The sequence below is a fragment of the Bacillus cereus group sp. TH152-1LC genome (assembly GCF_027710505.1).
Lineage (GTDB): Bacteria > Bacillota > Bacilli > Bacillales > Bacillaceae_G > Bacillus_A > Bacillus_A mobilis.
Map to the genome: position 1 here is coordinate 1 of NZ_JAQFNK010000016.1, position 57,671 is coordinate 57,671.

A 57,671-nucleotide genomic window follows, 5' to 3' on the forward strand; every position below is an offset into this window, starting at 1 on the left:
GAAGAAGAAAAGGCCAAAGCGAAAGTGAAGGCAGCCGCCGTGGCAAAAGCAAAAGCAGCGGCATTAGCGAAGCAAAAAAGAGAAGGAAGCGAAGAAGTAACGGAAGAGGACAAGGAAAAGGCGAAAGCAATTGCAGCAGCGAAGGCGAAAGCGGCTGCGGCTGCAAGGGCGAAGACAAAGGGTGCTGAAGGTAAGAAGGAAGAGGAACCGAAGCAGGAAGAGCCATCCGTGAATCAACCGTATTTAAATCAGTATGTTGAAGTTATTAAGGGGAAAGTAGGAGAGGATACATTAGTAGATTCCTACATTAATAAACTTTCAAAAGATGTGCCAACTCTTGTGGTGGAGCCTTCAAAATATCATGAAGTGATGGAATTATTACGGTTCCACGAGGGACTTGCATTTGATTATATGTCAGAGCTACATGCGACGGATTTTGTGACACATATGGAAGTATATGTTCATTTATTTTCATATGGAAAGAAACAGTCAGTAGCGATAAAGGTGAAGCTGGACAGGGAGGCGCCGCAAGTAGAATCGGTGACAACGTTTTGGAAAGGCGCGGACTGGCCGGAGCGGGAAGCATATGATTTGCTCGGTATTGTATTTAAGGGGCATCCAAATTTATCACGTATTTTAATGCCAGATGACTGGATAGGGCACCCGCTTAGGAAAGATTATGAACCGCATGATGTGGAGGTGTAGCTAATGATCCGTACGGAAGAAATGCTTTTGAATGTAGGACCTCAGCATCCGAGTACGCACGGTGTGTTCAGGCTTGTTATTAAGATTGATGGGGAAATTATTAAAGAAGCTACGCCAGTTATTGGATATCTGCATCGCGGGACCGAAAAGATTGCCGAGAGCTTACAGTATACGCAAATTATCCCTTATACAGATCGAATGGACTATTTATCGGCCATGACGAATAATTACGTCATTTGCCATGCTGTAGAGACGATGATGGGGCTTGAAATACCGGAGCGAGCCGAATACTTGCGAGTACTTGCAATGGAGCTTGGAAGGATTGCGAGTCACCTCGTTTGGTGGGGGACAAATCTTCTTGATATAGGAGCGGTCAGCCCATTTTTGTACGCGTTTCGTGAACGAGAGATGATTATAAATTTATTAAATGAATTATGCGGTGCCCGGCTTACTTTTAATTATATGAGAGTCGGCGGTGTAAAGTGGGATGCGCCGGACGGTTGGATCGAAAAAGTGGAAGAGTTTGTTCCGTATATGAGAGAGCAATTGGCAGGTTATCATGATCTCGTTAGTGGTAATGAGATTTTCTTAAATCGTGTAAAAGGCGTTGGTATATATAGTGCGGAAGAAGCGATTTCGTATTCTTTAAGCGGAGCGAATTTGCGGTGTACGGGAGTAAACTGGGATCTTCGCAAGGATGAACCGTACTCCATTTATGATCGTTTTGATTTCGATATTCCTGTTGGGAGCGTGGGAGATGCTTGGGATCGTTACGTTTGCCGCATGGAGGAAATTGAGGAGTCGTTAAAAATTGTTGAGCAAGCTGTCCAGCAGTTCCCGAAAGACGGAGCTGTGCTGGCGAAAGTGCCGAAAATCATTAAGGCGCCTAAAGGGGAAGCATTTGTACGTATAGAATCGCCGCGAGGAGAGATTGGTTGCTATATTGCTAGTGACGGAAAGAAAGAGCCGTACCGCTTGAAGTTTCGCAGGCCGTCTTTTTACAATTTACAAATTTTACCGAAGTTATTGAAAGGTGAAAACATCGCCAATTTAATTACGATTTTAGGTGGAGTTGATATTGTACTTGGGGAGGTTGATGGCTAATGATTGAAACGCTCTTACAATCACCTTCAAGCTGGACGAATTTCTTCATTTTTTTCGGATTAGCGGTGCTCTTATTATTTGCAGTCCTTGGCTTCGTTACATATGGTATTTTGGCAGAACGGAAAGTGATGGGGTTTATGCAAGGGCGGATTGGACCAAACCAAGTTGGGGGCCGATTCGGTTTACTGCAAACGGTAGCCGATGTTTTGAAACTACTATTGAAGGAAGATAGTATTCCGAAGGCGGCAGATAAACCATTGTTTATATTAGCACCTGTTATTGCGTTTGCACCGGCATTTATGGTGCTTGCAGTCATCCCGTTTACTGATAAATTTCAGTTTGCGGATATTGGCGTAGGCTTACTGTATTACATTGCTGTTTCTGGTATTACGACGATTGGTGTTGTGACCGGAGGATGGGCATCAAATAATAAATATTCCCTTTTAGGAGGGATGCGTGCGGCGGCGCAAATGATTTCTTATGAAATTCCGCTCGTAATGAGTGTAATTGGCGTCGTTTTGTTAGCTGGTAGCCTAAATTTAAATGAAATCGTAGCAGCGCAGGAGAATGTTTGGTACATTTTCGTACAGCCAATCGGTTTCGTCGTCTTCTTAATCGCAGCGGTAGCAGAGTTAAATAGGACGCCGTTCGATTTACCGGAAGCAGAGTCAGAACTTGTTTCTGGATATCATACGGAATACTCAGGATTTCGCTGGGCGTTTTTCATGCTTTCAGAGTACGTTTATTTCTTCGGAATGGCATCTTTAATTACAGTGCTCTTTTTAGGTGGATGGAATCCAGTCATGTTCCTTGGATTTATCCCCGGAGCTGTATGGTTTGCATTGAAATTTAGCAGTGTAGTCTTTCTATTAATTTGGTTCCGCGTTACGTTCCCGCGTATAAGAGGTGACCAGTTAATGGAGTTTGGCTGGAAGGTATTATTGCCAATTGCACTTGCGAATATTTTCTTAACGGCATTGATTAAGGAGTTATTCTTCTAATCTATGAGGGGGGTGCCAGTAAGAGATGAAGGGACTATTTAAAGGATTAAAATATACATTAAGTAATTTGAGTAAGAAGAAGGTGACTTACGATTATCCGAATCAACCGTTACCGTTGCCAGACCGCTTTCGAGGTATTCAAAAGTTTTATCCGGAAAAGTGCATTGTTTGTAACCAGTGCTCTAACATTTGTCCGACAGACTGTATTCAGTTAACGGGGAAAAAACATCCAGATCCTACGAAAAAAGGAAAAATTATCGACACGTACGATATTAATTTTGAAATTTGTATTCTGTGTGATTTATGTACAGAAGTTTGTCCGACAGAGGCGATCGTTATGACAAATAACTTTGAACTCGCGGAATATTCACGTGATGACTTATTTAAAAATTTGCAGTGGCTTGATGAAAACGACGAAAATGTCAGGAAGGAGAATAAAGCATGAATGGCGAGTTTGTAGCATTTTTCATACTATCCTTGTCTGCAATTATCGGCGGTGTTCTTATGTTGAACTTAACGAAAGTTATGCATATGATGCTAGCTCTCGTTCTGACATTTCTTAGTATCGCAGGTTTGTACTTTCTTTTATCGGCCGAATTTATCGGAGTTGCACAAATTTTACTTTACTCGGGTGCGATCACAATTATTATGATTTTTGGCATTATGTTAACGCAACATAACGCAGAAAACGAATCACGTCTTACTCTTCGAAAATGGATTATCTTCTTTGCGGTTGTAGCATTTGGGGCAGTTATGTATTTCGCCGTTAACAATATTGATTTTGCAAATGAAAGCACACAAGGAAGTTTACCTCTCCATGAAAAAAACACACTTCAAATCGGTACACTTCTCTATTCGAAATATATTATTCCATTTGAGTTAACCTCAGTTATTTTACTTGTAGCACTTGTTGGGGCAATTATACTTGCGAAGAAGGATGAGAAAGAGGAGGATTCCAATGAGTAGCGTTCCGGCTTCTGCATATTTAACGCTTGCAATTATTTTGTTTTGCATCGGTTTGTTTGGAGCTTTAACGAAGCGAAATACAGTGATTGTATTAGTTTGTATTGAATTAATGCTTAATGCGGCCAATTTAAATTTAGTAGCATTTAGTAAATTAGGTTTGTTTCCAAATTTAACAGGGCAAATTTTCTCTCTGTTTACGATGGCTGTAGCGGCTGCGGAGGCGGCGGTGGAACTCGCCATTTTAATTGCTTTGTATCGTAATCGTACGACGGTTCATGTAGATGAAATGGATACGCTCAAAGGATAACATTGTGACCGAAAAGGGGGAAGGAAACAATGATCGATTATGCATGGCTCATACCGCTTTTCCCGCTTGTTTCGTTTTTTTTATTACTTATATTCGGGAAGAAAATTAGAGAAGGAAGCAGTGTACTTAGTATTTTTCTCGTCTTTCTCTCCTTTATATTTGCGGTACTTGTATTAATAGAACGGTTTTCGAAAGTAGGAATTAAGCATAAGTGGGTATGGCTTAGAACGGGAGATATTGATATATCATTTGGCTTTGAAGTGACTGCATTAGGGGCTTTAATGCTGTTTATCGTTACACTTGTGAGTTTACTTGTACATGTGTATTCGAAAGGTTATATGAAAGGCGAGGAAAGATTACCAACCTTTTATGCTTATTTAGGACTCTTTACATTTGCGATGCTCGGGCTCGTTATATCACCGAATTTATTACAGCTTTATATATTTTGGGAGTTAGTAGGCCTCGGTTCGTTTTTACTCATCGGTTTTTATTTCTTTAAAGAAGAAGCGAAGGCTGCTGCGAAAAAGGCTTTTATTATGACGCGTATTGGAGATGTCGGTTTATTTATTGGGATGATTTTAATTTTCTGGCATGCGGGCAGCTTTGAATATGACGCAATTTTTAGAGCGATTCATACGGGGGATCTTACCCCTACGATGATTACAATAACAGCGATATTAATTTTTATCGGGGCGATGGGGAAATCAGGTCAGTTCCCGCTTCATACGTGGTTACCGGATGCCATGGAGGGGCCGACGCCTGTTTCGGCACTTATTCATGCAGCGACGATGGTCGCTGCTGGCGTATATTTAGTGGCGACAATGTTTCCGCTATTTTCAGCAAGTGCGGTGGCGATGCAGACAGTGGCAGTTGTTGGAGCCTTCACTGCGATCTTTGCGGCTTCCATTGGTCTTGTACAAACGGATATAAAGAGAGTACTTGCTTATTCTACAGTTAGCCAGCTTGGTTATATGATGCTTGCATTAGGATCTGCTGGTTATGTAGCTGGTGTTTTCCATTTAACGACACACGCCTTTTTTAAAGCACTACTATTTTTGGCGGCAGGAAGTGTCATTCATGCAGTGCATACGCAAAACATTAATAAAATGGGCGGCTTACAGAAGAAGATGAAAGTAACGGGTGCACTATTTTTAATCGGTACTCTTGCAATTAGTGGTGTGCCACTCCTTTCCGGTTTCTTTAGTAAAGATGAAATTTTAGCGGCAGCTTGGATGGACGGCAATTACGTTTTATTCATATTAGCAGTAATTGCAGCATTCTTAACAGCGTTCTATATGTTCCGGCTATACTTCCTTGTCTTTACTGGGGAAGCAAAGACGAAGGAAAATGTGCATGAATCGCCTCGCGTTATGACGTATCCAATGATTGTCCTCGGGGTCCTCGCGGTAGTGGCGGGTTATATGAATACACCATGGTTTGGGACGTTTCTGGGGGATTGGCTTACAAAAGATGTAGCATTTAAAGCGCGCGAAGCACATGGGCCAGTTTGGATTATGATCGTAGCGACGCTCGTTTCATTTGCAGGGATTGCTCTCGCATATTTCATATATGGTAAGAAATCTATTTCTAGGGAGTGGGCTGGTGGTGAGGGAACACCTCTGTATAACCTTTTGAAAGAAAAGTATTATGTGGATGAACTATACAATATGACGGTGCTCCCTATTACGAAGGGAATCGCTCATGTGCTTCGCTTATTTGAGGTGTATGTAGTCGAAGGAATTGCTATTTTAATAGGGGGGCTAGTTAAAGGGATAAGCGGACTCGGTTCTAGACTCCAAAACGGAAATGTACAAGTGTACGGCACTGTAACAGCTGTTTCGCTTGCAGTACTCGTCATTATTTTGCTTTATACGGGAGGGGATTTACGATGAATGATTTGTTATTAACGTTCTTCATTTTTTCCCCGCTTTTAGGAATTCTTTTGCTGGTATTAACACCGAAAAAAGAATCGCGTACAGTGCGAGCACTTGGTTTATTTGGGACGGCGCTTCCATTTGGGATCGCTATCGTCCTCGCTTGTACATATGCTTCTGGAAAGAGTTTGTCGCTATTCGATGAAAAAGTGAAATGGATTAAATTTGGGGATTTTGCAGCGGTGGATAAAAGATGGTTTTCCATTTATTACGAGCTTGGTATTGATGGTTTATCGCTCGTTATGATGGTGCTGACGGCCCTTCTAGCGATGCTTGCAGCAATTGCGGCATTTACTATTAAAAGGAACTTAAAAGCCTTTTATATGCTGCTACTCATACTAGAAATAGGGATGCTCGGCGTCTTCGCTGCTCAAAATTTAATGCTGTTCTTTATTTTCTTTGAAATTACATTGCCGCCAATGTTTTTATTAATTGGGAAGTGGGGGAAATTGTCGAGTGAAAAGGCTGCTTATAGTTATTTAATATATAACGGTATCGGCTCCGCTATTTTACTCATTGTTTTCTCGGTTTTATTTGCGAAAACAGGTACAACAAATATTACAGAGCTTAAAGAAATATTAACGAGTGTAGGTGTTGGGGGAGGAATGACTGTCTCAAGTATCTTACAGTTCGGTTTGTTTCTTGCCATAATGATCGCTTTTGCGATTAAACTACCCGTTTTCCCGTTACATCGCTGGATGGTTAATGTGCATATTGAAGCGCATCCAGCTGTAGTTATGCTTCATGCGGGCGTTTTACTGAAGATTGGAGCATACGGTATGATTCGCTTCGGAAAGGGGTTATTCCCGGAATACTTTCGCGAGTTTGCAACGCTCATTGCGATTTTAGGAGTCATCAATTTATTGTACGGAGCCTTCTTGGCGCTCATCCAAACGGACTTTCGGAAGGTGCTTGCTTACTCTAGTATTTCGCATATGGGTATTGTATTAATGGGCCTTGCGGCGTTAAATGCACCAGGTACACAAGGAGCGCTATTCCAAGTCGTGTCGCACGGTTTAATTGCGGCCTTACTCTTCTTTTTACTTGGTGTTATAGAACAACGCTTTGGAACGTCGGATATTACGGCGCTTGGCGGACTGGCAAAAAGTGTCCCTGTACTTAGCGGATTCTTCTTAGCAGGAGGGATGGCATCGCTTGGATTACCAGGAATGTCTGGATTTGTTAGCGAGTTTCTTGCCTTTCTCGGTTTATTCCAAGGGGAGCCAGTCATTGCTGCAGTCGGTGTACTTGGCATCATTTTAACCGCTGTATACGTATTGAGAGCGACACTTCAAGTAACATTTGGTAAGAAAGAGTGGGAAGCGAAAGTTGATATACACGGATGGGAGTATGTCCCTATATTGCTACTTATCTTCTGCATTATTGCAATTGGAGTAATGCCAGAAATATTAGGGGATCCGCTTCAAAATACATTGAAAACATTGGGGGTGAAGTAGGATGGATATGAATACGTTACTTAGCTTATCATGGCATCTCATGGTGCCAGAATTCATTATTCTCGGAGCAGCCATCCTTCTTTCCATATGTGATTTGTTTTTTAAGTTGAACCATAGATATGTAGCGCTTAGTGCAATCGCAGCAGTTATATTAGCAATCGTGTCATTAATTATGCTATATGGCGAACCAACAGGAGATATTTTAAACGGATCGTTTGTGTTAGATGGGTTTTCAAAAGGATTCAAAACGTTGTTGTTAGGCGGAGCAGCCCTCATCTTATGCACCGCAATGAGCGACGATAAGAAGAATCCCATTGAAGATAAGGGAGAATATTATTACTTGTTTTTAATGGCACTTCTTGGGGCTATGTTTATGGCTTCTAGTGTCGACTTCATTACACTTTTCGTCGGTTTAGAATTGCTTTCACTTTCTTCATATATTTTAGTAGGAATACGAAAAAAGAACCGTGCATCAAACGAGGCGGCCATGAAATATGTCATTAACGGAGGAATTGGAACGGCAATTACCCTCTTTGGAATGAGTTATTTATACGGTATTACAGGATCAACTAATATCGTGGATATGCAAAAAGTATTCGCAGGGGAGCTTGCTGGTGGTATTCAGTTATTGTTAGCTCTCGCATTTCTACTATTACTCGTTGGACTCTCTTTTAAAATTGCGACGGTGCCGTTTCATATGTGGGCGCCAGATGTGTATGAGGGAGCGGCTACGCCTGTTACTGCTTTTCTTGGAACGATTTCTAAAATTGCTGGGTTCTTACTCATTATTCGTCTGTTTCTCATGGTTTTTGCAAGCGTATCGGTGCAAGGAGGAGACATGCAATCTTTATACGGACGTATGAGCATATACATTGCCGTGCTAGCGAGTATTACGATGGTTATTGGAAATGTAGTTGCATTAAAACAATATAACGTAAAGCGTTTATTTGCCTATTCGGGAATCGCACATGCGGGGTATTTACTCGTTCCGCTTGTAGCATTATCACCATTTACGATGGATGGCATGTGGTTTTATATGCTTGCGTATATGCTTATGAATATAGGCGCGTTTGCAATTATCCACGGCTTAATCTTACAAAGCGACAAAGAAAACATTACCATTTTCACCGGATTATATAAAAGGTCGCCATTTATGGCGATAGTGATGACGATTTTTATTTTATCGTTGGCTGGAATACCAGGAACAGCTGGTTTCATCGGGAAAATTAACATCTTTTTAGGTGCACTGCATGTAGAGCCAGCTCATTACGTACTAGCTTCTATTATGATGGGAACGACAGTCATTTCATTCGTATATTATTTCCGTATCTTACAGCAAATGTTTTTCCGGACGGGAGAAATGGAAGAGAAAATTCATTTGCCATTCAATATAAAGGTTGTTATGAGCCTTTGTGCAATTTCGATTGTAATACTAGGGATTATGCCGATGATCGGGTACAATTTCTTTTATGAATATTTTCCATTAATGAAGGATTTCTTCTTCCTAGGGAACGTGGTACAATAGTGAAAATAAAAGGTGTGGAGTTGTTACTCTGCGCTTTTTATTTTGTGTGAACTACAATTGAAAATGCATGTAGGTATACGTTTTTTGAGAGCAAATTACGATGTGAAATGTAAGATGCTTATTTGTATTTGAAAAAGTGTGGCTCCTACTTATTATGGTATCGTTTTTATAGTATTTCGTAAGTAGTAGCTGGGTAAAAAGGGGTCGATTTTTTGGCACATCTTTTAGGGCAACAAGCACTGATTGCCATCGTTTCGCATTTATTGTTTATTACCATTACGTGGTGGGCCTTACAAGGTATTCACATTGAGCGTTTAATGAAACCTGGAAAGGTGATGCAGACGCGAGTATTACTCATCCTAATTACAATTGCAATTGGAACATCTGTAAGTAACTTTTTCCTTGATTATTTAGGCTATTCAAAGAGTTTAACGTATTTAGTAAAGTAAGTGTATAGAACCTCATATCTCCGTTAACAATGGGGATAGGAGGGGATGAAATTGAAGCTTAAAGCCATTCTTATTGTTGTGATAAGTGTTGTTTTATTTTTGGTTGGATATAGAGAAATGAAACCGATCAGCGATGAACAGAAAATGGAGAGCATGATTGCAACTTTAGAGAAAAATAATGCTAAAGTAGAGAAGTGGTCATGGTTAGCGCGAGAAACAAAAACAATTTCTAATATACATACGTTTCAAAAGTTGTTAAACGATGTGAAGGACAAGGCGAATATTCAAAAGTGGGAATTAGAGCAATCTCCAGATGGATATAAAGCTACATCCTATAAAAAGTTTTCTTCTTATGAAGAACGAGTAGTAGTAACATGGAGTAAGGAAAATACTAAAGAAAACACTTTCATTATTTTTGAAGTGAGCGGGGCGAAATGGGACCCGAAGTACATTCAGAAAACAAATAAAATTTTTAGTGAAAAACCTATAATTTACACTTGTGTTCAAGGTGTACTGAATGATAAGATTGAAGGTGTTTTGCAAAATAAAACCAATCAGGTTTTGAAAGATCTTTCAGCAAGAGCGATCGAACAGATAGAAGAAAGAGCATTTGTGTCAGTCTCCGCATACAATAAAAAGTGGGATGACGCTCTTTCAACAAATAGAGAGAAAATAAATGTGCAAATAGCAATACGTTCTACAGACAACAAAGATACAATTGTGGTTGGCACACCGATCATAACTTCTGAGTATTGAGTGAATAGATACTGAAAAAAGGACACGGAGGGGAATAATTTGGAAAAGATCATCGTCCGTGGCGGAAAGCGGTTAAACGGCACAGTGCGTGTTGAGGGCGCAAAAAATGCTGTATTACCTATAATCGCTGCAGCCCTATTAGCGAGTGATGGAAAGAATGTACTATCTGAAGTACCAGTTTTGTCTGATGTATACACAATTAATGAGGTATTACGTCATTTAAATGCTGAAGTCGTATTTGAAAATAACCAAGTAACAATCGATGCTTCTAAAGAACTAAATATCGAAGCACCATTTGAATATGTACGTAAAATGCGTGCATCTGTTCAAGTAATGGGACCATTATTAGCACGTAACGGTCGTGCTCGTATTGCACTTCCTGGTGGATGTGCCATTGGTTCACGTCCAATTGACCAACATTTAAAAGGCTTCGAAGCAATGGGAGCAAAAGTACAGGTTGGTAATGGTTTTGTTGAGGCATACGTTGAGGGAGAACTAAAAGGAGCTAAAATTTATTTAGACTTCCCAAGCGTGGGCGCGACAGAAAACATTATGTCTGCAGCTACATTAGCAAAAGGGACAACAATCCTTGAAAACGCAGCGAAAGAACCAGAAATCGTTGACTTAGCTAACTTCTTAAATGCGATGGGAGCGAAAGTACGCGGAGCTGGAACTGGAACGATTCGTATCGAAGGCGTTGATAAATTATATGGTGGAAACCACTCTATTATTCCTGATCGTATTGAAGCGGGAACATTCATGGTTGCAGCGGCAATTACTGGTGGAGACATCTTAATTGAAAATGCTGTACCTGAACATTTACGCTCAATTACAGCGAAAATGGAAGAAATGGGTGTTAAAATTATTGAAGAAAATGAAGGTGTACGCGTTATCGGCCCAGATAAGTTAAAAGCGGTTGATATTAAAACTATGCCTCACCCAGGTTTCCCAACAGACATGCAATCACAAATGATGGCATTATTACTACAAGCTGATGGAACAAGTATGATTACAGAAACGGTATTCGAAAACCGCTTTATGCACGTTGAAGAATTCCGTCGTATGAATGCTGATATTAAAATCGAAGGTCGTTCTGTTATTATGAACGGTCCAAACAGCTTACAAGGTGCTGAAGTAGGTGCAACTGATTTACGTGCTGCTGCTGCATTAATCTTAGCTGGTTTAGTATCTGAAGGTTACACTCGTGTAACTGAGTTAAAGCATCTTGACCGTGGTTATGTAGATTTCCATAAGAAATTAGCTGCATTAGGTGCAACTATTGAACGTGTAAACGAAAAAGTAGAAGAAGTGAAAGAACAAGAAGTTTCTGATCTTCACGCTTAATTGAAATAGTCTCTACGTCTTTTGACGTAGGGGCTATTTTTTTTTTTGTTATTACTGTTATAGTCAATAAATTCTATACTTATGCACGTACCAGTGAAAATATTTAGAAAATTTTCGTTTTAGCTGGTTCCCCTTAAGTATGTTCTAAAAGAAAGAGTTGTTCCATAAGAATGAATGGAGTAAAGCTTTTTCATATTGGGGGAAATAAGATGAAATTTTCAAAGCCACTTTTCATCACAGTAGCGCTTCTCATAGCGCTCGTTATCATTGTACCTGCTGCTCTTGTTATTCCGTTTGCGAAAGCAAAGGTAGGGGAAGAAGCAGCTTCTAAAACTCCTCCAGCAATAGAAAGTATACCAGCTCCAGGAAAAGTGGATACAGCGGTGCAAGTTGCTGTATATCGTGAGAAACAGAAAAAGGTAGATACATTACCTATGGAGGAGTATGTGACCGGTGTAGTAGCTTCTGAGATGAATGCCAGTTTTGAAATAGAGGCGCTAAAGGCGCAGGCATTAGCAGCGAGAACATTTGTGGTGCAGCGTATGCTAAGTGGAGGAAAGAAAAACAATGCGGACGTGACAGATACGGTGAAAGATCAAGTGTACAAAAGTAAAGAAGAATTGAAGAAACAATGGGGTAATAACTACGAAAATAATTTGAAGAAAATCGAAGAAGCCGTTTCGAAAACCGCAGGACAAGTTTTAACGTATGATGGAAAACCAATCTCAGCATCCTTCTTCTCAACGAGTAATGGCCGGACAGAAAACGCGGCTGATTATTGGGGAAATGATTATCCGTACTTAAAGAGCGTAGATAGTCCGTGGGATCAAGCTTCTCCGAAGTTTACGAGTGAGCAAACATTTACAGTAGCTGACTTCCAAAAGCGTCTCGGTGTGAAAGTGCTAGCAGACGGGAAAATTGGTGATATTAAAGGGCGTACAGAAGGAAAACGTGTAAAAGACGTAGCGTTTCAAGGGAAAACATTAACCGGAAGAGATGTGCGTGACAAATTAGATTTACGCTCTTCTGACTTCACGTGGAAACAAGATGGAGATAAAATCATTGTTACGACGAAAGGCTTTGGCCACGGTGTTGGCATGAGCCAATACGGAGCAAATGGTATGGCAGCGGAAGGAAAAAAATATACAGATATCGTTGCTCATTATTACAAAGGCGTTGAAATAAAGTCGATGAATGATTATGAAGGAAAGCTAATGGTGAAGAAGTAAGGTACAGAATAAACCGTCCCAAGAGGTATGTTGGGACGGTTTTCTTTTGTTAGTAGATAGGTTATCCTTGTCGAATCATTGATAGATATATTAAAAAAATCGTCAATGTTCAGTGGTGACAGAACTCTGTTTAAAGGGCCGATGGATCGCTGGAAGCTATTATAAGGATGGGCGTACAAAGAATTATGAAAGGCGGTTGGCTCCATACAGGAGACATTGTCGCGGTTGATTCGGAAGGATTTATTAAGAGTGCTCATCGTACGAAGGATTTAATTAAAAGTGGAGGCAAATGGATCTCTTCCGTAGATTTAGAAAATGCCTTAATGTCGCACGATAAAGTGTTAGAAGCAGAGTTTCCAAAATGGTGGATGCCAGACGATATTTTATTTGTAAACGAAATTCCGAAAACATCTGTAGGGAAGTTTCTAAAACGAGCGCTGCGTGATCAGCTCAAGACGTATATGGTAGAGCAAAACTAGAGAAGGAGGCTATCCTTTCATTTGGATAGTCTTCTTTTTAGAATGTTCCATAAAATATCAAAATTTTCCATTAATTGTTTGGTATAATAGGATAAAAAGCATTTGGGGGAGACAAAATGGCGTTATTGGAGTTGAGACAATTAGGGAAGACGAACCAGCTACCAGCAGTTGAATTGAAGGTTGAGCAAGGGCAATGTGTTGTTTTGCAATGTAATAACCATACAGCGAAAATATTGCACCGCATTATTATTGGTGAGGAAGAAGCTTCAACTGGCAACGTGTTATTTGAGGGAGAATCGATTGGAAAGAAAAATTATTCTCGCATTGGTTTTTGTTTTTTGAAAGATGAAGCATACGAACGTTTGAAGGTAAAGGAATACTTTAAGTTCTTAATAGGGCTGTATGGATCAAATATGAGTACGGAAGAAGTAGTACAGTATGTCGGCCTCTTAGATAAGTTAAACGTTAAAATAGAAAAACTATCATTTTCAGAGAAACGTCGCCTTCATATCGGGCGAGTTATGATTCATAATCCGGATTTAGTTATTTTGGAAGAACCAGAGCAAAATGTAGATACAGAGAGCACGATTATTATTCGAAAATCAATTATGGCAATGAAAGAGCAAGGAAAAGCGATTTTTATTACGTCATCCTTTCTTTCGGACGCCCTTTCGTTAACAGAAGATGTATACATTTTAAATAACGATGGTGTGAAAAAAATAGAAATCGAACAAGAAGAAGTTGAAGAAGTTGATGAAGAAAAGGTTGTTCAAATGATTCCGCAAATGAAACTTGAAAGAATACCAGCGAAAGTGAACGATAAAATCATTTTACTTGATCCGATGGAAATTCATTTCATTGAAACGCAAAACGGAGTGACACATATTCATGTGCGCGAAGGTGATTTCGTATGTGCATTAACATTAAGTGAACTAGAAGCGAGATTAACAGGATTCGGGTTCTTTAGATGTCATCGCTCGTACCTTGTGAATTTGCAAAGAGTACGAGAAGTCATTACATGGACTCGTAATAGCTTTAGTTTAATTTTGGATGACGAAAGAAAAAGTTCAATTCCGCTTTCAAAAGGACGAATGGATGAATTAAAAGGTGTGATTGGGCTATAAAAATTACTCCAATAAGCTCAAAATATGATTCATTCACCGGTAAGAATACTCCTTTTACCGGTATTTTACTGCGTAACCTCTTTGTTTTTCATATGATTGAGTCAAGAAAAGCGAAACAAACAAAAAGCGCTAAAGCGACTTTCATCTATAAAAGAAAAAAACAAAGGGGATGACGAGATGACATTGGCAATTGAAATGAAAGATGTAATGAAAAGTTTCAACGAAAAAACAGCACTTCGAAATGTAAATATTGAGGTGAAGCAAGGAGAGATTTTTGGATTCCTCGGACCGAGTGGATCTGGAAAAACGACAACAGTAAAGATTTTAACTTCTCAATTGCTGCATAGCGTTGGAACAGTGAGAGTACTAGGTAAAGACATTACAGGACCAAGCAGCATTGATTACAAACGAATTGGTATTTTAACAGACAACAGCGGTTTATATGAGAGACTTAGCATTTATGATAACTTACTATTATTTTGTGACTTATACGATTGTAAAAAAGAACGAATCGATGAAGTACTAGCACAAGTGAATCTATTGGATGATAAAAAAACATTAGTAAAGAAACTATCAAAAGGAATGAAGCAGCGCGTCACATTAGCTAGAGCGATTCTTCATAAACCGGATATCCTCTTCTTAGACGAACCAACATCTGCACTCGATCCAGTTAACGTACAAAACATTCATAAAGTCTTAAAAGATTTAAATAAAGAAGGAACTACAATTTTCTTAACGACGCACAACATGGAAGAAGCAGAGACTCTTTGTAACCGCATTGCTTTTCTATGCGGTGGAGAAATTGTAGCGCTTGATACACCGGAGAACCTTCGCTTACAATACGCGAAAGATCAAATACAAGTCGTATTAAAAGATAAGCAAAAAGAAGTCGTACAAAAAGATGAATTAGGTGCAAAACGTATTTCAGAATGGATGAAAAAAGGCGAATTGCTATCGATTCACTCACATGAACCAACGCTAGGCGATATCTTTATTGAAGTTACTGGGAGGGGATTATAATGACATTTTCAATGAGACGATTTTCAGCTATTTTTCGGAAAGAGGTACAGGATATTAAAGCAAATGCATCTGTACTCGTAATGGCGGTAATGCCACTTGTATTTTCTTTTGTTTATCAACAGATGGATGGACCAAAAGAACAAATAGCTAATATGGTAACTTTAATGGCTTTAACAATGGTAGGAAGTTTTGTTCAAGCAGCTTTAATTGCGGAAGAAAAAGAAAAGCACACGCTACGTGTAATGATGTTATCACCAGCATCATCGTTAGAAGTGCTACTAGGAAAAAGCACATTAACAGCTCTTATCACATTTGTAATTTGTATTAGTAACTTTGCTATTTTAGGTGTAATAAAGGGCAATATGGTTTTAATCGCTCTATTTTTACTTGTTAGTATATTTTTCTTCCTTATGTTAGGTACGGGGATTGGATTAATAGCTAAAACAACGGCGTCAACATCAGTAGTAGGTATGCCGATTCTATTTGTTTTTCTTCTAGCTCCAATGTTAGGGGGATTCATTAAAAGTGAGTTTGTAAAAAAGGCAATCGATTTCCTTCCAACGAAGCATCTTGCGGATGCAATGCCGAAATTGCTGGCTGGAAAAGGATTTTCAACTGTTAGTGGTGATTTAATCAATATTATCATTTGGTGTGTGCTTTCAATTATTCTTTGTATTGTAGTTTACAAAAAGAAACAAATGGACTAAAAACTGAGCTGAAACGCTCAGTTTTTTCTTTTTTCAATCATTTCCTCGGAAATTTTACAATTCTTATACATATTTTTACAGATTTTGTCGAAAAGTAATTAGTTATAGGTTGTATAGGATACGTGAATATTGTTCAAAATGATTGCTGAGGTGATGATGGAATGCGAGGAAGAAATAATAAAAAGTCGCAAAAGGTAGTACATTTATTTCAAAAAAGATGGGTGTTTCCGGCACTATACATTGCATGTGCAGCGGTAATTTTAATGGTTGCGCTATGGTTCCAAGGAGCTAATCCGAAGAAGACTCCGAACCAAGATCAAGCAACACCGTATACACAATCGGAAGATCCAGCAGTACCAGTAACGAAATCTTCAGAAGTAGTGAAAATGCCAGCTGCCGCTAATGCGGAAGTAGTCGTACAGAAGAAATTCTATGAAGATGCAGCAACTGAGGCGGAACAAGAAAAAGCACTTGTCTTTTATAACAACACATATTCCCCAAATAAAGGAATCGACATTGCTGCGAAGAATGGAAAAGAATTTAATGTAGCTGCTGCTTTAAGCGGTACAGTAACAAAAGCTGAAAAAGATTCACTTCTTGGTTATGTTGTAACAGTTGATAGTGGAAATGGTGTAGCAGCTTCTTATCAAAGCTTAGGTAGTGTAAAAGTAGAAAAAGGTGCACGAGTTGCACAAGGTGAAGTATTAGGGAAATCCGGTCTAAGTGCAATGAATAAAGAAGCAGGATCTCACGTTCACTTTGAAGTACGTAAAGACAATGTGGCTGTGAACCCTGAGCGCTATTTAAATAAATCAGTAGCAGAAATTAAAGCTGATGCAGGTGCTGCAAAAGCAACGAATGCTTCTGGTAAAAAAGCTGATGACAAATCTCAAAAAGAAGAAAAGTCAACGAGCACGAAACCAGAAAGTAAAACAGAAGACAAGTCTCAAAAAGAAGAGAAATCAACAAGCGGTTCAACTAGTGACAAAAAAGAAGAACCAAAGAAAGAAGAAAAATCAACAAATGGTTCTACAGAATCATCTAACAGTTCTTCTTCACAAGAATAAAAAAGTGGAAAAATCAGTTCTCACTAGGAGAGCTGATTTTTTTACTTTCATATAAAAATACTCAATTTCGAGAAAAAAGTTGCAATAACAAGGAAAAATGACGAGATTCTCGAATATATATTACAAAAGGGAGGGGATACTGTGTCATTTTTGTTTGTTCTGTCGACTGCTATTATTTTATTGTTTGTTTTATTTACTTTATATTATTACATTGCTGGTAAGAAAGAGGTTCCCCACCATCAGTTATTAGAAGAAGAGTTGGAACGAGAAGAATGACACCTTATATATAAGGTGTCATTTTTTTTCGCCAAAATAGTCACTGTTAACGTATTTCTCACAAAAAAATGTAATTTTTCTTAACTTAGTCCGCAAAAATAGTGAACATGTAGCATATATCAGTAGTGCGGGCAATACAATGGTATAAACCAAAGCAAAGAGAGTGTTTGAGGTGAGAAATCGTGAATCATTTCATTATAAATCCAAGAATGTTTAACGCTTACAAACAGCACTCACACTTACTTCTTAGTCATATGCAGCGAGGCTCATTTCACCCTTCTCACATCCAATTTAGGGAGGCGAGTGGTGTGCACGATTACATCAAAGAGAGAACTATCAAGATTGGTAAGTATATCGTGGAGACAAGAAAGACAGTGCGTGTCATTGCAAAGGAATTTGGGGTATCAAAGAGTACAGTCCATAAAGATTTAACGGAACGTCTACCAGAAATTAATCCAGAGCTCGCAAATGAAGTGAAAGAAATTCTTGATTATCATAAGTCTATTCGTCATTTAAGAGGCGGAGAAGCAACAAAGCAAAAGTATAGAAAAGAAGATGTAGAAAAGCCGGTCCGTCAATAAATATGCGATCGCAAACATTCCGTTTCAATTCGGTAATATTTTTCAGAAGAATTCTTTTTGCGAATATTACGTTTCTGTTAAATTTATGATAAAATCAGAAATTAGGTGTAAAAGAATTCGGGTGTAACCTGATTTTGAATATCGAGGAGGAAATGACGGGAATGTTTGCGCGAGATATCGGAATTGACCTAGGTACGGCTAACGTATTAATCCATGTTAAAGGTAAGGGTATTGTATTAAATGAGCCATCTGTTGTTGCAATTGATCGTAACACAGGTAAAGTATTAGCAGTAGGTGAAGAAGCAAGAAGTATGGTGGGACGTACGCCTGGTAATATTGTAGCAATTCGTCCGCTTAAAGATGGTGTAATCGCAGATTTCGAAATTACAGAAGCAATGTTAAAGTATTTCATTAACAAATTGGACGTAAAGAGCTTCTTTTCAAAACCTCGTATTTTAATTTGCTGTCCAACAAATATCACATCTGTAGAACAAAAAGCAATTCGTGAGGCTGCTGAACGTTCAGGTGGTAAAACAGTATTTTTAGAAGAAGAACCAAAAGTAGCCGCAGTTGGTGCTGGTATGGAAATCTTCCAACCAAGCGGTAACATGGTTGTTGATATTGGTGGAGGTACAACAGATATCGCTGTACTATCTATGGGTGATATTGTTACCTCTTCCTCTATCAAAATGGCTGGCGATAAGTTTGATATGGAGGTCTTAAACTATGTTAAACGTAAGTATAAGCTGTTAATTGGAGAACGTACTTCAGAAAATATTAAAATTAAAGTTGGTACAGTATTCCCAGGTGCACGTAGCGAAGAGCTTGAAATTCGCGGACGTGACATGGTAACTGGTTTACCACGCACAATTACAGTATGCTCTGAAGAAATTACAGAAGCACTAAAAGAAGACGCGGCTATCATTGTACAAGCTGCAAAAGGTGTATTAGAGCGCACACCACCAGAACTATCTGCGGACATCATCGACCGCGGTGTTATTCTAACAGGCGGTGGAGCTTTACTACACGGTATCGACATGCTTCTAGCAGAAGAACTAAAAGTACCAGTATTAATTGCTGAAAACCCAATGCAATGTGTTGCGGTTGGTACAGGTATTATGTTAGAGAATATTGATAAATTACCAAAGCGTGCTTTACGATAAAGTGAAACTTTAATAAGTGGGGGTACCCCCCGCTTATTATTAGTTCACAAATAGTAGGAAGATGAGAAGAACTAAGGTGTTAACCGTAGTTCTTTTTTGTTTTTTTATTCTTTTATTTTTTTATTTTATTTTATTTTGATTTATTGAGAAAATAGAAGAAAAATAAAGAAAAACGAAGGAAATAGGTAAAATATTCATATATATGGTTAAATTTAATATTTCCTTATTTGAAAACGTTTATAATATAATGAGTCGAATACGACATTAAGGCAAATAATGTTTCAATACATATTGCCTTTCCCTAATCTGGGCATACACTCTTTTCTACCTCCGTGTCAGTTGCAAGTATATGCAGCTATTTTAATGGAATGGAGTGTGTGCATTTTTTTATAAATAGGAAATTGCACTTTATAATGACAAACAATAAACAAAATGGGATAATAAACAATATGTCCAAGTGGTAAGACCAATATTACAAAAGGGGCGATTGTTGTATGCTAAATATAGAACAAATTAAAGAAATCATTCCTCACCGCTATCCATTTTTACTTGTTGATAAAATATTAGAAGTAGATGAAGGAAAAAGAGCGGTTGGAATTAAAAATGTATCCGCAAACGAAGAATTCTTTAACGGGCACTTTCCTGACTATGCAGTTATGCCTGGTGTACTTATTGTAGAAGCATTAGCACAAGTTGGAGCAGTTGCGGTATTAAAGAAAGAAGAAAACCGCGGACGACTTGCTTTCTTCGCAGGTATCGACAACTGTCGTTTCAAAAAACAAGTACGTCCAGGTGATCAACTTCGCCTAGAAGTAGAAATGACACGTGTACGCGGTCCAATTGGAAAAGGAAAAGCAATCGCAACAGTAGATGGTGAAGTTGCATGTGAAGCTGAAATTACATTTGCGATTGGTGATAAAAAAGAATAACAGAAATAAAAAATCTCCTTGTGAAAATGCAAGGAGATTTTTTATTTCCACTATATATCGGTGTAATTGTTAAAATGCAAACTAGTCAGAAAATTACTTGTATATGGAAGGGAATCACCATATAATTACTTTATTATTTATTCAAAAATTAGGATAAACGATAAGAGCAGAAAAGAAGTAAAGTCATTGTCATATTGTAAAGGTGTTCATATAAGACAAAGTAGGATGATATTGATTAAGATGAGATGTGGGGAAATTAATGATACAAAATATTAATTAGACGTATGAAATCGAGCATAGAGAGAAAAAGGGGAAATGTCGCATTTCACAAAAGGAGATTATGAGTATGTTCGGAAGAAAGAAAAGAAAATCATTACGACAATTAATTACACATAAAGAGCCAAAATCACGTGTTGCAGAACAATACCGTAACATTCGTACAAATATTGAATTTACATCTGTAGATAATCATGTTCGTTCTATTATTGTTACTTCGGCAGATCCAGGTGATGGAAAAACAACAACAATCGCAAACTTAGCAGTTGTTTTTGGTCAACAAGGAAAGAAAGTCTTATTGATCGGAGCGGATTTGCGTAAGCCGACGATTCAAAACTTATTTGCCATTCACAATTCAAATGGATTAACGAACCTATTATCAGGACAAGCGAAACTAATGCAATGCATTCAAAAAACAGATATAGAGAATGTATACTTAATGGCAGCAGGTCCAATCCCACCAAACCCAGCTGAACTACTAGGTAGCCGGATAATGGATGAGCTATTACTAGAAGCATATAACATGTTTGATATTATTCTAATCGACACACCACCCGTTCTTGCGGTTACCGATGCACAAATACTAGCGAACAAATGCGATGGAATCGTACTTGTCGTACGCAGCGAAAAAACAGAAAAAGATAAAATTGTAAAAGCGAAGCAAATATTAGACAAAGCGTCCGGTAAATTACTTGGTGTCGTCTTAAACGATAAAAAAGAAGAAAAAGAACAATATGGATATTATTAGAAAATAGTATATAGAATAATAAATTTTAAAGCTGATAAATTAATTTATCAGCTTTTTTTGAATTTTTATAAAATTTATTATTACATTATATGAAAAATATGATACAATGGAAATTTTGGAAATTCGTTGGAATGTGTTGTCATATTTAAGATTATTTTGTAAGATTATATTTGCTTGATGTGAATAAATGTAGAACTAAATTATTCAAAATAAAAAATATAAGATTTATATGTTATAATTTTTCTTATGTGCAAATTTTAGAAAGTTGGAGGAACTTATGGAAGAAACAATTAGTTTGAAAGAGTTATTTCATATTTTAAAAAAACGTTTAGCAATGATCCTCGTAATCGCCTTTGGTGCCGCTATAGTAAGTGCTATCATTAGCTTCTTCTTTATGACACCAATCTATCAATCTTCGACGCAAATTCTTGTTAACCAAAAGAAGCAAGATGGGGCAATGATTCAAGCTGGTGAAGTTCAAACGAATATTCAATTAACAAATACATATAAGGTTATCATTAAAAGTCCAGTGATTTTGGATCAGGTAAAGGAAAAGTTAAAATTAAATTTAACAGTTCAAGATTTGACTAAAAAAATCGATGTTACCAATGAAAAAGAGTCACAAGTTATTTCTTTGATGGTGCAGGATAAAGACCCAAAGTTGGCACGTGACATTGCAAATACTATAGCGGAAGTTTTTAAGAGTGAAGTGGCAAAAATTATGAGTGTTGATAATGTGACTGTATTATCCAAAGCTGAGGTTATGGACAATGAGTCGCCCATCAAGCCAAAACCAATGCTAAATGTAGCAATTATTTTTGTTGTTAGTTTAATGGCTTCAATTGGGCTTGCATTCTTACTAGAATACTTAGATAACACAGTGAAAAAAGAAGAAGATGTAGAAAGCTTACTTGGTTTACCAGTGTTAGGTATTGTAGCTCGTATGGATGAAGAAACAATGAATATGACATCACACGCTCCATCATCAAGAAAAGTGAGGGGACAAACAATTGGCTCTTAATTTATTTAAAAAGAACAAAAATCATCGTCAACGTCGTCAATTAATTGCTCATCAGCAACCGAAATCACCAATCTCAGAACAATATCGTAATATTCGAACGAATATCGAATTTGCAGCTGTCGATACGAATTTACATTCATTAATGGTTACGTCTGCGAACCCGAGTGAAGGGAAAACAACGACAACAGCGAATATGGCAGTCGTGTTTGCTCAACAAGGAAAGAAAGTATTATTAATTGATGCAGATATGCGTAAACCAGCGATGCATCAAATGTTTCAAGTAGATAACATTTTCGGATTAACGAACGTATTAACACATAGTGAAGGTTTAGAGAAATGTGTACAAAAGACAGCTGTAGATAATTTACACTTTTTAGCTTGTGGTCCGATCCCACCAAATCCGGCAGAATTACTAGGATCAAAATCAATGCAAGAGCTTCTTGCACAAGCATATAGCCTGTACGATTTGGTTGTTTTTGATTTACCACCAATTTTGGCAGTTACTGATGCGCAAATTATGGCAAATGTATGTGATGCTTCAATTCTTGTTGTTCGTAGTGAATCAACAGAGAAAGAAACAGCAGTAAAAGCAAAAGGGTTGTTAGAGTCGGCTAAAGGTAAATTATTAGGCGTTGTCTTGAACGATCGTGAACGTGAACAAGGCTTATATTATTACTATGGTGCTAATTAAAAAGTGAGATATGGCAAGGCTATATCTCCTTTTTTCCCTTGAATATGAGACATGTCTCATATTCAAGGGAAAAAAGATGTTTATATGAGAGGGAGGACGAAAAGAATGATTGATTTACATTGTCACATTTTACACGGTATCGATGACGGTGCACAAACAGTAACTGATAGTTTAGCGATGGCACAACAAGCCGTGGCAGAAGGAATACATACAATTGTTGCCACACCACATCATCAAAATGGAAAATATGTAAATGAGCGTACTTCTATTATTCATCAAGTCAAGCAACTAAATGATGAATTACAACAAAATGACATTCCACTGAAAGTTTTACCCGGGCAAGAGGTCAGGTTATATGGTGATTTATTAGAAGACTACGAATCTGGTAAAATCGTTACTTTAAATGAAACAAATAAATATATTTTGATTGAATTTCCATCTAATCACGTACCTCGTTATGCAGAACAGCTATTTTATGAACTACGTGTAAAAGGAATGATCCCAATTATCGTTCATCCGGAACGTAATGCCGAATTAATTGAGCAGCCAGACAAGTTATATAACCTTGTAAATAAGGGTGCATTAACACAAGTGACGGCAGGCAGCTTACTAGGGAAATTCGGCAAGAAAATTAAAAAGTTTTCATTGCAGCTTGTTGAACATAATTTAACACATATGATCGCATCAGATGCACATAACACAACTTCAAGAGGATTTCACCTAGCAGAAAGCTACAAATTAATTGAAAAGGAATTCGGAATGAACGTTATGACCGACTTAAAAGAAAATCCGTACTTATTAATTAGCGGAAAAGCAATTTATAAAGAAGACCCAGAGCGAATTCGTCGTAAAAAATTGTTTGGTATTTTTTAAATAAAGAACTGGTGATGTCTCCTAACCGTTATCAATGGAGGCACTCGGTCGTGCTGTGGGTAGAAATTTTATTTCATACCTACCTTAGACGCTTGTTGTCGGGAGTATGATGTGAGGCAGGGTTAGATGCCCATAACTTATTTACGACAGAAGCTCTACCTATAGGGTTATCAAGATAAATCTATAGGTAGGTTTTTTGTTATTGATATATATAAATGAATTTAGGAGGATTACAATTGAAAAAAGTGAGAAAAGCTATTATTCCAGCAGCGGGTCTTGGAACGAGGTTTTTACCAGCAACGAAGGCGATGCCAAAAGAAATGTTACCGATCGTTGATAAACCGACAATTCAATACATAGTAGAAGAAGCCATAGAATCGGGAATTGAGGATATTATTATTGTTACTGGAAAAGGAAAACGTGCGATAGAAGATCATTTTGATCATTCCTTTGAATTGGAACAAAACCTTTTAGAAAAAGGAAAGCATGAAATACTTAAAAAAGTACAAGCTTCATCAAAAATTAATATTCACTACATAAGACAAAAAGAGCCGAAAGGACTTGGGCACGCAGTATGGTGTGCAAGGAAGTTCATTGGAAATGAGCCATTTGCGGTATTGCTTGGTGATGATATTGTACAAGCAGAAACACCATGTTTACGTCAATTGATGGATCAATATGAAGAAACACAATCATCTGTTATTGGTGTACAGACGGTACCAGAAAATGAAACTCATCGTTACGGTATCATTGATCCGGTCGAACAAAATGAACGACGTTATCAAGTACGTCAATTTGTGGAAAAGCCAGCTCAAGGAACGGCGCCATCGAATTTAGCAATTATGGGTCGTTACGTATTAACACCAGAAATCTTTATGTTTCTTGAGAATCAACAGACAGGTGCTGGCGGAGAAATTCAATTGACAGATGCAATTCAACGTTTGAACGAGATCCAACGTGTGTTTGCTTATGACTTTGAAGGAATTCGCTATGATGTCGGGGAGAAGTTCGGATTTATTAAGACGACGATTGAGATGGCGTTACAACATGAAGAACTGAAGGATGACTTAGTTAGGTATATGGTTGAGTTGGTTAGCAAAGAAAATATACATGTATAAATGTGAGGAGAGGGAAATTTGAGCTTGGTAAAAGTATCACGTGAAGATGTATTGGAGGAAAAAAATAGAGTTTTAGACACAAAAGAAATAAATGTACGTAAAGGATATTTAGTAACAAAACGTTTTGTTGATATAATTGGTGCATTATGTGGAATAATCTTGTTGTTTCCAATCTTTATTATTGTTACTTTGTTGATAAAATATGAGGATCCGAAGGGAACTGTATTTTTTAAACAAGCTAGGGTTGGTAAAAGTGGTAGAGAATTTTATATGTATAAATTTCGCTCAATGTCTACAGATGCTGAAGAGAAACTAAAAGATCTATTAAAATATAATGAAGTATCTGGTGCAATGTTTAAAATGAAAGATGATCCACGTGTTACCAAAATCGGGAAATTTATACGTAGAACGAGTATAGATGAATTACCACAGTTAATCAATGTACTAATGGGTGATATGAGTCTTGTTGGTCCGAGACCACCATTATTACGTGAAGTAAATGAATATACAGACTATCAAAAGCAAAGATTATTGGTGACACCTGGATGTACAGGATTTTGGCAAGTAAGCGGTAGGAGTAGTTTAGGGTTTGAAGAAATGGTAGAGCTGGACCTAACATATATTCAAAATAGAAATATATTCTTGGATTTTAAAATTATATTTAAGACGTTTAAAGTATTACTTGGTTCGAAAGATGCATATTAAAACATACTTAGATATCAATTTAAAAAGAGGAGTGAATTTTGAACTTATCACATATGAATAAAAAAAAAATGGAAGTTATTATATACTTTTATATACTTTTAATTCTAGGATTTTTGGTAGTTATTTTTTCAGAGAATATATTACCAGATAAATATTTTATTGATTCAAATACAATTAGGGAATATTTTGATATAGCGAATGATTTTAGTTTGAAGTTTTTTGAAGGTTTTTGGAATACAGCTTGGTTATATAAATTAATGTTAATTAACAAATTAGATTCTAGAGTTTTAGAAGGTATTGTGAATTACAGTATATATTATATTTGTTTGATTTTCACAATATTGTTATTGAAGAAGAATATTCCTTTAAAATATGCATTGCTATTATTAGTATGGAATATACCGGCTGCTATTTATTTAGGGCAACTTACTAAAGAAATATTTATTGTACCTATCTTAGTGTTACAGATAGTAGCTTTTCAAAAAAAGAGTCGTTTTTTGATCTTTTTATCTATACTACTCATAATATTTTACGCAATGTTCTTTAGGAATTATTGGTTGATTATTATATGTATGACTATAATGATTTTCCTCGTCCGTATATATTTTATTAAATATAATTTCATAGTAAAAACCTTTATGGTAATAAGCGGGATGCTAGCTATATTTGTAGTGGCAAATTTTGGCGGTATGTATTTGACTGATTCTAGATTTAACGTCAATGAAATATTGGAATCAGAAACAATGATTAATAATCTGTTAATTAACACATCAGTTTTTAGTGATCTTGTCAATTGGTTCATTGCATGGGTATCTATTTTATTCCCACTACCATTACTGGTAAAGGGTGGCTTAACGCAGAAGTGTTTTTTAATTTTAGCAATATATACATTTTATGTATTTATAAAGTGTATAAGGCGATATAATAAGAATTCTAAAGAAACAAAGGATTATTCAGTGGAATGGTCCATAGCTTTTGTGATTAGTTTTTCTATGGTTCAAGGAATTTTCGAACCAGATTATGGTTCAGTCTTAAAACATCAGGTTGTAATGATTCCGATGTATTTCTATGTAATTTTATATTGTCATACATTATTAGATAAACGAAGTAATAAAGATAGTTAAAAGATTTCCTGGTTAAAAGGGAATCTTTTTTTGTTAGGTATTTATAAGTTCTAAACATCTTTATTATATAAGCGTTTAATAAGGAGAATTTTATGAGGAAAATAAAAATTTTGAACGTATTTCCTGCATGTGAATATGGTGGGACAGAAAAAGTTATTGAACAAACAGCAGGATATTTAATAGGTACTGAAAAGTTTGAGGTTGGATTATGTACAGTTGAAGGAAGTAAATTAGAGGAATTTCAAAATATGGGGGTTAGTACTTATATCCTTAAAGAATTTGGTGATAAGTATAGAATTAAACGTACGATAAATGCTGTATACGAAAGTATCAGAGATTTTGACCCAGATGTTATACATACACATTCATTGTATAGTCTTTTAGTGGTGAAAATTTTACAAAAAATAAAAAAAAATAAAATACCTGTAGTTCATACAGGACATGGTGGACCTAGAAAAAATTATGATTTGTATGCAAGTTATTTAGCAAAACTTGCAAATAAATACATTGTTATTTCGAAAAAATCTTATAGTGAATTAAGCAAAAAAAACTCTAACATTGTTTTAATAGAAAATGGAATCGATTTGGTTTCAGAAGAAGAGGTTTTTGAAAAGATAGATAATTCCGAGGGTAAAGATATCTTAAATATGTGTTATATTGGCCGGCTAGCTAAGCAGAAAGGTTTAATAGAATTAATTGATGCGTTGCATTTATTAAAACAAAATAATATTAAATTTAAAATAAAAATCATTGGTAGTGGTGAATTAAGAAATGAAATTGAACAAAGAGTTAATCAATATCAATTAGATAGCAATGTTGATTTCATTCCAGCTAATAAAGCACCATGGAAAAAGGTTAATGATATCCCTATTGTTTTGATGCCTTCTATTTGGGAACCAGGTGGAATTGTGGCTATGGAAGCAATATCTAGAAATCATACCTTGATAGCCACGATGGTTGGTGGACTTAAAGAGCTAGTAGTAGACGCGAAAAATGGATATTTGGTTCCTCCAGGTAATAGTGAAGAAATTGCAAAAGTTTTAATGGGAATTTATAGTGGGGAGAAACAGCATTTAAATATTAATATGGAAGAAAGGAAAAAGTATCTTTTTGCTAATAGAACAGGAAAAAAAATAGAAGGTTTATATTTGGATTTATTAAAGGATAAAGGTGGGATAAAGTGAGAGTTCTTCATATTGGAGAGTATGTTAAGGGTGGAGTAGCTACATATGTTAACAACGTACTTAATACTCAAAAAGAAAATGGAGCAATTGAAAATGTATATTTAGCTCTTAGTGATTATAATTCAGAACAAGAATTTAATATTATTAATGAGAATGTATATAGATATAAATATAAACGTGGTATTCCAGGTATTTTTTTTGGAACACTAAAAATCAGGGGGATTATAAAGGAGATAAATCCAGATATTATCCACCTTCACAGCACTTTTGCTGGCTTAATGGTTAGGTTGCTTTATATATGTAAAAGAAAGAAAGTGAAAATTGTATATTGTCCCCATGGATGGGCCTTTATTATGGATATTAGTAATGCTAAGAAAAAGTTATTTGCGATGATAGAAAAGTTTTTATCCTTAAAAACGGATAAGATAATTAATATATCTGATTATGAATATGAAGAAGCGAAAAAATTTGGTTTAAATGCAAAAAAAATGACAACGATAAAGAGTGGGATAGATTTACACGCTAGTGAATGTAAGGAAAACGATCTCTCTTTAGATAAAGAATTAATAAATCTCTTGTATATTGGTAGATTTGATCGAGCAAAGGGAATAGATATTATATTCGATTTAATGAAGAATCATGACTTGCCCAATATTAAACTATATACTATAGGTGATAGTGTTTTGGCTGATAATGAAATAAATATTCCTCGAAATGTTGTTAGTTTAGGCTGGATAGATAACAGTAATATTGACTCTTATATAAAGAAGTTCGATGCTGTCATTATGCCGTCAAGATGGGAAGGTTTCGGATTAGTAGCATTAGAAGGAATGAAAAATGGTAAAGCAATTATTTGTAGTAATAAAGCAGCACTTCCCGAATTAGTACAAGATGGGGTAAATGGTTATCATATAGATATAGAGTCTGAAGAAGATATGGTTAAGGTGCTCAACTCATTAGATAAAGATGTTTTGGAAGAGATGGGTAGAAATGGGTATAATATTCTTCGTGAAAATTTCACTAGTCAGATGATGAATGAACAAATTATCAACTTATATACTAATTTAATATCAAAGAAGAAATAGGGGAAATATTAGGTTGAAAACTAAAAATTTAAGTAGAATTACGCTAATAGTGATGATTGTAACTTTATGTGGTAAGGCATTAGGCTTTTTTCGTGAGGTTTTAATTGGGAAGTATTTTGGTGCCAGCTATAAGGCAGATGCCTTATTTACAGCGCTATCTATACCTACAATTATTTTTTCCAGTATAGCCTTTGCTTGTGGTACAGCGTTTATACCAGTGTATTCGAAAATTCGGCAGAATAAAGGTGATAGTGAAGGAAATAAATTTACTAATAATCTTTTAAATTTAGTATGTTGCATTAGCTTAATTATTACATTTATATGTTTAATTTTTTCTAAAGAAATAGTTAGTATTTTTTCAATTGGATTTGATAAGAGAACTTTTGATTTAGCAAATGAATTAACTAAGATTATAGCTCCTACCATATTGTTTGTAGGCATAGCAAATATTATGACTAGCTATCTTCAAGCTAATGAACGTTATTTTATTCCAAATATAGTATTAATACCACAGAATCTAGTTATTATTTTTGCTGTTTTATATAGTGCTAGTTTAGATGTACAAGGTGTAGTGTGGGCCTATGTCGCTGGAGCAATTTTACAAGTTATAATGCTATTGGTTGCCATGAAAAAATCGGGATACTCATATAATCTGCATTTTGATATGAGAGAAGAAAATATGAGTGCATTGTATAAATTGTTCGGTCCAATTTTAATTAGTACATCTGTTCAACAGTTAAGTACAATGGTAGATAGATCTTTAGCTTCTACTCTAGAAAAGGGGAGCGTCGCGGTTTTCAATTATGCAAGTACTTTAAATAATTTTGTGTTTGGAATAGTATCTATATCCATCGCAACAATAATTTATCCTATATTATCGAATGCTGTTGCAAAGAAAGATTATACGGTTTTTGGGAAGACATTAAAAACAGCACTTGAATTTGTGAATATTCTAATTATGCCACTAGTAACTATTTTATTAGTATTGAATTTCCAAATAGTAGAAGTAATCTTTGAACGAGGGGCATTTCAATCTAATACTACTAAGCTGACTGCAAGTGTTTTATGCTACTATTGTATAGGTATGTTATTTTTTGGATACAGGGATATATTGAATAGGGTCTTCTTTTCATTACATGACACAAAAACGCCCATGTATAATGGTATATTGACTGTTATTTTAAACATTATTAGTAGTGTTATATTGGTAAAATGGTATGGTTTAGTGGGGATTGCGTTAGCAACAAGTCTCTCGGCTATATTCACTACACTTTTATTAATTTATAGATTAAATCAGACTGAATATAAGTTTCCAATAAGGCATTTTGGAGTGAATTTTATAAAGTGCTTTATATCCTGTGTTGTAATGGCAATGGTATTATATGTTTCATATGAATGTATTGCAGAGTTTAATTACAGCAATCATTTTATTATAAGGTGTTTTAATTTAGTGTTAAGTCTGTTTGTTGGAGCTATTTCTTATATAGTTATGTTGTGGTTACTAAGGATAAATGTAATGAATGCTATAAAGGTAAAGAGAACGGAGTCTTAATTAAATTACTTATAAATAGAAAAAGAGGTAAAGGAATGAAAAGAAAAGTATTATTTTGGTTTTTGGGGATTTTAGGTTTTGTAATTCTTGCAGGAGGAGGATATATATATTATGTATATTCTTCAGTATCAGATACATTAGGGGCTGTCCATAAGCCATTAGATAGAAATAAGTCAGAGAAACGAGCTAATCAAGTAGATATTAGTGATCAAAAACCTATATCCATTTTAATGATGGGAGTTGATGAAAGAGGGGAGGATAAAGGAAGATCAGATTCATTATTGCTATTTACCTTAAATCCACAGAAGAAATCAATGAAAATTCTTAGCATACCACGTGATTCGTATACAGAAATTGTGGGAAAAGGTAAAAAAGATAAAATTAATCATGCATATGCATTTGGTGGAATTAATATGGCAGTAAAAACTGTTGAGAATTTTTTAGACGTACCGGTCGATCATTATATTGAAGTGAATATGGAAGGATTTAGAGACATCGTTGATGCAGTAGGTGGTATTGATGTTAATAATGACATGGACTTTAACTATGGTGGTTTACACTTTGCGAAAGGTCCTATCCACTTGACTGGAGAGACAGCTCTATTGTTTTCACGAATGCGTTATGAAGATACTCGCGGAGACTTCGGCCGTCAAATGCGCCAACGTCAAGTCATCCAAGCTGTAATTAAAAAGGGTGCAAGTGTATCCTCTTTAGCGAGTTACGGTGATGTATTAAAAGCAATTGAGAAAAACGTTAAAACAAGTTTAACGCAAGATCAAATGTTTGATATTCAAAAGAACTATAAAGATTGCTTACAGAACAGTGAAGAAATCCAAATCCCAGGTGACGGCCACAAAGCTGCTGATGGTATTTGGTACTACTACGTTCCAGATGCAGCGAAACAAGATATTACGAATAAATTAAGAGCGCATCTTGAAGTGACTAAGTAATATGTAATAACCCAACTCCTTTGGTAGGAGTTGGGTTTATTTTTGCATGGATTTATATTAATATTATATATTGTGAGATTAATAGATGAGGTGAATCGATGAATAAGAAAGCAGTACTTGTCCTAGTTATTTTTGTATTGTTTGTAGCTTCTGTTGTGAGCGGTAAATTATACTGGAATAAGAAAGTTGCGCGTGCAACGGGACAGACGAGTGAAGTAACGAAAACGAATTCTGAAGTGAAAGATAGCGGAGCAAAGAAAACAGAGAAAAAACAAGATGCGAATTCATCTTTTAATGAAGCATATGCGAAAAATCTACCAGATGAAGTGAAAGAGAAGTTAAAGAAAGCTGCTGAGGATAAAAAGGCAGTAAATCTTGTTATTGTTGGTGATGAAGCTTCTTCATCTGAAAAAGATGCTTGGGCAGCTAAGTTAACGGCTAATTTAGAAACTGCTTACGGTAAAGGGTTATGGAATGTGACAGTAAAGGAATATAAAGGTGAAAGCACAGAAGAGTTAATCGCAAATAAGCGTGATAAAGAGATTGCGAAAGATAATCCAGATGTGATTTTATTCGAACCACCATTTATTACTGACAATGGTAAAACTGGTAATGGAAACTCTGTTGCGAGTACACAGAAATTTGTACAAGCACTTTCTACTAGTGCAAAGGGTGCTACGATTATGATTCAACCACCAAACCCAGTGTATGGTGCGAAGAATTATCCGAAGGCGATTGAGGCGTTAAAGCAATTTGCGACGCAAGATGGTTATACATATGTGGATCATTGGGGAGCGTGGCCTGATGCAGCAACGAAGGCTATCCTACCATATTTAACAGAAGAATTCGGTTTCCCAAGTGCTAAAGGGCATGAAGTTTGGGCACAATATGTAACGGATTATTTCGTTGCTAAGTAATAAAGGTACACAAAAGGTATACGAGCAATCGTATACCTTTTATAATAAGTAAGTGAATAAGAAATCCTAATATATGTAGGAGGAAGACAATGAACTCAATTCTAATCTGCGGCGGAGCTGGTTATATCGGTTCTCACGCTGTGAAAAAATTAGTAGACGAAGGTTTATCTGTAGTAGTAGTAGATAATTTACAAACTGGTCATGAGGATGCAATTACGGAAGGTGCGAAGTTTTATAATGGCGACCTTCGTGATAAAGCATTTTTAAGAGATGTTTTTACACAAGAAAATATTGAGGCGGTTATGCATTTTGCAGCTGATTCTTTAGTTGGAGTTAGTATGGAGAAGCCTCTGCAATATTATAATAACAATGTGTACGGTGCACTTTGCTTATTAGAGGTAATGGATGAGTTTAAGGTGGATAAGTTTATTTTCTCTTCTACTGCGGCGACGTATGGTGAGGTAGATGTGGACCTTATTACTGAGGAAACGATGACAAATCCAACGAATACGTATGGAGAAACGAAGTTAGCAATCGAGAAGATGCTTCATTGGTATAGCCAAGCTTCTAATTTACGTTATAAGATTTTCAGATACTTTAACGTAGCTGGTGCAACTCCAAATGGTATTATTGGGGAAGATCACCGTCCAGAGACGCATTTAATTCCTCTTGTATTACAAGTGGCGTTAGGTCAACGTGAGAAGATTATGATGTTTGGTGATGACTATAATACACCAGATGGTACTTGTATCCGTGATTATATTCATGTTGAAGATTTAGTGGCAGCTCACTTCTTAGGACTTAAAGACCTACAGAACGGTGGAGAAAGTGATTTCTATAACTTAGGAAATGGTAATGGCTTCAGTGTTAAAGAAATCGTTGATGCAGTTCGTGAAGTTACAAATCATGAAATTCCTGCTGAGGTAGCACCGCGTCGTGCGGGAGATCCAGCACGTTTAGTTGCTTCTTCTCAGAAAGCGAAAGAGAAGTTAGGTTGGGATCCTCAGTATGTAAATGTGAAAACAATCATTGAGCATGCTTGGAATTGGCATCAGAAGCAACCTAATGGGTATGATAAATAAAATATAATAAGTGAAAGAGAGGGTATTGTCGTTCAACATATGTTCGACAATACCCTCTCTTTTTTTATAAGATTTTTGCTATACTAAACTGTACTATAATTCCAGATGGAAGGAGGAGAATGATGAAAATACTTGTAGTTGATGATGAATCGAGTATTCGTAATTTGATTCGGATGCAGTTGGAGATGGAAGGGTATGAAGTGCTCACGGCGGCTGATGGAAGAGAAGCTTTAGAGAAATGGAATGATGGGCCGGATGTATTGATTTTGGATGTTATGCTTCCAGATACAGATGGGTATGAGTTGCTTCGTTTGTTCCGTGAGAAGAATAGAGATATTCCAGTACTGATGTTAACTGCGAAGAGTCAGATGAATGATAAATTGCTTGGTCTGCAGCTTGGTGCAGATGATTATGTGACGAAGCCGTTTAATTATGCAGAGCTTATTCTTCGGGTCAAGAATATGACGCGGCGTGTGAAGAAGACAGAGGTAACGGTAAGCCATGAAGTAATTGTGGCGGGGGAGATAAAGATCTGTCCTAAGGAAAGAAAAGTGCATGTTAGTGGACAAGAAATTCAGTTAACGTACCGAGAGTTTAATTTATGTCAGTTATTTGTTTCAAATCCGCAGCGTGTATTTATGAGAGATGAGTTACTTGAGAAAGTATGGGGATTTGAGTATATCGGAAATACGAGAGCGGTTGATATTATGGTGCAAAGACTGCGGAAGAAGCTAGGGAATAGCGGGGAATATATTAAGACAATTTATGGCGTCGGCTATAAACTGGATTGTTAAGTGGTGATGGTATGTCTTTAAAAAGGAACATGGTGTTTGGAATAGTGGGACTGTTAATCCCGATTTTTGTTCTTTTGTACGCAGTTGTTTATATTACATTAGAAAAGAATATGTATCATAACGCGGCAAATTCTTTAGAAAAGTTAAGTGTAGAAGCACAAATTTATACGATGAATTATTTAGAGAAGGAAGCAGAGGTCGAGACGCTCGGTCCGAATTCACTTTTAATTGCTTCGTATTTAGCGAAGCGTATGGATGTCCGTGTACAGATGATTGGGAAGAATGGAGATGTTGTTGCGGATACGCAAAAAGGAGCACTCCTTCATCGGAATATCGATATTGCGAGTTCTTTGAAGGGGAAGAAATCTTATGTTTTTGAAGAGGGAGACCCAGCTCCAATTCTATTGTTTTCAAGCCCAGTTTATTATGGAAACGATGTCATCGGAAGTGTTCGTTTTATAAATGAGTTAACGGGTGAGAAGGAAGTTTTAACAAATGTCGGTTGGACGTTTTTAATGACGTCTCTTTGTCTAGTAGCTGCGGGTATTTTCTTTGCAATTCGTTTGGCAAAGTCTCTGCATAAGCCAATTGATCAGTTAAGGCAAATGGCAAAGCGGCTTGCGAATGGTGATTATAAAAGCAAGATTGAGCTAAATGAATATGTGGAAATTGCTCAGCTTTCAGCATCTTTTAATGCGATGGCTGATGGAATTGAACTGCATATTAAGCAATTGAAAGAGGAGAAAGAGAAGCAGAAAGATTTCTTAGACCGTATTACGCATGAGCTAAAAACGCCGCTAACTGCGATTATTGGCTATGTGGATTTAATTCCGAAGTTGAAGGCGAAGGAAGATGTACAGGAGAGCCTGCGTTATGTAGCTGTAGAGAGTGAGCGTTTATTATCACTTGTAGAGGAATTGCTTAAGTCTTCAAAGTACGGGACGAGTACGTTTGAAGTGTCACCTACAGTTGTGAATATAAAGGAATTAGCAGAAGAAGCAGTTTCAATTGTGAAACCTCGCCTGCAGAAATTTGAGATTGAAGTAATAAATGAGTTAACAGATGTACATGTTGTTGCAGATTTCGATAAGACGAAACAGATCTTCTTAAACGTGCTTGATAATGCGATAAAATATAGCGATGCTACGCAAATTCGTATGAATGTAATTGTAAATGAACGTGAGGCGAAGGTTTTTGTCCATGATGATGGCATTGGTATAGATGAAGGTGTGCTTGCAGAGTGGAATGAATCGCCAGAAGGGAAGGTACTTCCTTCTAGTTACGGGAATGGTTACGGTTTGTATATTTGTCAGGAGATTATGAATAAGCAGGGCGGAAGTATGCGAATTGAGAGTAGTGAAGAGGTTGGTACTACAATATTTATTACATTCTTGCTTCCGAGACGGATGGAAGACATAAAAAACTTGAAAGCGGTTAAATGATACATTTATGAAACAATTATGCGGTATTTTCGAAACAACGTTTTTTTATCTTGGAGGTAGGCAGAAATGAAAAGGCTATCATTTCAAATTCTTATGTTTGTTCTTTGTATAATTGTTTCTATTATTTTGTTTTATGTGATGGAGAAGCAAATATATAATCGGATCACAATAGTGAATGACAAACAAACTGTTTTACAAAGAGTGAATGAATCCCTGCCTACTGAAATGAAGGTTAGGCATGAAAAGTGGGGAGAAATTGTTATAACGGATGAAGTTCGTTTGCATACGATTGTTTCATTCTTTGACCGAATTCAAATAGAACCGAGAGAGGCTAAGAATCAAGAACAAGTATTTACTGGAGAAGTAACGTACTTGAATGGACATAAACGTACTTTTGCAGTAGGTGACTTGTTCCAGTACGGGGCTGATATGTACGGAAAGAATGGTACGGACCCAATGATTTCAGCATTTCAAACGTATTTGTTAAGCCTGTATTACACACCAGAACGTATTAGTGATTTTTTTGCGTCAGCACAGGATGTCATAGTACGCCAAGGTGATGTAGAACGTGCGATGAATCTTACGCACATACTTGATTCGATTCGGTACGCAAAGCAAATTACAGATTACGGAGAAATACAGAAATTATTACAATCACAGAATGAACCAATTGCTTATATTACCGCTTATAAAACAGGGAAGCGTATAAAGAATGAGCGAGAAGATATTCTTACTATTTCTGTGTATCCGTCGTACTTTGTTGTGCAATATCTCGGTGATAATAATGGGAATGTTATGTATATGAAAAGCTCCCTCGCAAATGTATTTGTAAAGGAGAATATGTCATGAGAAAGATAGCCTTTTTCTTCTTTTTGCTAGTAATTGGAGGAGCGATGTCTAGTTGCTCTCGAGATACAACCTCTATTAAATATAATAAAAGTGGTCTCCCTATTTTGGATGATCGTCATCTTGTTGCGTATGTAGCAGCTCGTGAGGAAGTTGGTGAAGCTTTGCTTTCATCATTTTGTAAACCACGCGGCTGTACGTATGAATTTATTCGTCTTTCGACAGAAGAACTTCTTCGGAGGGTAGAAGAGGAAGCAGGTAATCCGAAAGCGGATATTATTATTGGTGGTACGGTAGACGCGCATCAAATGATGAAACAAAAAAATCTATCTATTCCCGTTACGAGCCAGCATGGGAATCGTATTTCAAAAACTGTTAAAGATAAAGATGGTTATTGGTACGGTTATGAAGTGGAGAAACTGGCAATTGCGATCAATAAAGAGCGGTGGAATGAAGAAATAGCACCGCTCGGACTTCCTTATCCATCAAGGTGGAAAGATTTGTTAAATCCGGTATATAAGGGAAAGGTTGTTATGCCAGATCCAAATGTCTCAGGAACAGCATATACGTTTTTTCAATCACTTATTGATACTGTAGGTGAAGAGGAAGCGAAGGAATATGTTAAGAATCTTGCAGGACAAGTTGGTGAAGTAACGGTGAATGGTTACGTACCGGTCGAGCTTGTTGCGAGCGGTGAGTATATGATAGGCATCAATTTCATGGGAGACCAGAGAATGCTTCAAAAACAAGGCTTTCCAATTGTAAGTATTGTACCTGAGCAAACAGGATTATCTGTTAATGCGATTTCGAAACTAAAACGTGCACCGAATGGTATTATTGCGGATTTATTTATTGATTATTGTTTATCAGAAGAAGCGGGTCACATTTTAGAAAAGGTTTCATTTGGCGTACCAACGATGTTTGCGAAGAACGAGAAAGAAATTGAAGGACAGCCGGTTAGAAGAACAAACAAAAATATATCAAATAGCGGAATAATCGAGATATGGAATAGACAGCGTCTCTCTCAGAAGTGAGAAAAGGAGACGAAAGAATATGTTTAAATGGCTTAAGCCAGCACCTGCAATTGAGAGATTGCCGGCGGATATGATCGACCGTGTATATCGATTACTACGTATTCGTGTATTGATGGGAATTTCAGTTGGGTATGCTGCTTATTATTTAGTTCGTAGTAACTTTACGTTATCAAGTACGTATTTAGTACAAGAATATGGATTTAGTACAGCTGAAATTGGACTACTAGGTTCAATCATGGCAATTGTTTATGGATTTAGTAAGTTCTTTATGGGGAATTTATCAGATAAAGCTTTCGCCCAGCGCTTTATCGCGGTTGGTTTATTCTTATCAGGGCTTGTAAATATTTGTTTCGGTTTTGCATCATCCTTTGGAATGATTGTTACATTACTTGTTCTAAATGGTATTGTACAAGGTATGGGAGCACCACCTTGTAGTATCGTTATGACGAAATGGTTCTCGAAGAAAGAACGTGGTACGAAAACAGGTATTTGGAATATTTCACATAACGTTGGCGGAATGCTTGTGCCACCACTTGTCGGAATTGGTGTAGCTATTTTTGGTGAAAATCATTGGCAAGGCGGCGTGTTTATTTTCCCAGCGATTATCGCAATGGTAATTTCAGTTCTTGTTTGGATTAATGCGAAGGATACACCAGAATCAGAAGGTCTTCCTCCAATTGATGAGTATCGTAATGACTATGAAAATCTTGAAAAAGCAGATAATGCTAACAAGATGTCACCAAAAGAAATTTTAATGAAATATGTAGTAAAGAATAAATTTGTTTGGTTCTTATGTATTGCAAATGCATTTGTGTATTTAATTCGCTTCGGTGTTATTAACTGGGTTCCACTTTATTTAACGACAGTTAAAGGTTTTTCAAAAAATGAAGCACATGCGGCATACGCAATCTTTGAAGGTATGGCAATTCCAAGTTCATTAATCGTTGGTCTTTTAAGTGATAAATTATTTAAAGGAAAACGTATGCCATTATGTATCATTAGTATGGTCGGAGTAGTTATTGGTACGTTCGTATATTGGCAAGCAACTAGCATACTTGTTGTAAGTATTGCAGTTTCTATTATCGGTTGTTTAATTTATGTACCACAGTTCTTAATCGGTTTAAGTGCGATGGAATTAGTACCGAAATTTGCAGTAGGTACGACAGTTGGTATGTGTGGTCTGTTCGGTTATGTAGGCGGAAGTCTTGTAGCAAACGCAGCAATCGGTGTTATTGTTGATCGTTCTGGCTGGGACGGTTGCTTCATCTTACTACTAACAGGTGCAATTTTATCAACAATCTTCTTGTTCATCGTTCAACGTGGACATGAGAGGAACGCTCCTAAAGCGGCATAATATTTTGTTCGAAAAGCTATCCAATTATCATGTTGGATGGCTTTTTTATATTAATATAATCTTTCCTTAAATCTATCTTAAAAGACAATATGTCATATTTCTAATCATTGGAATTTTTGTTACAATATAAATGGATGTGTAAAACTTTGTAAAAAGAATGTAATAATATGTAATTTGTTTTCAGAAAGTTTTATACAATTTTTATATTAAACTATTAAGTTATAAAGGGAGCGAGAAAATGATACCAAATACGGTTCGTACTCCAAACAAGAAGAAGAAATGGATTATTATCGGGGTTATTGCACTAATTGTTATTGTAGCAGCAGTTAATATTTTTATTATGCAAGGTAAGAAGAATGGAGCATCAACATCTGCTGATGCTGTAAGTTTTGAGAAGGTAACGGAGCGAAAGCTTAATAATACGAAGTTAATTTCTGGTCAGGTGAAGCCTGGGAATATTGAAAGTTTTTATGCAGATCCAACTAAAGGAAAAGTGAAAGATATTGAGGTAAAAGAAGGACAAGAGGTTGAGAAAGGTGCGAAGTTATTCTCTTATGATAATGAAGAGATTAATTTGCAAATGAAGCAAGCTGAGCTTGATCAGAAGATGGCGAATATGCGTTATGATCAAGGGAAGAAGAAGATTGATTCGCTGAAGAAAGAAATTAAGAAAGCAAAAGATAGCGGAGCTGGGAAAGAAGTGACAGATCCGATGGAAGAGCAAGTAAGTGAGTTAGAGATGGCGCAAAAGACAACGGATCTTGAGAAAGAAAAAGGGAAGTTGCAGAAAGAGGAGTTAAGTAAAAAACAGAAAGAACTTACGGTTTATAGTAATTTTACTGGTGTCGTTCAAAAGTTAGATAAAGATGCGGCGCAAAGTTCATCTCAAGCGTTAGGTGGTCAAGGAAAAGCATTTTTACAAGTGGCTTCTAAAGATCCATTCCAAATTCAAGGGACGTTAACTGAGCTTCAAAAGTCACAAATTCAAAAGGATCAAACATTTACTGTAACTGCGAAAGCAAATAATAAGAAGAAGTGGACAGGTAAGATTACAGAGGTAAGTGAATTCCCAACGAGTGCAGAGATGGCTCAAGCTGGTGGTTTGGGTGAAGCGACTCAAAATATGTCCCAATATACATATAAAGCAAGTCTTGATAGTCAAGATGGTTTATCTCCAGGTTATCACGTTTCTCTGCAAGTAAGTTTAGAGAATAAGACGATGATTGCTGTTCCAACTAAGAGTATTGTAGAAAAAGCTGATGATGCATTTGTTTATGTTGAGGATAAAGGAAAGCTTCGTAAACAAAATGTGAAAAAAGGTTCTACTGATGGAGACTGGACAGAGGTTGTAGAAGGCGTAACAGTGGGGCAAAAGGTGGTTAAAAATCCTTCCGACGATGTGTATGACGGAATGGAAGTGAAAGAGAAATGATTACGTTAAATAATATTGCTAAAACGTATTATCAAGGAAAATTGGCAGTGCCGATTTTGCACGGTATTAGTTTAACGATTCAAAGTGGTGAGTTCGTTTCGATTATGGGACCGTCTGGTTCTGGTAAATCAACGCTTATGAATATTATCGGTTGTTTAGATCGTCCAACAGAAGGCGAATATATGCTGAATGATGTGAATATCTTAACAGCAGACGAGTCAAAGCTTGCTTTAATTCGTAATGAATATATTGGCTTTGTGTTTCAGCACTTTAATTTGCTGCCGCGTCTTTCGGCGGTAGAAAATGTTGAACTTCCGCTCGTATACGGTGGTGTGAAGAAAGCAGAGCGTCGCCAAAGGGCTCTAGAAGCGCTTGGTAAAGTCGGTTTGTCAGATAGGGTTCATCATTTGCCGAATGAATTATCAGGTGGACAGAAGCAGCGTGTAGCGATTGCAAGATCGATTGCGAATAACCCAACGTTCATTATGGCCGATGAGCCAACTGGTGCGCTTGATACGAAGTCTGGTGAGCAAGTTATGGATATTTTCACGAAGCTAAATGCAGAAGGTACGACGATTGTTATGGTTACGCATGAAGAGGAAGTAGCAGCGTATTCTTCCCGTCGCATTGTACTGCGAGATGGGAAAATTACAGAAGATAGAAGGTGTGCGGTATGAGTTTACTAGATAGCATAAAAATTGCCCTATCTTCTATTTTAGCTCATAAACTGCGTTCAGCTCTTACGATGCTCGGTATTATTATCGGTGTTGGTTCTATTATTACTGTCGTTGCAATTGGGCAAGGTGGGGAAGCGATGCTGAAGTCGAAATTCGCAGGTTCTGGTGGTAATAACCTTATGCCAATTCAATTTAAACCAGATATGAATGATGAGTTTGCTATAGGCGGATTTGAAATACCGAAGTTAACAGAAGAGGATATTATGGAAGTAAAACAGGTGAAAAATGTTTCACATGTTATTACGACAAATTCGACAACAGAGATATTGGATGTAAATGATAAAAAAGCAAATCTGAATGTTATTGGTCTTGATAATGAATATTTTGCGGTTAATAAAGTAAAGGTCGTAAAGGGACGTACTTTAGGTGAATCAGATATTTCTCATGCAAATAACGTTGTGATGATTAGTACAAAAACAGAGGAGACGCTATTTAAGGACGTAAACCCAGTTGGACAAATTATTGAGATGAAGGGGCAACCGATGCAAATTATTGGTGTGTATACATCTGATAATGAGTTTATGGGATTTGAAATGGAAGAAGCGTTAATCCCCCTTACATTATGGCCTGTTTTATTCGGAACAGATGATATTCAAAATATCGCAATTCAAGCTAAAAATGTAGACGATTTAGAAGCAGCTGGGAAACAAGCTGTTGATGTATTAAATAGTCGTAAGCCAAGTGAAATTTCAGGTAAATATGAACTGGTGAATTTAAAAGAATTACAAGAAAATGTTTCTAAAGTCACTAGCATCATGACGATGATCATCGGCGGTATTGCGGGTATTTCATTAGTCGTTGGTGGTATCGGCGTTATGAACATTATGCTTGTATCTGTAACGGAGCGTACGCGCGAAATTGGGATACGTAAAGCACTTGGGGCAACACGTAGTAAAATTTTATTACAGTTTTTAATTGAAGCAGTCATGTTAACGCTGCTAGGTGGTTTAATTGGAATTGGTCTTGGATATGGCGGGGCATATATCGTTTCCACATTTGCGAAATGGCCACCACTCGTTTCATGGGAAGTTGTCGTTGGAGGCGTACTGTTCTCTATGACACTCGGTATTATTTTCGGATTAATTCCAGCGAATAAAGCCGCGAAATTAGATCCAATTGAAGCATTACGTTATGAATAATTAATAGTGTAGTAGAACTACACATTACCGTTCTAGTGGGCGGTTCGTAGCCTCATATGAGGCTACGAACCGCCCGTTAGAACGGGTTATATAAATAGAAGGAGGCGTTATAATGGAAGCGAATTTGAATACACAAAAAGTAGGCGGAGAGAAGCCATCATTATTGGGGATGATTACCTCTCCTGGTTTACAGTTTGAGAGAATGAAGACGAGCGAGAAAGTTTGGGGTATGTTCTTCTTAATGGCGCTATTACAAGGGCTGTTAAGTGCTTTTACTACATACGTTACAAATACGTCACCTGAGATGGTGAAAATAAAAAAAGAACTAGGTGAATTTGCAGGACAGAGTTCACTGACATCCGACGTTATTTACGGCATTGTGTCTGGTACTATAGGTGGTATGCTGGCAACATTCGTTGTTGCAGCTATTTATAAAGTGTTTATGATGTTCTATGGGAATGATACCTCTTATAAAAAATTAGTAACGATTATTGTATATGCGAACATTGTTGTTATTATTGGTGGATTTATTAATGGTATTATAGCTTTAATTTTAGGTGTTGCACCAACTGCATATACAAGCTTAGGACCACTATTTGAGGAAGGTTCAGTTGCTTATGGAATAGGGAGTTCGATTGAAGTATTTTATTTATGGAATATCGTTTTAATTTGGTTAGGACTGCAAATTACAGCAGGAGTAAGTAAAGTAAAAGCAGCGATTCCAATTATCGTTTTATTCATCATTAAAGCGTTATTCTTAGCAGCGATTGTTATGTTAATTGCGGCATTCTTACCAAATATGCCAGTATAAATAAGGGGGCGTTATAATGGAAACGAATATTAATACGCAAGATGTAGGGTCTAAAAAGCCATCGTTATTAGGGATGATTACATCTCCAGGTGAACAGTTTGAGAGAATGAAGACTAGTAATGTAGTTTGGGGTGCGTTTTGGATACTTGTTTTACTAGGTGGATTGGTTGGTGGATTTGCTGCTTATGTATATTCTCTGACACCTGAAGCTATTAAGCTTAATAAGGAATTAGGTGTTACTGTTTCAGCTGGAATGACATATGGTATGGGATTCGGTGTAGGTGCTCTTGGTATGGGATTTGGTTTCCTATTGGGAGCTGTGGTGTATAAAGTATTAATGATGTTTATGAGCAATGATACTTCTTATAAAAAATTATTGGCAATTACTGTGTATTCAAGTGTTATTTCGTTACTTGGTTTATTAATCAATACGATTTTGGCATATATTTTAGGTGGATCGGGTCAGGAAATGTACACTGGTTTAGGACCAGTTTTTTCCACAAGTAGTGGTGTTGTAAAAGGTATTGTAAGTAAATTCGAGGTGTTTACAATTTGGGGATACGTAGTTACATGGCTAGGTCTTCAAATTACAGCTGGTTTAACTAAAAAGCAGGCAACAATTATTACTATTGTTTTCTTTGTCTTAGCTCTTGGATTAGGCGCTTTACAAGGAATGTTCCAATAATAGCGGTACTTTAAGTTGCTAGAAAGAAATGCAACAATTATAAAAATAATTGCTGCATTTTTGTTATAAGGAGTAGATGCATATGTTTAAGAAATTATTAGCAAATTTTTTGTTCATGTTAGTTGTATTATTGTTAGCGGTAGAATATATGCCGAATAAGAATCCTTATATATTTGTTGGAGTTATAAGTTGTATTTTAGCTACAGGTCTATATGCAATCGATAGATCCCTCAAACGTATAACTGCAGAATAGTATAAATCGAAAATTTATAAACAAGAGGTTCCTTCTCATGTATAGAGGGAATCTTTTTTATTTTTACCCTTATTTCAAATACAACCAGCAAAATTTGAAATTCTGCTTCGTGTAATTTAAAATTTCAGCGGTAGTATTTGAAATTACTCACAGTGAAATCCCTTATTTATTTTTATATTGTGGAGGTACCGGCGGAATAACAAAGAGGTATACCTTTTATAAGTGGGTACTGCGTGAAACCAGCAACTTTTAAAGAGGCGGTTGTTTTGTATGAAGGTATGATTGTGAATCAAATCAAGAAGTTGGGTATTTACCAAGATCATGAAGAGTATTATCAATGTGGTTTAATTGGTCTTTGGTATGCGTATGAAAGATTTGATGCGGAGAAAGGAAGTTTCCCAGCATATGCAGTTGTAACGGTGCGTGGTTATATATTAGAAAGATTGAAGAAAGAATCTACTGTGAAAGAAAGATATGTATGTGTAGGAGAGTATGAGGATATCTTCCATTTTGAAGATATTGAAATGAAAGCGAAGGATTTTATGAGTGTGTTAGATGAAAAGGAGAAGTATATTATTTTTGAACGATTTTTTGTAGGGAAAACGATGGGAGAAATCGCTAGCGAGATGGAAATGACCTATTATCAAGTGAGGTGGGTGTATCGGCAAGCACTTGAGAAAATGCGAAATAGCTTAAGAGGATAAACATTATAAGAAGAATGGAAGGCAAGGCAAGGGATATTACTTTCCATTCTTCTTATTCTGTTAAGGTAGTAAATGTGATAAGAGGTTTTTAAATTGTAGTGAATCTTGCATGTTCATACGTGATAATACGTATCCAGCTTTTAATAATTGCTGTTTTAACTTATGGGGACTGATATGTATTGTTGTAGTAGTGCCATTTGAGAAATGAATGTTAGCTTTTTTACTCTTTTTGAAAAATTCTATGTCATCTATATGGTTATAAAATAGCCATATACAGTTTGGAGAAGAAGGAGATTCTGTCGGGAAAGCACAAATATATTCTCGGTGATTAATCGGAATTGGGACATTTTGTTTAAATTTAAAGTTTGTTTGGACTGCATTACGTCTGCCTTGATAAGTAGAGTGAACATTGGTTAGACAAGATTGCTTGATGAGTTGGAGAGCAGTTTGACAGGAGTAAAGATGGTTCCCGCTACTGTCGATAATTTTGGTGTGATAATAAGGGTGCTTGTAAGGCTCCAGCATCATTGTAGAATTAGAAATAATAATATCATTTTCTTCATTCATAAATTTGATTCCTCCCTTATAAATGATAGTAATACCAAATATAATTATATACGAATTAAGTAAATTGATTGTTAATATTCTGTTTTATATTGTAAATTGTGGTTATTCGTTTACAATCAATAGATGATAGTCTTTCTAATTTGCATCGCTTGTACATATATATGAAAATAGAAAAGAGTAGGCGGTGAGATAGTATGAAGAAAAAGTATATTATTATGGCTCTAGTTGTTGTTCTTCTAGTATATTTAGCAAATAGTAATCCGAGTAAAGGTGAATATACGGACTGGGCAGCAAAGCAGTTTATGAAACGTAATGATGTGAGTAAGAAGCTAGACGAGGTTCAAAAGGAAAATGAAGAGGGTCTCCTTGGCGATTTAGCATCGGCTGGTAAGAAGTTGGCGAAAAAATATGTTGAGCCACAAGTTGGATTATTAATCGAGAATTATACAAAGCGAAATGATTATATTTTCTTCTCAACATATACGACCGAGTTTGATATAGGCGGAGAACACTATAAATATGTTTGCGTCGGTTTTTCAAAAATCTTTATTCCGATTGAAATGCCGAAGAAAAAAGACGAATCTGCAAAATGATGCAGATTCGTCTTTATTCCGATTGAAATGCCGAAGAAAAAAGACGAATCTGCAAAATGATGCAGATTCGTCTTTTTGTTTATAAGGTAATGGGAACTTCAGATACATTCCTTTCTATAAGACGGGCTCCTTTTTTTCGAGTATTATCATTAATTGATGAAAATACAGATGAGGCAAGGATCGTATCCATTACTTGATTTACGACTTGTGCATCGACGGGTGTGATAGGTTGCTCGATAGAAAAAACAACTGTTTTTCCATCTTCTTTCGTGAAAATTAATTCTAGTACTTGCATACGTTATTTCCTCCTTTTTATTTATCCCGTTAGGCAGGGCCGATTGATGTTGCTTTATAATCAGCGGGGGATGAACACCCCACTGATTAAAGTTTCACCTTATAGGTTAGAAAGATCTGATGTGCTAACGAGTTGTATAGCGTGAAGCGGTGATGCTTGTAAAGAAGCGAGAGCACGTGCTACGTTTTGTATTTGCTCTAAGTTTGCGTTTGTTTTAACACGCTTAAATTGTTTGTGCTTAAAGGCTGTTTTTCCGTTCTTATCTAATCCACTGTTTAAGACAAGACGTAAAGTTAAGTCCATTACGATTGTTTCGACTGTCATGTTTATCACCTCCTTTCACTTTATAAATAGGGTGCAAATGTCATGTTTTGGCGTGAAATTTATTCTTTTTTTTGGTACGCTTAAAAGACTAAGAGAGGGGTTTCGGAAGAATGAATCGTAAATGGTTATTTTGGATTCCAGTTTTACTATGGATGGGGTTGATTTTCTATTCCTCGGCACAACCATATAAAAACCAGGATATGCGTTCGGATATTGAACAATGTGTAAATGTTGAGTTTGTGAAAGAGCATTTCTCATGGGTATCTATCGATTATGGCGGTGGTACACCTGTTAGCATTGCAAATAAAGGTGTAGGCGGATTTATTGAGTTTTTCCTTCGTAAAGGTGCTCATTTTATGGTGTTCTTTATGCTTGGTTCATTGACGTATTATGCTTTTCATCGATCGGGTTATTCGAGAAAAAGGTGCTTTATATACGCTCTTCTTTTCGTTGCGGGATATGCAACATTTGATGAAATTCATCAATGGACTACGGGAGATCGTACACCGATGTGGCAAGATTCATTACTGGATACGTGCGGCGGATTAACAGGGATTCTAATAAGTAATTGGTTTTGGAATAGAAAAAGGAGCTAATCTTTTGAGATTAGCTCCTTTTGTTTATACACCAAGTAAGTCTTTTAGCTCGTCTGTAGATAGTTCGGTCATCCAACTATCGCTTGTAATGACGGCGTTGTTTAGTGATTGTTTTCTTTCTAACATTTCATCAATTTTTTCTTCGAGTGTCCCCGTTGTAATCAGTTTATGAACGTGAACGAAGCGTTTTTGACCAATACGATATGCGCGGTCTGTTGCTTGGTTTTCTACAGCTGGATTCCACCAACGGTCGTAGTGAATGACATGGTTGGCAGCGGTTAAGTTTAAGCCAGTTCCACCTGCTTTTAACGATAAGATGAAAATGTCATACGTTCCGTTTTGGAACTGCTCGATCATTTTGTCACGTTCCTTCTTCGGTACACTACCGTTTAAGAAGAGGACGCGCTGACCGAAATGTTCTTCTAACACATTTTTTAGCATGTTCCCCATACCGATGTATTGTGTGAAGATTAAACAACTTTCATTTTGATCTTTTATATTTTCAATGAGTTCCATTAGCGTGCTCGTTTTCATGGAACGTTCGATGATGTCTTTTGGTTCTGTTTCTTTTAAATAAAGAGCAGGGTGATTACAAATTTGTTTGAGCTTGTTTAGCATTAGTAATATAAATCCGCGTCTTTCAATCCCACTTAATCCTTCAACATTTTGCAATGTATCTTGAACAAGTTGTTCATATAAGGAAGCTTGTTCACCAGTAAGTGGGCAGTAAGCTTTCTGTTCTTGTTTATCTGGTAAGTTTAATGCGACGGTTTGATCTTTCTTCGTTCGGCGCAGTAAAAATGGTGAGATAAAACGTTGAACTTGTTGGATTTTTCCTTCGTCACGGTCTTTTTCAATCGGTGAGACGAAGCGGCGCTGGAATTGTCCTAAGCTGCCGAGATACCCATGATTGATGAAGTCGAAAATAGACCAAAGTTCGGCAAGTCGGTTTTCCATAGGTGTACCGGTTAAAGCGATTTTGTGATTTGCTGGCAAGTTTCGTACTGCTTTCGACTGTTTCGTATGTGGGTTTTTAATATTTTGCGCTTCATCCAAAATAACAGCATCCCAGCATAACGTACTAAGTTCTTCTTCATCAAGCTGAGCCAATGCGTAAGATGTTAATACAACATCTGCTGATTGAAGGAAGTCTTTAAATGATTCGCCTTTCGCTCGGTTACTTCCATAATGTAACTGAACACGTAAATTTGGCGCGAAACGCTCAAATTCTTTTTGCCAATTTCCAAGAACAGATGTCGGTGCCACGATTAAGGCAGGTCCTGTTTGGAGATTGTTTTCTTTTATATATAGTAAGTAAGTGATCGTTTGAATACTTTTTCCAAGTCCCATGTCGTCAGCTAATAATGCGCCGAATCCAAGCTTTCTTAAATATAATAACCACTCAATGCCGTGTTGTTGATATGGACGGAGTGTTGCGTTTAGTGCAGAAGGAACATCTACTTTTGGAATATCTCCAATGTGCAATAGTTTTTGGAATAGCTCTTCATAATATCCATCTAGTTTGATTTCAATATCGGTAAATGGACTATCTTCTTCTACAATTTCTGCCTCAGCAGTGTTTGATAAATGTTGCTGAAGGACATCTTTCATTTCGAGTCCATATTTATCGGCACGGTTCATGAGCTTTCGCACTTCTTCAATAAAGGCTGGGTCCAGTCTCATCCATTGACCATTTATATTGAATAATCGTTTGTTTTGCTCAACGAGCTCGAAAAATTCGCTTTCTGATAAATCAATGCCGTTCGTTGAAATGCGCCAGTCAAAATTAACGAGCGTATTCATACCGAAGAAAGATTGCGTTTGCGTAGCGTTTTGCTTCAGTTGTACACGTAATTTTGGTTTTGTTGCTTTTAAATTTTGCCACCATGATGGTAATAAAATCGTAATACCTGCAGCGAGTAATTCGTTACTTGCTTCTGTTAAGAAGTTCCATGCTTCCGTTTCAAAGAGCTCACTTCGGAATGTCTCGTCTTCTTTTAACCACGGTACGAGCTTACTGAAGCCTTCTTGTGTTTCAAGAATACGCTCTTCATAATCGTGCCATCGTTTTGGTAAAGAATCGATACTTTCATATACATATATGCGATGTGCCCCGCGCTTTGGTGTAACAATTGTTTCAAGCTTCCACATTTCAAATTCTTCTTGTGGCTCTTGTAGCCGTAGTCCGATTGTAAAGGGAAGGTCGTCTTCAATGTAACCAATTTTTCGAAGCCAATCTTCTTCATGTAGTGCTGCATCCAATTGTCTTTTCGTAAAGTCGTAATGTTCATAAAGTCTCTTGGCATCTTCCCATCCGTCGTTCGAACGGTTATCTTGTAATATGCTTTCATTTACCGCAGTCGAGAAAAGAGATGCCAATGTGTCATCTTCGATTGGGGTATTTTGAACTTTCCAAGATGGTTGCTGAGACCAACGCTCCATATCAGGTACGAAATTACCGCTGATGAAGGCATCCCATAATTCGTTCGCATCTTCTGTAAGTGCTGTAATAGGGCCGTTCATTTGAATATGGGCAAAGGAGTTCATCGGTTTATTAGCGATGTATTCAAATGCTTGTGCGCTTGTTAGCATAACACCTTGTTTTCCTTCAAAGGTTGCTTCTTTTAGAAACGTGCCGTAGAAGGAAGTGGAGTGCCATGTAAATGCATTTCGTTTCCAAATTGTTACGGATAAGGGAGTACCGCTGTCATCTTCTCCCCAAAGGAACCAACCTTGACTAACGTGCTGGAGCCTAATTGTTACTTCAGTTTGATTGATCATCGATTAATTTTCCTTTCCGTAATTCCTCTTGTAGTGCACGCAGACGTGAATGTAAGTTTGCGATGTGAATAATGAAAGCATCCCATTCATCAGTGCGCTTCAATCGTTTATATAATGTACGTAATTTCTTTAAGTAACGAACTGCACGTCTATATGATTTACGATTTCGCTCTTCAATGGCCTCGGTAGCAGCAAGGTGATAAAGAGGAAGGGCCGCTTCTGGATCTTCTTTTTCAATATCTTTCAGAGGCTCTTTCAAAAGTTCAATGGCTTCAAATCCATGTAAGAGCTGAAGTTCTGCCCATGTACGATATTGCTTTTTCGCGAGTACGTATTGCTCATAGTTTGCGAAACTATATGGTAATAGCTCTTGCAAAATCATTTCGAGTCCGGCTTGTTCATTTGTATGAGTTGCATACGTTTCATACATGATGACAAATAAGCGAACGATATCTTTTATGAAAATTGTATTTTCGTGCTCATGTATCGTTTTCTTCACTTGCTTATACGTAAAGGAAAGCCAGTTTTTTGCACGATCCCACCGCATTGCATTTAATAGCTCTTCTAACCAATAGAAGTACAGGCTGACAACAGAAGCAGGCTGTTTCTTGAGTAAGTTCATTGCTAATAGGTCTTCGTCATTTAAAAAGAGTAGATGAGAAGATGCTAATGCTTTGGAAAGTGGATTGATTTTCGTATTGATTCGCTTTTCTTCTTCCTGCAGTTGCTCTTTCTTGTGTAAGAGTTCACTCCATATGTGACGATAAATAAAAAATCTCTCTTGCGTATAGGCGTCGGTGGAGAAGAATACTTCGTGAACGAGACGAGCTGTTTCGTGCAAAATTGCGTCAGACTCTGGAGGAATCGCTTCTGATTGTAAGTCCCGAACGATGGATTCCACTTTATCTACAAATAAGCGAACGACGTTAACAGGCTGGTGATAAGAATACGTTTTATTTGCTTCGAAGTCCTGAATCTCTTCTAGTAATTTTTGAAAGCAATAAAGCGCTGCATGTAGCCTGAACAACTCATGTATCGCAACAATGCGCGGAGCTTTCCGCTCGAGTTTCGTATAGAAGTCCGTAAAAATACTCATAAGAAAATACATTTGTTTATAAGTAAGCCGAGCTTGTTCTTTTTTAAATGATTCATATTCGTTATCAAAATATGAGTGCCAACTTTTATAATCCGTTTCTTCAAAAGCTGATGATTGCAACACTTGTCTTGCAGTTCGAATAGGAGGAAGGGAAGGTTTCGTATTATTTTTAAATAAAGTTAATACATCTCCTACTTGCCCGAAACTCGACGCTGCAGATAATAACACAGCGAGCATATGCTCACATTGTGTTGGTGCAAAGCAATCACAATAGCTTTCAGCGACGTTACGAATTGGGATATGGACGCTATATACGCTGCCTTCAGCATCTACAGTTCCTGATAGTGTATAACCATCAAAGTCAACGTTGTAGACAACGCCACTACGATATAGGTGCCGAGCTGTAGCGACATGTTCCTGATCAGCTGTTTGCTGTGGATCTAGTCCTTGAACGAACTCATTCGCAATCATCATAATTTCATCTTTTGTAATTGAGTGTTGCAGCATAATATTCCTCCGTACACATATTTCTTTCCTTTACCATTATAAACAAAAAATGCTCAAAACAGAAAAAATGAAATTTGGATTACATAAATTGAAAATCATGGTAATATATATAATGTTAATTTTGTATATTACTATATATTTATAGGAGGAGAAATAATTTGTCAGATTTACAAGCGAAGTTTGGTAGCGGTATGAACAAATTGCAAGAGGGAATCGAGCAAGGAAAGATGAAATTGCAAGTAGCTCAGGAGGTTGCGCAATTAAAGAAAATTACGCAAGAGAAACTACAAGCGAAAACTGAAATTTTGCTTGAACTTGGTCAAACGGCATATATGCAACTCCGTAATGATGAAGTCCGAGTAGATGTGTTAAAAAATATTATAGAACCAGTACAAGAGCTGGATGTTGCTATTTATAACACGCGTAAGCAAATTGCTAATCTACAGAATCAAGGGCAGAAAGGGCAGTGTAGCTGTGGCGGCCCATTATCATTAAATGATAAATTTTGTGGACAGTGCGGAAAAGAAAATGAGTTACTCCTTCAATCAAAAAATGCTGAAAATGGATCATGTACTTCATGTGGTGAACAAATTGCAACAGAGGCTACATTCTGTCCAGTTTGTGGTATGAAGCAAAGTAAGGAGTGAGGAACATGTATTGTAAAACTTGTGGTTTAGAACAGTCGGATGTAGCGAATTATTGTACGCATGATGGATCAAGTACAGGTAGTGTAGAAAGTGAAGTTACGTTAGCGCCGAAAGACTCAAGGTATTGCCGAACTTGTGGAGTGGAAAGTAAAGGAACTGCTACGTATTGTGAGAAATGCGGGGATTCCTTATTTGGTATTATGAAAAAAGAAATGAAAACGAGATTACCAGACGAAGATTTACAATTACATGTAAGTTCATCTGGAAGCAGTTTAAAAAAAGGTTTACTTGGTGGTGGGCTTGCAATTGTATGTATGTTTATCGCCGGTTGGATTGGTAGCTTAATTGTCGATGCGGCGATTAACGACCTAGTGAGAACGATGTTTACAAATATGAACGGTATGCTGAATATGGCTACAGTTGATCAATCTTTCATCGGCATAGCACCATTAATTTTAATGTATCATTTAATAGGCCTTGAAGTTAGTGGGAGTGGGGCATACACGATGTCATTTATCCTTCATTTCCCATTGTTTATCTTGTTAATTATTCCGGCACTTATATTAGGTGGAATTGGATTCTTTGTAGAGAGAAGTGCCCCTTCTGCTGTTTGGCGTGAGAAGGTAATAACATCAAGTACCATAGGTATTGTATATGGGATTTTCTTGTGTATTGTAAGCTTTATTGCAAGTTCTTCTACGACAATTTCTCAATTCTATCAATCGATGACAATCGATGTTGGTTATTCTCATGTTGTTAGTTTATTGTATGGCATTATATTTGGTTTATTATTTACCTTTATTGGTATGTGCATTAAAGCAGGGCCACACCGTCTATTATCTTCTATTAGTCGAAGTGTTCCTTATGCAACATCCATTTATTATAGTGTAGTAACTGTATTAAAAGGATTGCTTATTACATTTGGTATTATACTTATTACAATTTTATTTAGCAGTTCAAAGTCAATGGGACCAATTGATTTTCCTGAGAAAACATATAAAACATTAATTTCATTAGAAGCAACACCATACATGTGGAATATGGCTCACTTTGCTCCAACAGCAATTGAATGGGGAGATATGGATAAAGAAATGAGAAGATATTCAATAGAAAAAGGTCCATTGCATTTATCTTATATGTCAGGAATATCAATAAATGGTACGTCATTAAAAGATCTGGAAGTTGCTAATGGAGCGAATCTTAAACGAGTAAAAGAAATTGATGACTTCAATTCCTATATGCACTGGTGGGGATTATTAATTTTATTACCATGTATTTTACTATTTAGAGCTGGAATGAAACTGGCTCAATATCCGATGAAAAATATGTACGTAACTATTGCTGTGTTTAGTGCGGTTTATACTGTGATGATGCTTTGTGTAAATGGGTTGGCCAAAATTCATATTGAGGCTTCGGGAAGTAAAGAAGTTATGAAGGAATTTGCGGGGATTTCCGGACCATTATTCTCTATTCAAAGTAGCACGATGTATTTAATAGTAGGGAGTTTTCTTCTTTCTTACGCATTAACATTCGCGGGTATGAAGTTAGTAAAAAAATAAGGGGGAGAGCCATTTGAAGTTTTGTGGGAAATGTAATAAACAAGTTGCAGGTCATTTGAACTTTTGTCCGGAGTGTGGAAGTAAGGTAGAAGTCATTGCTGATCAAACAGCTTCTTCTCGTTCGGAAGTACAACGAGATATAAAGCCAGTGAAAAGTAAGAAAAATATAGTGTTACTTATAGGATTTGTGGTTATCTTTGCTATATTGTTTGGCGCGTATAAATTTGGTGCAAGCAAATTTTCAAAAGAAAAACAGGTCAATGTTATGATTGAAGCATTCCAAAAGAAAGATGCGAATGCAATTGATGAGTTTGTAAAAGTAGATGATCCGAGCTTGAAAATTAAAGCTGAAGATATTAAGGGGTACATCCGTTATTTAAAAGAAAACCCTTCTTATAATAAAGAACTGCTATCTTATTTACAAAGAGAGACAGTGGATCAAAAACTAGCAAGCGATAAACCATCATTTAAAGATGGTCAAATTATAGAAGACGGGAAAGAATGGTTCTTATATCCGAAGTATAAATTTAATATGAAATCTTATTATATGAATGTAAGCACGACTGCGAAGACTGCTGAAATTTATGTGAATGATAAGAAAGAGATAGAGTTATCAAATGAGAAAACTTCAAAAGAAGTTGGTCCATATTTCCCTGGTTCTTACGTTGTAAAGGCAAAAGCGAAGATGGAACTAACTGATTTAGAAACAGAAAAAGAAGTGGACTTGGCAGATGAAAAAGATGCGAAGGTGGATGTTAAATTATCACTAGAAGGAAATTATGTAACGATTTCTTCTGATGAAAATGATGCAAATGTATTTGTAAATGGTAAGAAGCGCGGGAAGTTGAGCCGCGGAAGTTATAAACTTGGTCCTGTCCCGACAGATGAAACAGTAGAGGTGCATTTAGAAAAAAACGCTGAATACGGTGTAATTAAATCTGAAAGTATGAAAGTGGGAGAACAAAGTACATATTACTTAAAATTCCCGAAAGAAGCTTCTAGTTCGGCAGTTGGTGATTTTGTACGAAATCATATTTATGATAATGTACGTGCGATTTCACTAAATGATTTTAGTCTAATTGAAAATAATTATGATAAGAGCGGGAAATCGTACAAGGAAGACCGTGATTACATACAGTATCTACACAAAAAAGGAATTACAGAAGACTTATTAACGATGGATGTTCGTAATATAGAGCGTCAAAGTGCTACGAAATATAAAGTAACGACATACGAAGAGTACCATATTCGTTACGGTGATGGGTCTGTAAAGTTCAAAAGCTTTAATAATGACCATATCGTTACTGTTAATGGAAATGGAAAGATACTGTACCATTCTCTTGGAGCGAATAATACGCTTAAGTCAGAGGAAGTATCTGGTCCGACTCGCTAATAAAGAAGAGAGGTTGTTCAATATTGTTGAACAGCCTCTTTTTTTGTGAATCTTTGCTAGTAAATCGATATTTCGTGTCGAACCGTTGATATATTTTTCTCTACTCGTGTTCACGAAGGGAAAATAAAAGGATATCACTTAGCCGAAAAAATCAGCTAGGTGGTATCCTTTTTTACAATTATGAGCGCGTTTCCTTTACTATCGCTTGTACATATGGATCATGTAATATTTGTTCTATGATTGGTAACATGTTTTGTTCGAATGGAATGTCGATAGGAAATGGCTTTTGTGAGCCGGGTTTGATTCCATATTGGACAATTTTGTAATGTGTATTTTCTTCAGAGCTGAGCACAATTAATTTATATCGATTGTCATCACCAGCGAGTGAAAAGTCAATGGAAGTAGCGTCGTATGTTACTTCATCCTTATATATATACGGTTTTGGTGTACCGATCCAGTCTACTTTTGCTTGTACATTCATGGACATAACCTCCTTATAGCTATTATAAAAAAATAAAAGCCAGCTCTCAACAAAGAGAACCGGCTTTAGCAGTCATTGGTTATTTTAAAATTTTCACTTTAACAGTTTTGCGTCCCCATTTTTGAGCAGCACTATCTGATCCAAGTAAGATGTCGATACGGTTACCTTTAATTGCACCACCAGTATCTCCAGCGATAGCTTCTCCGTAACCTTCAACCCATACTTTAGATCCTAATGGGATTACTTTTGGATCAACAGCGATCATTTTCATGTTTGGGTTCGCTGTTAAGTCATGACCCATTGCAGTTAATACACGGCCGCCGTATGTGCCACCGTTTTCACTTGGGTGAGCTGTATATGCTGTAGCTACAACTGTTAACTCACGACCACCAGAAGGTGTGCTAGTTTCAGCAGCTTTCACAGCAGGCTTAGCAGCTGGTTTTGCTTGTGCTGCAGGTGCTTGCGCTTTAGCTGGTGCTACAGTTTTAGCAGGAGCAGGTTGTTCTTGTTTCTCAATAACAGGTGCTGTACCTGTTAAGAAAGGAACGTGAACATAAGCTGTTTTCCCGTTATATTCAAATTGTAACCACTCATTTTGTACTTGGTTCGTTGTTTCGATCATATCGTCTTTCTTAAGCGTCCCAAGAATTTCTGAGTTTGTGTTCGCTTCAGCACGTACGTTTAATACGTTAGCTGTTACGTAGTAGATGCTTTTTGTAAATTCTGTACTTACGAATGCGTCTTTACCATCTAAAGTGATTTTTGACCATCCGTTCTCTGTATTTTGAACATCTATTTTATTACCGTTTAGTAATTTACCGACAACTTTTGATTCCGTAGTAGGGTTTTCGCGTACATTCAGTACGTCTGTTGTTACAACAGTTTCTGCATTAGCAGATGATGTGAAAATCCCAAGACCAAAAACTGCTGCTGTTGCTATTCCAATTAATTTTTTCATGATAGCCTCCATTGCGTTTGTTTTCGTGTCCTCATTATAGCAACAGATTTTTTCGGATTTCGGGAAAACACACAATTACAAACCATTCGTAATCAGTCGTTAACATCCTGTAATATAACAAAAAATATAGGAAAGCGTTTTTCATTCCATATGATTATTAGGTTTCTACTTATATTCAAAATATTTAATGCAACATATTGTTTTCGGCGTAAATAAAAATGTTACAGGAGTGTTACATGATGTTTACTAAACGATTACATTCCTTGAGTATTTTACCGTTTTATGGGTAATATAGTTATATAAACATAAACATTTTGTTTGTGAAACTATAAACACGTGCTATATACTAGCAAAAAAACCGCATAATTGTTACAAACAGAAAGGGTTGCAAGGAAGAAAAATGCCCTTTTTTACATCTGTAACACATCCTTTTTTGGGAAAACACATTCCCATCCGCATTTTTCTCGCACAATTTGACAGCAGTATTTCGATCTTGTAGCTCTTGCAGAGTAAAAAGATTATACGGAAGGTAAGGCTGTCCATAAGAATTCGAATTGGTGAAGGTGAAAGTAAGAAAATCACCGCAAAAATCATAGTTTTCTATCCGATTTTACATATCGGAATTGATGTTATTTACAAAAGTGAAACCTACGAAGGGGGATTTGATGAGGAAACTGACAAAAACATTCATCGTATCATTAACATTATGTATTGCATTTACAATTTGGGGGATTATTCCCGAATCTATTATTGGAAAAGGTAGCTTAGGAAATGTAACAACCGCAATTCAAACTGCATTAGTTAGTAAGTTTGGATGGTTCTATATTATTTCTGTTTCTATTATATTAGGTGTGTCTATCTTTTTAATTGTTTCGAAATACGGTTCTATTCGTTTAGGTAAAGATGATGATGAACCTGATTATAGTTATATGACATGGTTTGCTATGCTATTTAGCGCTGGTATGGGTATCGGCTTAGTTTTCTGGGGCGTTGCCGAGCCGTTAAACCATTTGTACGCACCTCCATTTGGAGAAGGTGCAACTGAGGAAAGTGCGCGTCTTGCACTACGTTTTTCATTTTTCCATTGGGGATTACATCCGTGGGGACTATATGCATTTGTAGCGCTGTGTATTGCTTACTTTACTTTTAGAAAAGGAAAAGCAAGTACGATTAGTGCGACAGTAGGTCCGTTAT

General features: G+C 36.7%; 59 protein-coding genes and 1 pseudogene (1 of these 60 running past the window's edge). 53 read left to right on the forward strand and 7 right to left on the reverse strand.

The features are described from left to right. From PDL00_RS25320 to PDL00_RS25550, 47 genes and pseudogenes are all read left to right on the forward strand, one after another. Positions 1-705 (forward strand): NADH-quinone oxidoreductase subunit C (locus tag PDL00_RS25320; RefSeq protein ID WP_270731924.1); only part of this gene is annotated, 705 nt, incomplete at its 5' end. A gap of 3 nt (positions 706-708) precedes the next feature. Beyond that, positions 709-1,809 carry an NADH-quinone oxidoreductase subunit NuoD gene (gene nuoD, locus PDL00_RS25325; RefSeq protein WP_002123807.1) on the forward strand — a complete coding sequence of 367 codons (1,101 nt, stop codon included), beginning with the start codon at positions 709-711 and terminating at the stop codon, positions 1,807-1,809. Beyond that, on the forward strand, positions 1,809-2,810 hold the full coding sequence (gene nuoH, locus PDL00_RS25330; protein ID WP_000573437.1) for an NADH-quinone oxidoreductase subunit NuoH: 1,002 nt from the start codon (positions 1,809-1,811) through the stop codon (positions 2,808-2,810). The genes nuoD and nuoH overlap by 1 nt, the downstream gene beginning before the upstream one ends. 25 nt (positions 2,811-2,835) lie before the next feature. Next, a complete protein-coding gene (gene nuoI / locus PDL00_RS25335) occupies positions 2,836-3,255 on the forward strand; it encodes an NADH-quinone oxidoreductase subunit NuoI (RefSeq protein ID WP_000677191.1) in 420 nt (139 codons plus the stop codon). Next, positions 3,252-3,776, forward strand: coding sequence for an NADH-quinone oxidoreductase subunit J (locus tag PDL00_RS25340; RefSeq protein WP_001012824.1), 525 nt, complete (start codon positions 3,252-3,254; stop codon positions 3,774-3,776). Before nuoI ends, PDL00_RS25340 begins: the two co-directional genes overlap by 4 nt. Next, entirely contained in the window at positions 3,769-4,083 is a 315-nt protein-coding gene (gene nuoK / locus PDL00_RS25345; protein ID WP_270731931.1) for an NADH-quinone oxidoreductase subunit NuoK, read from the forward strand. Before PDL00_RS25340 ends, nuoK begins: the two co-directional genes overlap by 8 nt. A 29-nt stretch (positions 4,084-4,112) precedes the next feature. Further along, positions 4,113-5,975: an NADH-quinone oxidoreductase subunit L gene (nuoL, locus tag PDL00_RS25350; protein WP_270731934.1), complete on the forward strand. Its 1,863-nt coding sequence runs from the start codon at positions 4,113-4,115 to the stop codon at positions 5,973-5,975. Then, positions 5,972-7,474: an NADH-quinone oxidoreductase subunit M gene (locus PDL00_RS25355; protein ID WP_270731936.1), complete on the forward strand. Its 1,503-nt coding sequence runs from the start codon at positions 5,972-5,974 to the stop codon at positions 7,472-7,474. Before nuoL ends, PDL00_RS25355 begins: the two co-directional genes overlap by 4 nt. A gap of 7 nt (positions 7,475-7,481) precedes the next feature. Further along, positions 7,482-8,999: an NADH-quinone oxidoreductase subunit NuoN gene (nuoN, locus tag PDL00_RS25360; protein WP_333563536.1), complete on the forward strand. Its 1,518-nt coding sequence runs from the start codon at positions 7,482-7,484 to the stop codon at positions 8,997-8,999. Positions 9,000-9,211: 212 nt separating this feature from the next. After that, positions 9,212-9,448: a DUF1146 family protein gene (locus tag PDL00_RS25365; protein WP_000940742.1), complete on the forward strand. Its 237-nt coding sequence runs from the start codon at positions 9,212-9,214 to the stop codon at positions 9,446-9,448. 51 nt (positions 9,449-9,499) lie between these two features. After that, on the forward strand, positions 9,500-10,204 hold the full coding sequence (locus tag PDL00_RS25370) for a YwmB family TATA-box binding protein (protein WP_373605270.1): 705 nt from the start codon (positions 9,500-9,502) through the stop codon (positions 10,202-10,204). A 39-nt stretch (positions 10,205-10,243) separates the two neighbouring features. Then, positions 10,244-11,548 (forward strand): UDP-N-acetylglucosamine 1-carboxyvinyltransferase, encoded by a 1,305-nt coding sequence (gene murA / locus PDL00_RS25375; RefSeq protein ID WP_000411268.1) that lies wholly within the window; start codon positions 10,244-10,246, stop codon positions 11,546-11,548. A gap of 209 nt (positions 11,549-11,757) precedes the next feature. Then, a complete protein-coding gene (gene spoIID / locus PDL00_RS25380; protein ID WP_242257141.1) occupies positions 11,758-12,777 on the forward strand; it encodes a stage II sporulation protein D in 1,020 nt (339 codons plus the stop codon). 121 nt (positions 12,778-12,898) lie between these two features. Continuing rightward, positions 12,899-13,256, forward strand: a pseudogene (locus PDL00_RS25385) (fatty-acid--CoA ligase); the annotation flags it as partial. Positions 13,257-13,372: 116 nt separating this feature from the next. Beyond that, on the forward strand, positions 13,373-14,380 hold the full coding sequence (locus PDL00_RS25390) for a LytTR family transcriptional regulator DNA-binding domain-containing protein (RefSeq protein ID WP_242257140.1): 1,008 nt from the start codon (positions 13,373-13,375) through the stop codon (positions 14,378-14,380). A gap of 177 nt (positions 14,381-14,557) precedes the next feature. Next, on the forward strand, positions 14,558-15,400 hold the full coding sequence (locus tag PDL00_RS25395; RefSeq protein ID WP_064470674.1) for an ABC transporter ATP-binding protein: 843 nt from the start codon (positions 14,558-14,560) through the stop codon (positions 15,398-15,400). Then, positions 15,400-16,107 carry an ABC transporter permease gene (locus tag PDL00_RS25400; protein WP_097844694.1) on the forward strand — a complete coding sequence of 236 codons (708 nt, stop codon included), beginning with the start codon at positions 15,400-15,402 and terminating at the stop codon, positions 16,105-16,107. The genes PDL00_RS25395 and PDL00_RS25400 overlap by 1 nt, the downstream gene beginning before the upstream one ends. A 161-nt stretch (positions 16,108-16,268) precedes the next feature. Then, positions 16,269-17,174: a M23 family metallopeptidase gene (locus PDL00_RS25405; protein WP_097817059.1), complete on the forward strand. Its 906-nt coding sequence runs from the start codon at positions 16,269-16,271 to the stop codon at positions 17,172-17,174. Positions 17,175-17,315: 141 nt separating this feature from the next. Further along, positions 17,316-17,450, forward strand: a complete 135-nt coding sequence (locus PDL00_RS25410) for a hypothetical protein (protein WP_000008903.1) — start codon at positions 17,316-17,318, stop codon at positions 17,448-17,450. 308 nt (positions 17,451-17,758) lie between these two features. Further along, positions 17,759-18,031 carry a sporulation transcriptional regulator SpoIIID gene (gene spoIIID, locus PDL00_RS25415; protein ID WP_000544012.1) on the forward strand — a complete coding sequence of 91 codons (273 nt, stop codon included), beginning with the start codon at positions 17,759-17,761 and terminating at the stop codon, positions 18,029-18,031. A gap of 161 nt (positions 18,032-18,192) precedes the next feature. After that, on the forward strand, positions 18,193-19,194 hold the full coding sequence (locus PDL00_RS25420) for a rod shape-determining protein (protein ID WP_270732127.1): 1,002 nt from the start codon (positions 18,193-18,195) through the stop codon (positions 19,192-19,194). Between the two features lie 494 nt (positions 19,195-19,688). Continuing rightward, positions 19,689-20,123, forward strand: coding sequence for a 3-hydroxyacyl-ACP dehydratase FabZ (gene fabZ, locus PDL00_RS25425; RefSeq protein ID WP_000931959.1), 435 nt, complete (start codon positions 19,689-19,691; stop codon positions 20,121-20,123). Positions 20,124-20,469: 346 nt separating this feature from the next. Then, complete coding sequence (locus tag PDL00_RS25430; RefSeq protein ID WP_270731951.1) at positions 20,470-21,147, forward strand: CpsD/CapB family tyrosine-protein kinase; 678 nt, start codon at positions 20,470-20,472, stop codon at positions 21,145-21,147. Between the two features lie 277 nt (positions 21,148-21,424). Continuing rightward, positions 21,425-22,168, forward strand: a complete 744-nt coding sequence (locus tag PDL00_RS25435; protein ID WP_242257382.1) for a YveK family protein — start codon at positions 21,425-21,427, stop codon at positions 22,166-22,168. Then, positions 22,158-22,859, forward strand: coding sequence for a CpsD/CapB family tyrosine-protein kinase (locus PDL00_RS25440; RefSeq protein WP_242257381.1), 702 nt, complete (start codon positions 22,158-22,160; stop codon positions 22,857-22,859). The genes PDL00_RS25435 and PDL00_RS25440 overlap by 11 nt, the downstream gene beginning before the upstream one ends. A 105-nt stretch (positions 22,860-22,964) precedes the next feature. Then, a complete protein-coding gene (locus PDL00_RS25445) occupies positions 22,965-23,732 on the forward strand; it encodes a tyrosine-protein phosphatase (protein ID WP_242257380.1) in 768 nt (255 codons plus the stop codon). Positions 23,733-23,968: 236 nt separating this feature from the next. Next, positions 23,969-24,850, forward strand: coding sequence for a UTP--glucose-1-phosphate uridylyltransferase GalU (gene galU, locus PDL00_RS25450; protein ID WP_270731956.1), 882 nt, complete (start codon positions 23,969-23,971; stop codon positions 24,848-24,850). A gap of 18 nt (positions 24,851-24,868) precedes the next feature. Then, the gene (locus tag PDL00_RS25455) at positions 24,869-25,555 is read left to right on the forward strand and encodes a sugar transferase (protein WP_270731958.1); all 687 of its coding nucleotides are present in this window, start codon (positions 24,869-24,871) and stop codon (positions 25,553-25,555) included. Positions 25,556-25,593: 38 nt separating this feature from the next. Beyond that, on the forward strand, positions 25,594-26,679 hold the full coding sequence (locus PDL00_RS25460; protein WP_242257469.1) for a hypothetical protein: 1,086 nt from the start codon (positions 25,594-25,596) through the stop codon (positions 26,677-26,679). 92 nt (positions 26,680-26,771) lie between these two features. Beyond that, entirely contained in the window at positions 26,772-27,863 is a 1,092-nt protein-coding gene (locus PDL00_RS25465) for a glycosyltransferase family 4 protein (RefSeq protein WP_270731962.1), read from the forward strand. Next, the gene (locus tag PDL00_RS25470) at positions 27,860-28,948 is read left to right on the forward strand and encodes a glycosyltransferase (RefSeq protein WP_242257335.1); all 1,089 of its coding nucleotides are present in this window, start codon (positions 27,860-27,862) and stop codon (positions 28,946-28,948) included. The genes PDL00_RS25465 and PDL00_RS25470 overlap by 4 nt, the downstream gene beginning before the upstream one ends. 13 nt (positions 28,949-28,961) lie before the next feature. Beyond that, positions 28,962-30,500, forward strand: a complete 1,539-nt coding sequence (murJ, locus tag PDL00_RS25475) for a murein biosynthesis integral membrane protein MurJ (RefSeq protein ID WP_270731966.1) — start codon at positions 28,962-28,964, stop codon at positions 30,498-30,500. Positions 30,501-30,535: 35 nt separating this feature from the next. Then, positions 30,536-31,450: a polyisoprenyl-teichoic acid--peptidoglycan teichoic acid transferase TagU gene (tagU, locus tag PDL00_RS25480; RefSeq protein ID WP_442868349.1), complete on the forward strand. Its 915-nt coding sequence runs from the start codon at positions 30,536-30,538 to the stop codon at positions 31,448-31,450. A gap of 98 nt (positions 31,451-31,548) precedes the next feature. Beyond that, a complete protein-coding gene (locus PDL00_RS25485; RefSeq protein WP_242257332.1) occupies positions 31,549-32,367 on the forward strand; it encodes an SGNH/GDSL hydrolase family protein in 819 nt (272 codons plus the stop codon). An 89-nt stretch (positions 32,368-32,456) separates the two neighbouring features. Further along, the gene (gene galE, locus PDL00_RS25490; RefSeq protein WP_242257331.1) at positions 32,457-33,449 is read left to right on the forward strand and encodes a UDP-glucose 4-epimerase GalE; all 993 of its coding nucleotides are present in this window, start codon (positions 32,457-32,459) and stop codon (positions 33,447-33,449) included. Between the two features lie 122 nt (positions 33,450-33,571). Further along, a complete protein-coding gene (locus PDL00_RS25495) occupies positions 33,572-34,243 on the forward strand; it encodes a response regulator transcription factor (RefSeq protein WP_270731970.1) in 672 nt (223 codons plus the stop codon). A gap of 11 nt (positions 34,244-34,254) precedes the next feature. Further along, the gene (locus PDL00_RS25500; RefSeq protein ID WP_088027528.1) at positions 34,255-35,685 is read left to right on the forward strand and encodes a sensor histidine kinase; all 1,431 of its coding nucleotides are present in this window, start codon (positions 34,255-34,257) and stop codon (positions 35,683-35,685) included. A 66-nt stretch (positions 35,686-35,751) separates the two neighbouring features. Beyond that, positions 35,752-36,534 carry a DUF3919 family protein gene (locus tag PDL00_RS25505; RefSeq protein WP_242254211.1) on the forward strand — a complete coding sequence of 261 codons (783 nt, stop codon included), beginning with the start codon at positions 35,752-35,754 and terminating at the stop codon, positions 36,532-36,534. Continuing rightward, positions 36,531-37,565 carry an ABC transporter substrate-binding protein gene (locus PDL00_RS25510; protein WP_270731975.1) on the forward strand — a complete coding sequence of 345 codons (1,035 nt, stop codon included), beginning with the start codon at positions 36,531-36,533 and terminating at the stop codon, positions 37,563-37,565. The genes PDL00_RS25505 and PDL00_RS25510 overlap by 4 nt, the downstream gene beginning before the upstream one ends. A gap of 19 nt (positions 37,566-37,584) precedes the next feature. Further along, positions 37,585-38,919 (forward strand): MFS transporter, encoded by a 1,335-nt coding sequence (locus PDL00_RS25515; RefSeq protein WP_131931226.1) that lies wholly within the window; start codon positions 37,585-37,587, stop codon positions 38,917-38,919. Positions 38,920-39,157: 238 nt separating this feature from the next. Continuing rightward, the gene (locus tag PDL00_RS25520; protein WP_270731977.1) at positions 39,158-40,351 is read left to right on the forward strand and encodes an efflux RND transporter periplasmic adaptor subunit; all 1,194 of its coding nucleotides are present in this window, start codon (positions 39,158-39,160) and stop codon (positions 40,349-40,351) included. Next, positions 40,348-41,028 (forward strand): ABC transporter ATP-binding protein, encoded by a 681-nt coding sequence (locus PDL00_RS25525; protein ID WP_000631628.1) that lies wholly within the window; start codon positions 40,348-40,350, stop codon positions 41,026-41,028. The genes PDL00_RS25520 and PDL00_RS25525 overlap by 4 nt, the downstream gene beginning before the upstream one ends. Beyond that, positions 41,025-42,227 carry an ABC transporter permease gene (locus PDL00_RS25530; RefSeq protein WP_242254208.1) on the forward strand — a complete coding sequence of 401 codons (1,203 nt, stop codon included), beginning with the start codon at positions 41,025-41,027 and terminating at the stop codon, positions 42,225-42,227. The genes PDL00_RS25525 and PDL00_RS25530 overlap by 4 nt, the downstream gene beginning before the upstream one ends. Before the next feature lie 112 nt (positions 42,228-42,339). After that, positions 42,340-43,038, forward strand: a complete 699-nt coding sequence (locus PDL00_RS25535; protein WP_242254207.1) for a Yip1 family protein — start codon at positions 42,340-42,342, stop codon at positions 43,036-43,038. A 16-nt stretch (positions 43,039-43,054) separates the two neighbouring features. Continuing rightward, a complete protein-coding gene (locus PDL00_RS25540) occupies positions 43,055-43,723 on the forward strand; it encodes a Yip1 family protein (protein WP_270731982.1) in 669 nt (222 codons plus the stop codon). A gap of 82 nt (positions 43,724-43,805) precedes the next feature. Next, positions 43,806-43,976 carry a hypothetical protein gene (locus PDL00_RS25545; protein WP_242254200.1) on the forward strand — a complete coding sequence of 57 codons (171 nt, stop codon included), beginning with the start codon at positions 43,806-43,808 and terminating at the stop codon, positions 43,974-43,976. A gap of 233 nt (positions 43,977-44,209) precedes the next feature. Beyond that, positions 44,210-44,680 (forward strand): sigma-70 family RNA polymerase sigma factor, encoded by a 471-nt coding sequence (locus tag PDL00_RS25550; protein WP_242254198.1) that lies wholly within the window; start codon positions 44,210-44,212, stop codon positions 44,678-44,680. A gap of 60 nt (positions 44,681-44,740) precedes the next feature. On the opposite strand, the gene PDL00_RS25555 is transcribed toward PDL00_RS25550, so the two are convergent. Then, positions 44,741-45,247: a competence protein ComK gene (locus PDL00_RS25555; RefSeq protein WP_242254197.1), complete on the reverse strand. Its 507-nt coding sequence runs from the start codon at positions 45,245-45,247 to the stop codon at positions 44,741-44,743. A gap of 194 nt (positions 45,248-45,441) precedes the next feature. Here PDL00_RS25555 and PDL00_RS25560 point away from each other — a divergent pair, with 194 nt between their 5' ends. Further along, positions 45,442-45,840 (forward strand): DUF4359 domain-containing protein, encoded by a 399-nt coding sequence (locus tag PDL00_RS25560; protein WP_000731403.1) that lies wholly within the window; start codon positions 45,442-45,444, stop codon positions 45,838-45,840. 79 nt (positions 45,841-45,919) lie between these two features. Here the strand turns inward: PDL00_RS25560 and PDL00_RS25565 are convergent, their stop codons facing one another. Further along, on the reverse strand, positions 45,920-46,135 hold the full coding sequence (locus PDL00_RS25565) for a DUF2922 domain-containing protein (protein WP_242254195.1): 216 nt from the start codon (positions 46,133-46,135) through the stop codon (positions 45,920-45,922). A 99-nt stretch (positions 46,136-46,234) separates the two neighbouring features. Further along, on the reverse strand, positions 46,235-46,459 hold the full coding sequence (locus tag PDL00_RS25570; protein ID WP_270731991.1) for a DUF1659 domain-containing protein: 225 nt from the start codon (positions 46,457-46,459) through the stop codon (positions 46,235-46,237). Between the two features lie 110 nt (positions 46,460-46,569). On the opposite strand from PDL00_RS25570, the gene PDL00_RS25575 reads away from it, so the two are divergent. Continuing rightward, the gene (locus tag PDL00_RS25575; RefSeq protein WP_242254191.1) at positions 46,570-47,055 is read left to right on the forward strand and encodes a VanZ family protein; all 486 of its coding nucleotides are present in this window, start codon (positions 46,570-46,572) and stop codon (positions 47,053-47,055) included. A gap of 24 nt (positions 47,056-47,079) precedes the next feature. On the opposite strand, the gene PDL00_RS25580 is transcribed toward PDL00_RS25575, so the two are convergent. After that, positions 47,080-49,836, reverse strand: a complete 2,757-nt coding sequence (locus PDL00_RS25580) for a DEAD/DEAH box helicase (RefSeq protein WP_270731993.1) — start codon at positions 49,834-49,836, stop codon at positions 47,080-47,082. Continuing rightward, positions 49,820-51,439: an SWIM zinc finger family protein gene (locus PDL00_RS25585; RefSeq protein WP_242254187.1), complete on the reverse strand. Its 1,620-nt coding sequence runs from the start codon at positions 51,437-51,439 to the stop codon at positions 49,820-49,822. The genes PDL00_RS25580 and PDL00_RS25585 overlap by 17 nt, the downstream gene beginning before the upstream one ends. A gap of 158 nt (positions 51,440-51,597) precedes the next feature. Here PDL00_RS25585 and PDL00_RS25590 point away from each other — a divergent pair, with 158 nt between their 5' ends. Genes PDL00_RS25590 through PDL00_RS25600 form a run of 3 tightly spaced genes read left to right on the forward strand, consistent with a single transcriptional unit; the run spans position 51,598 to position 55,038 of the window. Continuing rightward, positions 51,598-52,086 (forward strand): zinc ribbon domain-containing protein, encoded by a 489-nt coding sequence (locus tag PDL00_RS25590; protein ID WP_242254185.1) that lies wholly within the window; start codon positions 51,598-51,600, stop codon positions 52,084-52,086. A 5-nt stretch (positions 52,087-52,091) separates the two neighbouring features. Beyond that, positions 52,092-53,645, forward strand: coding sequence for a hypothetical protein (locus PDL00_RS25595; RefSeq protein WP_270731996.1), 1,554 nt, complete (start codon positions 52,092-52,094; stop codon positions 53,643-53,645). 13 nt (positions 53,646-53,658) lie between these two features. After that, positions 53,659-55,038, forward strand: a complete 1,380-nt coding sequence (locus tag PDL00_RS25600) for a zinc ribbon domain-containing protein (protein WP_270731998.1) — start codon at positions 53,659-53,661, stop codon at positions 55,036-55,038. Between the two features lie 178 nt (positions 55,039-55,216). Here PDL00_RS25600 and PDL00_RS25605 read toward each other — a convergent pair whose 3' ends face one another. Then, complete coding sequence (locus tag PDL00_RS25605; RefSeq protein WP_098238603.1) at positions 55,217-55,519, reverse strand: DUF3910 family protein; 303 nt, start codon at positions 55,517-55,519, stop codon at positions 55,217-55,219. Positions 55,520-55,598: 79 nt separating this feature from the next. Beyond that, a complete protein-coding gene (locus PDL00_RS25610; RefSeq protein WP_046955549.1) occupies positions 55,599-56,477 on the reverse strand; it encodes a cell wall-binding protein EntA in 879 nt (292 codons plus the stop codon). 665 nt (positions 56,478-57,142) lie between these two features. On the opposite strand from PDL00_RS25610, the gene opuD reads away from it, so the two are divergent. Further along, positions 57,143-57,671 carry the start of a glycine betaine transporter OpuD gene (opuD, locus tag PDL00_RS25615; RefSeq protein ID WP_270732002.1) on the forward strand. 989 nt of this gene lie beyond the right edge of the window, so only the first 529 of its 1,518 coding nucleotides appear in the window; it begins with the start codon at positions 57,143-57,145; its stop codon lies off the right edge, out of view.

Bases quoted from the DNA above. Each gene is read 5' to 3' on its own strand.
- nuoD (WP_002123807.1), top strand. From the start codon at position 709: ATGATCCGTACGGAAGAAATGCTTTTGAATGTAGGACCTCAGCATCCG.
- nuoH (WP_000573437.1), top strand. From the start codon at position 1,809: ATGATTGAAACGCTCTTACAATCACCTTCAAGCTGGACGAATTTCTTC.
- nuoI (WP_000677191.1), top strand. From the start codon at position 2,836: ATGAAGGGACTATTTAAAGGATTAAAATATACATTAAGTAATTTGAGT.
- PDL00_RS25340 (WP_001012824.1), top strand. From the start codon at position 3,252: ATGAATGGCGAGTTTGTAGCATTTTTCATACTATCCTTGTCTGCAATT.
- nuoK (WP_270731931.1), top strand. From the start codon at position 3,769: ATGAGTAGCGTTCCGGCTTCTGCATATTTAACGCTTGCAATTATTTTG.
- nuoL (WP_270731934.1), top strand. From the start codon at position 4,113: ATGATCGATTATGCATGGCTCATACCGCTTTTCCCGCTTGTTTCGTTT.
- PDL00_RS25355 (WP_270731936.1), top strand. From the start codon at position 5,972: ATGAATGATTTGTTATTAACGTTCTTCATTTTTTCCCCGCTTTTAGGA.
- nuoN (WP_333563536.1), top strand. From the start codon at position 7,482: ATGAATACGTTACTTAGCTTATCATGGCATCTCATGGTGCCAGAATTC.
- spoIID (WP_242257141.1), top strand. From the start codon at position 11,758: ATGAAATTTTCAAAGCCACTTTTCATCACAGTAGCGCTTCTCATAGCG.
- PDL00_RS25390 (WP_242257140.1), top strand. From the start codon at position 13,373: ATGGCGTTATTGGAGTTGAGACAATTAGGGAAGACGAACCAGCTACCA.
- PDL00_RS25395 (WP_064470674.1), top strand. From the start codon at position 14,558: ATGACATTGGCAATTGAAATGAAAGATGTAATGAAAAGTTTCAACGAA.
- PDL00_RS25400 (WP_097844694.1), top strand. From the start codon at position 15,400: ATGACATTTTCAATGAGACGATTTTCAGCTATTTTTCGGAAAGAGGTA.
- PDL00_RS25405 (WP_097817059.1), top strand. From the start codon at position 16,269: ATGCGAGGAAGAAATAATAAAAAGTCGCAAAAGGTAGTACATTTATTT.
- PDL00_RS25420 (WP_270732127.1), top strand. From the start codon at position 18,193: ATGTTTGCGCGAGATATCGGAATTGACCTAGGTACGGCTAACGTATTA.
- fabZ (WP_000931959.1), top strand. From the start codon at position 19,689: ATGCTAAATATAGAACAAATTAAAGAAATCATTCCTCACCGCTATCCA.
- PDL00_RS25430 (WP_270731951.1), top strand. From the start codon at position 20,470: ATGTTCGGAAGAAAGAAAAGAAAATCATTACGACAATTAATTACACAT.
- PDL00_RS25435 (WP_242257382.1), top strand. From the start codon at position 21,425: ATGGAAGAAACAATTAGTTTGAAAGAGTTATTTCATATTTTAAAAAAA.
- PDL00_RS25445 (WP_242257380.1), top strand. From the start codon at position 22,965: ATGATTGATTTACATTGTCACATTTTACACGGTATCGATGACGGTGCA.
- PDL00_RS25465 (WP_270731962.1), top strand. From the start codon at position 26,772: ATGAGGAAAATAAAAATTTTGAACGTATTTCCTGCATGTGAATATGGT.
- tagU (WP_442868349.1), top strand. From the start codon at position 30,536: ATGAAAAGAAAAGTATTATTTTGGTTTTTGGGGATTTTAGGTTTTGTA.
- PDL00_RS25485 (WP_242257332.1), top strand. From the start codon at position 31,549: ATGAATAAGAAAGCAGTACTTGTCCTAGTTATTTTTGTATTGTTTGTA.
- galE (WP_242257331.1), top strand. From the start codon at position 32,457: ATGAACTCAATTCTAATCTGCGGCGGAGCTGGTTATATCGGTTCTCAC.
- PDL00_RS25495 (WP_270731970.1), top strand. From the start codon at position 33,572: ATGAAAATACTTGTAGTTGATGATGAATCGAGTATTCGTAATTTGATT.
- PDL00_RS25500 (WP_088027528.1), top strand. From the start codon at position 34,255: ATGTCTTTAAAAAGGAACATGGTGTTTGGAATAGTGGGACTGTTAATC.
- PDL00_RS25505 (WP_242254211.1), top strand. From the start codon at position 35,752: ATGAAAAGGCTATCATTTCAAATTCTTATGTTTGTTCTTTGTATAATT.
- PDL00_RS25510 (WP_270731975.1), top strand. From the start codon at position 36,531: ATGAGAAAGATAGCCTTTTTCTTCTTTTTGCTAGTAATTGGAGGAGCG.
- PDL00_RS25515 (WP_131931226.1), top strand. From the start codon at position 37,585: ATGTTTAAATGGCTTAAGCCAGCACCTGCAATTGAGAGATTGCCGGCG.
- PDL00_RS25520 (WP_270731977.1), top strand. From the start codon at position 39,158: ATGATACCAAATACGGTTCGTACTCCAAACAAGAAGAAGAAATGGATT.
- PDL00_RS25525 (WP_000631628.1), top strand. From the start codon at position 40,348: ATGATTACGTTAAATAATATTGCTAAAACGTATTATCAAGGAAAATTG.
- PDL00_RS25530 (WP_242254208.1), top strand. From the start codon at position 41,025: ATGAGTTTACTAGATAGCATAAAAATTGCCCTATCTTCTATTTTAGCT.
- PDL00_RS25535 (WP_242254207.1), top strand. From the start codon at position 42,340: ATGGAAGCGAATTTGAATACACAAAAAGTAGGCGGAGAGAAGCCATCA.
- PDL00_RS25540 (WP_270731982.1), top strand. From the start codon at position 43,055: ATGGAAACGAATATTAATACGCAAGATGTAGGGTCTAAAAAGCCATCG.
- PDL00_RS25545 (WP_242254200.1), top strand. From the start codon at position 43,806: ATGTTTAAGAAATTATTAGCAAATTTTTTGTTCATGTTAGTTGTATTA.
- PDL00_RS25555 (WP_242254197.1), bottom strand. From the start codon at position 45,247: ATGAATGAAGAAAATGATATTATTATTTCTAATTCTACAATGATGCTG.
- PDL00_RS25560 (WP_000731403.1), top strand. From the start codon at position 45,442: ATGAAGAAAAAGTATATTATTATGGCTCTAGTTGTTGTTCTTCTAGTA.
- PDL00_RS25565 (WP_242254195.1), bottom strand. From the start codon at position 46,135: ATGCAAGTACTAGAATTAATTTTCACGAAAGAAGATGGAAAAACAGTT.
- PDL00_RS25570 (WP_270731991.1), bottom strand. From the start codon at position 46,459: ATGACAGTCGAAACAATCGTAATGGACTTAACTTTACGTCTTGTCTTA.
- PDL00_RS25575 (WP_242254191.1), top strand. From the start codon at position 46,570: ATGAATCGTAAATGGTTATTTTGGATTCCAGTTTTACTATGGATGGGG.
- PDL00_RS25580 (WP_270731993.1), bottom strand. From the start codon at position 49,836: ATGATCAATCAAACTGAAGTAACAATTAGGCTCCAGCACGTTAGTCAA.
- PDL00_RS25585 (WP_242254187.1), bottom strand. From the start codon at position 51,439: ATGCTGCAACACTCAATTACAAAAGATGAAATTATGATGATTGCGAAT.
- PDL00_RS25595 (WP_270731996.1), top strand. From the start codon at position 52,092: ATGTATTGTAAAACTTGTGGTTTAGAACAGTCGGATGTAGCGAATTAT.
- PDL00_RS25605 (WP_098238603.1), bottom strand. From the start codon at position 55,519: ATGAATGTACAAGCAAAAGTAGACTGGATCGGTACACCAAAACCGTAT.
- PDL00_RS25610 (WP_046955549.1), bottom strand. From the start codon at position 56,477: ATGAAAAAATTAATTGGAATAGCAACAGCAGCAGTTTTTGGTCTTGGG.